Source organism: Flavobacterium beibuense F44-8 (assembly GCF_000769915.1).
Lineage (GTDB): Bacteria > Bacteroidota > Bacteroidia > Flavobacteriales > Flavobacteriaceae > Flavobacterium > Flavobacterium beibuense.
On sequence record NZ_JRLV01000008.1, the window covers coordinates 57672 to 115342 of the forward strand.

The 57671-nt window shown below is 38.6% G+C and carries 48 protein-coding genes (2 of these 48 cut by a window edge); 31 read left to right on the forward strand and 17 right to left on the reverse strand.

Going from position 1 to position 57671, the window contains the following annotated elements; translation table 11 throughout:
- From ileS to Q763_RS08460, 3 genes are all read left to right on the forward strand, one after another.
- On the forward strand, positions 1–895 hold the end of the coding sequence (gene ileS, locus Q763_RS08450; protein WP_035133184.1) for an isoleucine--tRNA ligase. It extends 2507 nt beyond the left edge of the window; the window shows 895 of its 3402 coding nt (coding positions 2508–3402); the start codon falls outside the window, past its left edge; the stop codon is at positions 893–895.
- Positions 896–902: 7 nt separating this feature from the next.
- Positions 903–1286: a TraR/DksA family transcriptional regulator gene (locus Q763_RS08455; protein WP_035133186.1), complete on the forward strand. Its 384-nt coding sequence runs from the start codon at positions 903–905 to the stop codon at positions 1284–1286.
- Between the two features lie 211 nt (positions 1287–1497).
- A complete protein-coding gene (locus Q763_RS08460; RefSeq protein ID WP_035133188.1) occupies positions 1498–2121 on the forward strand; it encodes a lipoprotein signal peptidase in 624 nt (207 codons plus the stop codon).
- Between the two features lies 1 nt (position 2122).
- Here Q763_RS08460 and Q763_RS08465 read toward each other — a convergent pair whose 3' ends face one another.
- Positions 2123–2686 (reverse strand): 5-formyltetrahydrofolate cyclo-ligase, encoded by a 564-nt coding sequence (locus tag Q763_RS08465; protein ID WP_035133190.1) that lies wholly within the window; start codon positions 2684–2686, stop codon positions 2123–2125.
- Positions 2679–3650, reverse strand: a complete 972-nt coding sequence (locus Q763_RS08470; RefSeq protein WP_035133192.1) for a succinylglutamate desuccinylase/aspartoacylase family protein — start codon at positions 3648–3650, stop codon at positions 2679–2681. The genes Q763_RS08465 and Q763_RS08470 overlap by 8 nt, the downstream gene beginning before the upstream one ends.
- A 103-nt stretch (positions 3651–3753) precedes the next feature.
- Between Q763_RS08470 and uvrC the strand changes: the two genes are divergently transcribed.
- Both uvrC and Q763_RS08480 read left to right on the forward strand, forming a co-directional pair.
- Positions 3754–5544 (forward strand): excinuclease ABC subunit UvrC, encoded by a 1791-nt coding sequence (uvrC, locus tag Q763_RS08475; RefSeq protein WP_035133193.1) that lies wholly within the window; start codon positions 3754–3756, stop codon positions 5542–5544.
- 2 nt (positions 5545–5546) lie between these two features.
- Positions 5547–7763, forward strand: coding sequence for a patatin-like phospholipase family protein (locus Q763_RS08480; protein WP_035133195.1), 2217 nt, complete (start codon positions 5547–5549; stop codon positions 7761–7763).
- A 53-nt stretch (positions 7764–7816) separates the two neighbouring features.
- Here Q763_RS08480 and Q763_RS17925 read toward each other — a convergent pair whose 3' ends face one another.
- Together Q763_RS17925 and Q763_RS08485 are read right to left on the reverse strand one after the other, a co-directional pair.
- Entirely contained in the window at positions 7817–7972 is a 156-nt protein-coding gene (locus Q763_RS17925) for a hypothetical protein (protein WP_198133450.1), read from the reverse strand.
- Entirely contained in the window at positions 7969–9777 is a 1809-nt protein-coding gene (locus tag Q763_RS08485) for a sodium-dependent transporter (RefSeq protein ID WP_035133198.1), read from the reverse strand. Before Q763_RS08485 ends, Q763_RS17925 begins: the two co-directional genes overlap by 4 nt.
- 385 nt (positions 9778–10162) lie before the next feature.
- Between Q763_RS08485 and Q763_RS08490 the strand changes: the two genes are divergently transcribed.
- The 14 genes from Q763_RS08490 to Q763_RS08555 all read left to right on the forward strand — a co-directional run bounded on the left by Q763_RS08490 (position 10163) and on the right by Q763_RS08555 (position 28439).
- A complete protein-coding gene (locus tag Q763_RS08490) occupies positions 10163–11320 on the forward strand; it encodes a homogentisate 1,2-dioxygenase (protein WP_035133200.1) in 1158 nt (385 codons plus the stop codon).
- A gap of 70 nt (positions 11321–11390) precedes the next feature.
- Positions 11391–12551 carry a 4-hydroxyphenylpyruvate dioxygenase gene (hppD, locus tag Q763_RS08495; protein ID WP_035133201.1) on the forward strand — a complete coding sequence of 387 codons (1161 nt, stop codon included), beginning with the start codon at positions 11391–11393 and terminating at the stop codon, positions 12549–12551.
- A 306-nt stretch (positions 12552–12857) separates the two neighbouring features.
- The gene (locus Q763_RS08500; RefSeq protein ID WP_035133210.1) at positions 12858–13625 is read left to right on the forward strand and encodes a DUF3108 domain-containing protein; all 768 of its coding nucleotides are present in this window, start codon (positions 12858–12860) and stop codon (positions 13623–13625) included.
- A 4-nt stretch (positions 13626–13629) separates the two neighbouring features.
- Positions 13630–14562 carry a tryptophan 2,3-dioxygenase family protein gene (locus tag Q763_RS08505; protein ID WP_035133212.1) on the forward strand — a complete coding sequence of 311 codons (933 nt, stop codon included), beginning with the start codon at positions 13630–13632 and terminating at the stop codon, positions 14560–14562.
- A 21-nt stretch (positions 14563–14583) separates the two neighbouring features.
- On the forward strand, positions 14584–15825 hold the full coding sequence (locus tag Q763_RS08510) for a M23 family metallopeptidase (protein WP_035133214.1): 1242 nt from the start codon (positions 14584–14586) through the stop codon (positions 15823–15825).
- A complete protein-coding gene (pgi, locus tag Q763_RS08515) occupies positions 15825–17474 on the forward strand; it encodes a glucose-6-phosphate isomerase (protein ID WP_035133216.1) in 1650 nt (549 codons plus the stop codon). Before Q763_RS08510 ends, pgi begins: the two co-directional genes overlap by 1 nt.
- Positions 17475–17756: 282 nt before the next feature.
- Positions 17757–20348 carry a TonB-dependent receptor gene (locus Q763_RS08520; protein ID WP_035133218.1) on the forward strand — a complete coding sequence of 864 codons (2592 nt, stop codon included), beginning with the start codon at positions 17757–17759 and terminating at the stop codon, positions 20346–20348.
- Positions 20349–20470: 122 nt separating this feature from the next.
- A complete protein-coding gene (locus Q763_RS08525) occupies positions 20471–20911 on the forward strand; it encodes a hypothetical protein (protein WP_035133220.1) in 441 nt (146 codons plus the stop codon).
- 69 nt (positions 20912–20980) lie between these two features.
- Positions 20981–21424: a septal ring lytic transglycosylase RlpA family protein gene (locus tag Q763_RS08530; protein WP_394331009.1), complete on the forward strand. Its 444-nt coding sequence runs from the start codon at positions 20981–20983 to the stop codon at positions 21422–21424.
- 133 nt (positions 21425–21557) lie between these two features.
- Positions 21558–22076 carry a GbsR/MarR family transcriptional regulator gene (locus Q763_RS08535; protein ID WP_035133223.1) on the forward strand — a complete coding sequence of 173 codons (519 nt, stop codon included), beginning with the start codon at positions 21558–21560 and terminating at the stop codon, positions 22074–22076.
- Complete coding sequence (locus Q763_RS08540) at positions 22066–23187, forward strand: efflux RND transporter periplasmic adaptor subunit (RefSeq protein WP_052123329.1); 1122 nt, start codon at positions 22066–22068, stop codon at positions 23185–23187. The genes Q763_RS08535 and Q763_RS08540 overlap by 11 nt, the downstream gene beginning before the upstream one ends.
- 30 nt (positions 23188–23217) lie before the next feature.
- Positions 23218–26370, forward strand: a complete 3153-nt coding sequence (locus Q763_RS08545; protein WP_035133225.1) for an efflux RND transporter permease subunit — start codon at positions 23218–23220, stop codon at positions 26368–26370.
- 12 nt (positions 26371–26382) lie between these two features.
- Positions 26383–27789 carry an efflux transporter outer membrane subunit gene (locus tag Q763_RS08550; protein WP_035133235.1) on the forward strand — a complete coding sequence of 469 codons (1407 nt, stop codon included), beginning with the start codon at positions 26383–26385 and terminating at the stop codon, positions 27787–27789.
- Positions 27790–28010: 221 nt separating this feature from the next.
- A complete protein-coding gene (locus Q763_RS08555; protein WP_035133237.1) occupies positions 28011–28439 on the forward strand; it encodes a hypothetical protein in 429 nt (142 codons plus the stop codon).
- On the opposite strand, the gene Q763_RS08560 is transcribed toward Q763_RS08555, so the two are convergent.
- Positions 28436–28756, reverse strand: a complete 321-nt coding sequence (locus Q763_RS08560) for a hypothetical protein (protein ID WP_035133239.1) — start codon at positions 28754–28756, stop codon at positions 28436–28438. The two genes, Q763_RS08555 and Q763_RS08560, sit on opposite strands and share 4 nt — an antisense overlap.
- Positions 28757–28889: 133 nt before the next feature.
- Here Q763_RS08560 and Q763_RS08565 point away from each other — a divergent pair, with 133 nt between their 5' ends.
- The gene (locus Q763_RS08565; protein ID WP_035133241.1) at positions 28890–29939 is read left to right on the forward strand and encodes a PA0069 family radical SAM protein; all 1050 of its coding nucleotides are present in this window, start codon (positions 28890–28892) and stop codon (positions 29937–29939) included.
- On the opposite strand, the gene Q763_RS08570 is transcribed toward Q763_RS08565, so the two are convergent.
- Entirely contained in the window at positions 29936–30910 is a 975-nt protein-coding gene (locus Q763_RS08570; protein ID WP_035133244.1) for a YpdA family putative bacillithiol disulfide reductase, read from the reverse strand. The genes Q763_RS08565 and Q763_RS08570 overlap by 4 nt on opposite strands.
- Positions 30898–31371 (reverse strand): CYTH domain-containing protein, encoded by a 474-nt coding sequence (locus tag Q763_RS08575; RefSeq protein ID WP_035133247.1) that lies wholly within the window; start codon positions 31369–31371, stop codon positions 30898–30900. The genes Q763_RS08570 and Q763_RS08575 overlap by 13 nt, the downstream gene beginning before the upstream one ends.
- Before the next feature lie 90 nt (positions 31372–31461).
- Between Q763_RS08575 and Q763_RS08580 the strand changes: the two genes are divergently transcribed.
- Both Q763_RS08580 and dinB read left to right on the forward strand, forming a co-directional pair.
- Positions 31462–33504, forward strand: a complete 2043-nt coding sequence (locus Q763_RS08580; RefSeq protein ID WP_035133249.1) for a recombinase — start codon at positions 31462–31464, stop codon at positions 33502–33504.
- A 29-nt stretch (positions 33505–33533) separates the two neighbouring features.
- Entirely contained in the window at positions 33534–34631 is a 1098-nt protein-coding gene (gene dinB / locus Q763_RS08585; RefSeq protein WP_035133251.1) for a DNA polymerase IV, read from the forward strand.
- A 57-nt stretch (positions 34632–34688) separates the two neighbouring features.
- Here the strand turns inward: dinB and pyk are convergent, their stop codons facing one another.
- The 5 genes from pyk to Q763_RS08610 all read right to left on the reverse strand — a co-directional run bounded on the left by pyk (position 34689) and on the right by Q763_RS08610 (position 39158).
- Entirely contained in the window at positions 34689–36119 is a 1431-nt protein-coding gene (gene pyk, locus Q763_RS08590) for a pyruvate kinase (RefSeq protein WP_035133252.1), read from the reverse strand.
- A 2-nt stretch (positions 36120–36121) separates the two neighbouring features.
- Positions 36122–36607 (reverse strand): IPExxxVDY family protein, encoded by a 486-nt coding sequence (locus Q763_RS08595; RefSeq protein WP_035133254.1) that lies wholly within the window; start codon positions 36605–36607, stop codon positions 36122–36124.
- A gap of 116 nt (positions 36608–36723) precedes the next feature.
- Positions 36724–37464, reverse strand: coding sequence for a ribonuclease III (rnc, locus tag Q763_RS08600; RefSeq protein WP_035133434.1), 741 nt, complete (start codon positions 37462–37464; stop codon positions 36724–36726).
- A gap of 10 nt (positions 37465–37474) precedes the next feature.
- The gene (fabF, locus tag Q763_RS08605) at positions 37475–38728 is read right to left on the reverse strand and encodes a beta-ketoacyl-ACP synthase II (RefSeq protein ID WP_035133256.1); all 1254 of its coding nucleotides are present in this window, start codon (positions 38726–38728) and stop codon (positions 37475–37477) included.
- A 193-nt stretch (positions 38729–38921) separates the two neighbouring features.
- The gene (locus Q763_RS08610) at positions 38922–39158 is read right to left on the reverse strand and encodes an acyl carrier protein (protein ID WP_019037482.1); all 237 of its coding nucleotides are present in this window, start codon (positions 39156–39158) and stop codon (positions 38922–38924) included.
- Positions 39159–39338: 180 nt separating this feature from the next.
- On the opposite strand from Q763_RS08610, the gene purN reads away from it, so the two are divergent.
- Entirely contained in the window at positions 39339–39902 is a 564-nt protein-coding gene (gene purN, locus Q763_RS08615; protein ID WP_035133260.1) for a phosphoribosylglycinamide formyltransferase, read from the forward strand.
- A 53-nt stretch (positions 39903–39955) separates the two neighbouring features.
- Positions 39956–40435, forward strand: coding sequence for a ribonuclease HI (gene rnhA, locus Q763_RS08620; protein ID WP_035133262.1), 480 nt, complete (start codon positions 39956–39958; stop codon positions 40433–40435).
- 2 nt (positions 40436–40437) lie between these two features.
- Here rnhA and Q763_RS08625 read toward each other — a convergent pair whose 3' ends face one another.
- Positions 40438–40833, reverse strand: coding sequence for a hypothetical protein (locus Q763_RS08625; protein WP_035133268.1), 396 nt, complete (start codon positions 40831–40833; stop codon positions 40438–40440).
- An 83-nt stretch (positions 40834–40916) separates the two neighbouring features.
- A complete protein-coding gene (locus tag Q763_RS08630) occupies positions 40917–41423 on the reverse strand; it encodes a VOC family protein (protein ID WP_035133270.1) in 507 nt (168 codons plus the stop codon).
- 202 nt (positions 41424–41625) lie between these two features.
- On the opposite strand from Q763_RS08630, the gene Q763_RS08635 reads away from it, so the two are divergent.
- Together Q763_RS08635 and Q763_RS08640 are read left to right on the forward strand one after the other, a co-directional pair.
- Entirely contained in the window at positions 41626–42570 is a 945-nt protein-coding gene (locus tag Q763_RS08635; protein ID WP_035133435.1) for a PfkB family carbohydrate kinase, read from the forward strand.
- A 57-nt stretch (positions 42571–42627) separates the two neighbouring features.
- Entirely contained in the window at positions 42628–44526 is a 1899-nt protein-coding gene (locus tag Q763_RS08640; protein ID WP_035133272.1) for an amidophosphoribosyltransferase, read from the forward strand.
- Positions 44527–44835: 309 nt separating this feature from the next.
- Here the strand turns inward: Q763_RS08640 and Q763_RS08645 are convergent, their stop codons facing one another.
- Complete coding sequence (locus Q763_RS08645) at positions 44836–45444, reverse strand: superoxide dismutase (protein ID WP_035133274.1); 609 nt, start codon at positions 45442–45444, stop codon at positions 44836–44838.
- Positions 45445–45566: 122 nt separating this feature from the next.
- On the opposite strand from Q763_RS08645, the gene Q763_RS08650 reads away from it, so the two are divergent.
- The 4 genes from Q763_RS08650 to Q763_RS08665 all read left to right on the forward strand — a co-directional run bounded on the left by Q763_RS08650 (position 45567) and on the right by Q763_RS08665 (position 54292).
- Entirely contained in the window at positions 45567–48719 is a 3153-nt protein-coding gene (locus Q763_RS08650; protein ID WP_035133276.1) for a UvrD-helicase domain-containing protein, read from the forward strand.
- Positions 48720–48757: 38 nt separating this feature from the next.
- Complete coding sequence (gene kbl, locus Q763_RS08655; RefSeq protein ID WP_035133277.1) at positions 48758–49951, forward strand: glycine C-acetyltransferase; 1194 nt, start codon at positions 48758–48760, stop codon at positions 49949–49951.
- Between the two features lie 110 nt (positions 49952–50061).
- The gene (locus Q763_RS08660) at positions 50062–51453 is read left to right on the forward strand and encodes an OmpA family protein (RefSeq protein WP_035133278.1); all 1392 of its coding nucleotides are present in this window, start codon (positions 50062–50064) and stop codon (positions 51451–51453) included.
- A 64-nt stretch (positions 51454–51517) separates the two neighbouring features.
- Positions 51518–54292 (forward strand): PD-(D/E)XK nuclease family protein, encoded by a 2775-nt coding sequence (locus tag Q763_RS08665; RefSeq protein ID WP_035133279.1) that lies wholly within the window; start codon positions 51518–51520, stop codon positions 54290–54292.
- A gap of 27 nt (positions 54293–54319) precedes the next feature.
- On the opposite strand, the gene Q763_RS08670 is transcribed toward Q763_RS08665, so the two are convergent.
- A complete protein-coding gene (locus Q763_RS08670) occupies positions 54320–55105 on the reverse strand; it encodes an alpha/beta fold hydrolase (protein ID WP_035133280.1) in 786 nt (261 codons plus the stop codon).
- Between the two features lie 117 nt (positions 55106–55222).
- Between Q763_RS08670 and Q763_RS17715 the strand changes: the two genes are divergently transcribed.
- Positions 55223–56455, forward strand: coding sequence for an AbiH family protein (locus tag Q763_RS17715; protein ID WP_084596042.1), 1233 nt, complete (start codon positions 55223–55225; stop codon positions 56453–56455).
- A gap of 43 nt (positions 56456–56498) precedes the next feature.
- On the opposite strand, the gene Q763_RS08680 is transcribed toward Q763_RS17715, so the two are convergent.
- Positions 56499–57671, reverse strand: the 3' portion of a protein-coding gene (locus Q763_RS08680; RefSeq protein ID WP_035133282.1) for an aminopeptidase P family protein. The gene runs 120 nt beyond the window's last position; the window shows 1173 of its 1293 coding nt (coding positions 121–1293); the start codon falls outside the window, past its right edge — the gene reads right to left on this strand; it ends in the stop codon at positions 56499–56501.

A 57671-nucleotide genomic window follows, 5' to 3' on the forward strand; every position in this document is an offset into this window, starting at 1 on the left:
TACGTGCCTTGTAACTGTGGCTAAACTAAGTGCTCCTGTAGCGCCTTTCTTTATGGACAGACTTTATAAAGATTTAACACAAGCTTCACAGAAAGAGACATTCGAAAGCGTACATTTGGCCGATTTTCCGCAGTATGCTGATAACTTTGTTGATAAATCGTTAGAAAGCAGAATGGAGAAGGCGCAAACAATTTCATCATTAGTCCTTTCGTTAAGGAAGAAGGAGATGATTAAAGTGCGCCAACCGTTGCAAAAGGTAATGATACCGGTACTTGACGCAAAACAGAAGGGTGAGATTGAAGCAGTTTCAGAACTGATTAAGGCTGAGGTAAATGTGAAGGAAATTGAGTTGATGGACGACGCTTCAGACGTGCTTGTTAAGCAAATCAAACCTAACTTTAAAGTGCTGGGGCCACGATTCGGTAAAGATATGGGTCTGATTTCCAAAGAGATACAAAATTTATCACAGGAACAGATCAATGAGATCGAGAAGAGCGGCAGCCTGGATGTTGTTGTTTCAGGAAAAAGTATTACTTTAACAAACGAAGATGTTGAGATTTCTTCGCAGGATATTGAAGGCTGGTTAGTGGCAAATTCAAACGGTATTACAGTAGCGCTTGATATTACCATTACCGACGAACTAAGGAACGAAGGTATTGCCCGAGAGCTTGTAAACAGAATTCAGAACATAAGGAAAGATTCAGGATTTGAAGTTACCGACAGGATTAAGGTTTACCTGAAAGATAACCAGGTGCTGGAACAGGCGGTTAAGAGTAACGAAAGTTACATCAAGTCTGAAACCCTTACAGATGAGCTGATATTTAACGAAGAAATTGAAAACGGTACAGAAATTGAATTTGATGAGATAAAAACACTAGTATTAATTTCAAAATAATTGAAATATGGTAGATGAGCAGCAAATAAGATATTCGGACGCGGATTTAGCCGAGTTTAAGGAACTTATTACTAAAAAGATAGAAAAAGCTAAAGCTGATCTTGACTTAATTAAGAGTGCCTATATGAATGATTTAAACAACGGTACAGATGATACATCGCCTACGTTTAAAGCATTTGAAGAAGGTAGTGAGACTATGTCTAAAGAAGCCAACTCTCAGCTTGCTATCCGTCAGGAAAAGTTTATTCGTGATCTTAAAAATGCCCTTATAAGAATTGAAAACAAAACTTATGGCATTTGTAAAGTAACCGGTAAGCTTATTGGTAAAGAAAGACTTAAACTTGTACCGCACGCTACCATGAGTATCGAAGCAAAAAACATGCAAAGATAAATAGTAATATCAGGGCTGCTTTTAGCGGCCCTGACTTTTTTGTTTTTATCACCTTACTTAACACGCCTTGACCTGTAACCCTAAAATCCCGTATACAGGCACGCTTTTTTACGGTTTATTTCTCCATATTAAACCTTTTGCATTCTATTAACTAAGGTCTGGTAATTGTTATTTAATAATTTCATTTATTTTTGCGGGTAAAATTTTAAAAATGTCTTTAAAGAAAGCCTACCTTATTGTTATTCTTGTACTGATTATTGATCAGGTTTCAAAAATCTATATTAAAACTCATTTTAAACTTGATGAGTTTATAAAAGTTATGGATTTAAACTGGTTTAGGATACACTTTATTGAAAACGAAGGTATGGCATGGGGTGCTGTTATTCCGGGAGCGCATGGTAAGCTGATACTTACTCTTTTCAGGATAGTAGCTGTAGGTGGTATAGGATACTGGCTATATGACTCTGTCAAGAAAAATTACTCCAATTATCTTATTGTTTCCATATCACTTATTTTGGCAGGTGCTTTTGGTAATATCATTGACTCGGTTTTCTACGGACTTATTTTTGATTACAGCAGTACAAACCATGTGGCTACTTTATTTTCAGAGAATCCATACGGAACAGTATTTCACGGTAAGGTGGTAGATATGTTCTATTTCCCGATATGGAAAGGCCAGTTGCCTTCATGGCTGCCGTTTTGGGGAGGTCAGAATTTTCTTTTCTTTAATGCTATTTTTAACGTTGCCGATGCGGCAATTTCTGTAGGTGTGGCTATACTGCTTCTTTTCAATAAAAGAGCGTTTGCTAAGCCTCAGGGTGTAGTTACAGAATAGTTTAAAATCGGTAAATCTCTTTTGGTGTAATACAGTAGTCCAATATCATATCGTTTGGGTGAATGTCGTCTATGCTTTCTTCTGCTTCAAAAAAGGACAATCCTATTTTTATAACGTCTTCCCGGCAATTCGCTAAAAAGCGGTCGTAAAACCCTTTTCCATAACCTGTGCGGTGCCCTTTGGTATCAAAAGCCAGTAGCGGTACAAATACCAGGTCTATTTTAGTATCGGGTACCTCTATGCCGTCAACCGGTTCCGGTATGCCGTATTCGTTTTTCTTAAGGCGGGTATTGTCGGTAAGCAGGTATTGTGTCATGCTGCAGTCGTCAAAATTAGATTTTGAAACTACTACTTCTTTGTCTTTTCCTGCCAGTATTTGTAAAATGTATTCGGTTTGGATTTCCTTATGCTCTTCAATACTTAGAAACAGGTGGAAGTAGGTTTTGTTCCAAATATCCAGTTTTAGTAGTTGGTTGGCTATTGCCAGGCTTTGTTCTTCAATCTCATCAAAGCTCATAGCGTTACGAAGTGCCTTATATTTTATGCGGAGTTCTTTTTTAATCATGTTGCAGTTTTTGGGTAATATGGAAAACAGCATCTCCCTGATATACTATAGGAGCATCGTTAGCATTAATAATATATCCGGCATGTGGCGCTTTTACCTTGTGCTCAAATTTGCCAAACGGATCGGTTATATAAGCGATTACTTCACCCTTTTCCACAAATTTACCTACGTTACAATGCAGCTGGAATAATCCTGAAAATTTAGCACGTACCCATCCTGATCTTTCAATATAAATAGAAGGGCCTGGGGCTTCCTTAGCGTTCTTTTTCGGGTTTAGCATATCAAAGTGCGCTAAAAAGCGTTTTGCACCTTTTACTCCATCCTGAGTAATGTCGTTGTTAATGTCTAACGATTTTCCTCCTTCAAACAACAGCATTTTTACACCCATCCTGCCACAGGCACTCCTAAACGACCCCGAAATGTTTTTGGAATACAGGGTGAAAGGAGCGTTAAATACATCGGCAAGCTGTTTCAGCTCTTCATTGTTTGGTACAATTCGTATTTGAGCGGCATTAAATCTGCTGGCACCACCGGCATGAAAATCTACACAGTAATCTATATGAGGTACGATTTCGTTTAAAAGATGAAAAGCAAAACGACTCGCAAGTGATCCGTTCTTACTGCCCGGGAAAACCCTGTTGAGGTCACGCCCATCCGGAAATTCACGGGTTTTGTTCACAAACCCGAATACGTTAATTACCGGAATACAGATAATCGTTCCGCGTTTGGGTTTATTTATTTTGCGTACTATAAGCTGGCGTACTATCTCAACGCCGTTAATTTCGTCTCCGTGCAGCCCGGCACTAAAAAGTACAATGGGTCCGTCGGTTTTAGCCCTTTCCACTATAATAGGAACCTTGAGTTTCGTCATAGTATGCAGGCGTGCAATTTCCATGTTTATGGTTTTGCTCTCGCCCGGTAATACGGTTTCTCCCAGTATGGTAATCTCCCTGTGTTTTGCCATAATTTTACAGAAAGGGTAAAAATAGGAATTATCACTAATTTTTATGTGTTTAACCTGTGTTTTTTAAGACTTGGTGTAATGATTTGTTTTTTAAATTTGTAGTATGCAAACTCCGCTGGAATTACAAATACAAACCCTTCCCGACAGCCCCGGTGTTTACCAGTATTATGATAAAGATGGTAAGCTGCTGTATGTGGGTAAGGCCAAGAACCTTAAAAAGAGGGTTTCGTCTTATTTTACAAAAATTCACGACTCAGGTAAAACAAGGGTACTGGTTAAAAAAATAGCCAGCATCAGGCATATTGTTGTGCCTACAGAGAACGATGCACTGTTACTTGAAAACAATCTTATCAAAAAGTACCAGCCGCGTTATAACGTTATGCTGCGTGATGATAAAACTTATCCGTGGATTTGCATAAAGAAAGAACCTTTTTCGCGTATTTTTTCTACCCGAAGGCTGGTAAAGGACGGGTCGGAATACTTTGGGCCATATACCAATTTCAAAACGGTACATACATTACTGGAACTTATTAAGGAGCTGTATCCGTTGCGTACCTGTAATTATGATTTGAGTGCAGGTAATATAAAAAGCGAAAAGTACAAGGTTTGCCTTGAGTATCATATTGGTAACTGTAAAGGGCCATGTGAGGGATATGAATCACTGGAGCGATACCAAAGTAATGTAAATGCGGTAAGGGAGATACTTAAAGGTAATTTTAAGGAAAGTCTTAAAGATTTTAAAAACCTTATGCAGGAACTGGCTGCCGAAATGAAGTTTGAGGAAGCCCAGAAAATAAAGGAAAAGATTGAGGTGCTTGAAAACTATCAGGCGCGCTCTACCGTGTTTAACCCAAGGATATCTAACATAGATGTATTTACTATAATATCTGACGAGAGTATGGCTTATGTGAACTTTATACAGGTATCACACGGCGCCATTGTCCGTTCGCATACTATGGAGATAAAAAAGAGGCTGGAAGAGACCGATGAGCAGTTGCTTGAGCTTGCCGTTGTAGAGCTTAGAGAGCGCTTTGATTTGCGCTCTAAGGAAATATTATTGCCTTTTGAACTGGACTTGGGTCCTGACGTAAAAATAACAGTGCCTAAACTTGGTGATAAAAAGCAAATCTTAGATTTGTCTGAACGCAACGCTAAGTTTTATCGTATGGATCAGCTTAAGCAAATTAAGATAGTTGATCCCGACAGGCATACCAACCGTATTATGGCACAAATGAAAAAAGATTTGCGCCTGCCGTTTGAGCCAAGGCATATAGAATGTTTTGATAACTCAAACATTCAGGGTACTAATCCGGTATCGGCCTGCGTTGTGTTTAAGGACGGAAAGCCCAGTAAAAAGGACTACCGTCATTTCAATATAAAAACGGTAGAAGGTCCTAACGATTTTGCTTCTATGGAAGAGGTGGTGTACAGGCGTTACAAGCGTCTTTTGGATGAGAATGAGCCCCTGCCGCAGCTTATAATTATTGACGGTGGTAAAGGTCAGTTATCATCTGCTTTAAAAAGCCTGGATGACTTGGGATTGAGAGGTAAAATCACTATTTTAGGCATTGCTAAAAGACTCGAAGAGATTTTCTATCCGGGGGATTCCATTCCGCTGTATCTGGACAAGAAATCAGAGACTTTAAAAATAATACAGCATCTCAGAAATGAGGCGCACCGTTTCGGGATTAATTTCCATAGGGATAAACGTAGCAAAGGAGCGCTCCAAACGTCAATAGAAAGCATACCGGGCATAGGGGAGAAGACAATGATAGCGCTTTTGAAAGAGTTTAAGTCGGTTAAAAGGCTGTCTGCCGCCCCCGAAGAAGACATTGCAAAAGTTGTAGGCCCTGCAAAAGCTAAAAAAATCACAGAATTCTATAAAAGTAAATAGTAATGAATAAACCGCTCCTTACCCTGCTATTTTTACTCACCTTCTATACTGTTTCGGCTCAGGAAAATGATACCCTGTCGAAACACAAACCAAAAATAGGTGTAGTGCTGAGTGGCGGAGGAGCAAAAGGGCTTGCTCATATTGGTGCCTTAAAGGTACTGGAAGAAGCCGGGATAGAAATATCTTATATAGGCGGTACCAGTATGGGGGCCATAATCGGTGGTCTTTATGCTTCCGGTTACAGTGCAAATCAGTTGGATTCTATTTTTCAGAGGGTAGATTCAGATGCCTTGCTTCGTGATTATATCCCCAGAAGTTCCAAAACCTTTTTTGAGAAAAGGAACGACGAAATTTACGCCTTAACTCTTCCGTTTAAAAAATTTAAGCTGGGGTTTCCCACAGCTGTTTCAAAAGGACTTTACAATTATGCCATTATAAACAGGCTTACCAATCATGTTAGACACATTAGGGATTTTGATAGCCTGCCTATTCCGTTTGTTTGTATTGCTACAGATATTGAAACCGGAGAAGAAGTAGTACTGCATAAAGGTATACTGCCCGATGCTATTCTTGCCAGTGGGGCATTTCCGTCATTATACTATCCGGTAGAGATAGACGGGAGACTGCTTATTGACGGCGGAGTTACTAATAACTATCCGGTAGAGGAAATCAGAAAAATGGGTGCCGATATCATTATTGGGGTTGATGTTCAGGACGGACTGAAATCACGTGATGAGATTAAAGGAGCAACCGGTGTACTGGTACAAATTAATAACTACCAGATGATCAAAAAAATGGATAAGAAACGTGAGGATACCGATGTGTATATAAAACCGGATATTTCAGGCTATTCGGTTATTTCTTTTGATCAGGGGAAGGAAATTATAAGAAAAGGTGAAGAGGCAGCCTTAGTACTGTATGATACACTAAAAAAACTGGGTAGTGATAAGCCTATCGTGAAAAGATGTACCGAAGCAAAAGATACTCTTAATATAGAGTATATTAATGTGAATGAACTGGAGTATTACACCAAATCATATGTGGTAGGTAAACTTAGGTTTAAAGGTGGGGCAAAAATTACTTATGATAAGCTGGATGCCGGAATAAGCAGTCTTAGTGCGACACAAAACTTCAATTCCATTTCCTATTCTTTTGAAAAGGGACCAAACGGAGGCGATGTGCTTAATATGAACCTGACCGAAAATCCTATAAACCGCTATTTGAAATTTGGGCTTCACTATGACGGATTGTATAAAAGTGGTATATTGGTTAACCTAACTCAAAAGAAACTGTTGTTTCAAAACGACGTTGCATCGCTTGATGTGATATTAGGAGATCACTTTCGTTATAATTTTGATTATTATCGTGATAATGGTTTTCATATCAGTTATGGTTTCCATTCCAGTTTTAGTAATTTCAACAGAAATATCTCTGCCGAATATAATGAAGGAGAGTTTTTAAGAACATTTGGGGTGAATTCTCTTAATCTCGATTTTACCGATTTTACCAATAAGGTATATCTGCAAACCATTTTTGCACAAAAGTTCCTAATTGGTGCCGGTGCTGAGCTCAAGCATTTAAAGATTAAGAGCGAAACGGTAGAGTCTAACAGTATTTTTGACGACAGTGATTATTTCTCGCTATACGGTACACTTAAATATGACTCTTATGATAATAAATACTTCCCTAAAAAAGGATGGTATTTTATAGGGGAGGCAAAAACGTTTTTGTTCTCCTCTGACTACAATGATATTTTTGGGCGTTTCAGCATCTTTAAGGCAGATATGGGTATAGTACATGAGATTGTGCGTAACCTGTCATTAGAATTGCAAACAGAGGGAGGTTTTGCGGTTTCCAGTGATACTACAGTGCCGTTTTTTGATTTTATTTTAGGAGGGTACGGGTATCATATGACAAATAACTTCCGTCATTTTTACGGATATGACTTTTTGAGCCTGTCAGGAGACAGTTATATTAAAGGAACGGCTACCCTTGACTATGAGTTTGTAAAGAAAAACCATATTAACTTTACAGCAAACTTTGCCAATTTAGGACACAGAATTTATGATGAAGGTAATATTTTCAGTGTGCCTGAGTTTAGCGGATATGCTTTAGGTTATGGTATGGAAACCATAATAGGGCCTATAGAAATAAAGCACAGCTGGTCTCCCGATACCAAAAATCATTACACCTGGTTTAGTGTAGGCTTTTGGTTCTAAATATTTATTAGGAGTAAACGAAACGGAAATATATAAAAAGCCAAAAGGCAGGATTAATTATCCTGCCTTTCTGTTATATCATCGTTTTCCGAATAGGAGTCGGGCTCCGATTTCGGTTTTACGGTTAAAACCTTATAAAAAAAGTATGCTGCTATGGTAACCACAATTCCCTGTGCGCCTACCATTACTATTATTGCTTCTGTTTTCATGCTGTTGCCCTCCCTTCTTTAACTCGTTTTAAATATGCTCTGTATACTACTACACTAATAAAGATAAACAAAGTTATTAATAATAATCGGCCTATTGTTTTATACATCACGTTGTTAGTAAATTTACCTTCGGCAATTTTATCTTTAGGATGTATTTTATCACCCAGGCTAACAACTGTATGTTGTTCGCCTTTAAATGCGTAGGTTTTGTAATCAGTATACTTTATGGTATTTACAGTGTTTTGAGTTTTGTCAAACACCTGTTTTTCATTCTCAAAAGCGATTTTTACAAAGTTAGGCGCTACAGAGTCAACCACACCAAATTCGGCAGAACCGTAGTCTTCGGCATAGTAAGCATCCGCAAACCACTCTTTATTGTGAGTGTCGTTATTCATAACCTTGTTGGCTATATCTGGTGTGCTTGCTAAAAGAACCCATCCTAAAAGACATGGCGTTACAACAAGTATTACATATTTAAAGAATACCGGAACTTTAATATCGGCACCAAGGTTAATTTCTTCCCAACCTCTTTTCATGCCGAAAATCCATGCGAATAATACGGTTTCAAGGAAAGCAAATACTACAAGGCTCACTGTACCTGCCCAGTAGTCGTATTCGTCAAATACGCCTTCTTTATAGAAGATAACAGTTGGTAGTCCCATTATAAGGGCAATAAGCCCGAAGGACCATGCACCCTTGTTGTTTTTCCAGCCAAACTCGTCGCGCATAAAGCCAATCCAAGGTGTACCCATAGCGAGTGACGAAGTAATACCGGCAAAGAATAATAAACCGAACCAGAATACCCCTGCAAAAACGGCGAGGACATGACCCCATTGCTGGAAGAGGTAAGGCATAGTTTGGAATGCCATACCGAAGCCTGCATTTTGAAGTACCCAGTCAAGACCAAGGTAACCTGCAGCGATAGGAATTACTATTGAACTACCTAAAACAACCTCTACAAACTCGTTCATGAAACCTGCAGAAACCGCATTTAAGGCAATATCATCTTTAGATTTAATGTAGGCTGCATAACAGTGTACAGTACCCATACCTACAGACAGGGTGAAGAATATCTGTCCGGCGGCGGCGAGCCATACCTTAGCACTCCAGAGGGAATCAAACTGTGGTGTCCATAGGAAGTTAAGTCCGTCCCATGCGTTGGCATTAGGGAACATGTCTGAAGCTCCGTCGGTTCCAAGAGTAAGTCCTTTAAATGCCAGTACTGCTCCAAAAAGGATGAGTAGCGGCATACCTATTTTTGCTACTTTTTCAATACCTCCTAAACCTTTAGAAAGGATGTAAGTGTTTAAAAGTAAACAGGCTATGTAAAATACAACGGCTTCATAAGGAATACCTGTTGTGCTTTTTGCTATTGTGGTATAGGTATCAAAAAATCCTGCAACTTGAGCCTGATCCATACCCACAAAAGTTCCTTTTATTGTATGGTATACATAAGACATAGTCCAGGATTCGATATAACAGTAGTATGATGCGACGGCGATATTGGTAAAAATACCAAAGACACCAATGTACTTCCATATTCGGCCTTTAGCCATGGTGTCCAGAATGTAAGGGGTACTGTGGTTGCCGTATCTTCCTCCAAAACGGCCGGTAGACCATTCAATAAAAAGGAGAGGGATTCCCATTACTACAAAACACACGAGGTAAGGTATAATAAAGGCGCCACCTCCGTTTTGAACTGCCTGTACCGGGAATCTTAAAAAGTTACCTAATCCAACCGCATTACCTGCCATTGCCAGAATTAAGCCAACACGTGAGCCCCACGATTCTGCTTTCGCTGCCATAAAGGATATTTGTTTTTTGGTTATTAAACGGTTTCAAAGATAGAAAAACAAATAGAAAAGTAAAGAAAAGGTCAATTAAATTAAAAATCCGTAAAGGCTTTTAACATAAGTAATTCATATTTATCAAACAGCCTGAAATCAGGTCGACAGATTCTTAAACAAAGCCGATTTTAACGCTAAACTCAAATTTTTGCTGAGAATGCGCTCTAAATATAAATATTGTATAATAATTAGGGAGCAAAATTAAATTTTTACGATATTTGTCTAATGAATATGAGTTGGACAGATTTATTAAGCCACCTGAAATTTCTCATTAAGAGAAATCCGGAATGATATATATTATATGGTGTACCCGTTTAATATGTTTAATTAATAAATTTCAATTATGCCTATATATCACAAAGTAGGGAATATCCCTCACAAAAGACATATACAGTTTGAGAAACCAAATGGCGGACTTTACTACGAGCAGCTGTTTGGCACCGAAGGTTTTCACGGACATTCTTCATTGTTGTACCATGTACACAGGCCAACACAGGTTAAAGAGATTTTAAGATCGTACTCTGTAGAGCCGGAGATTGCCATCGAAAAAAATATCAAATCACTTTTACTTAAAGGTTTTGAGCTTCAGCCAAAGGATGACTTTTTGGAAAGCCGTACCGATATGCTGGTAAATAATGATTGTATCATTGGGCTTGCAGCACCAAAAAAATCGCTTCGTGAGTATTTTTACAAAAATGCTGATGCCGATGAAATGCTGTTTATCCACAAAGGCAAAGGTACCCTTAGAACTTTTATGGGTAACATTCCTTTTGAGTATGGTGATTACCTTGTTATTCCAAGGGGTATGATATACCAAATAGATTTTGAAACAAGTGATAACCGTTTACTTTATGTAGAGTCTACATCGCCTTTCTATACGCCTAAGCGTTATAAAAATGAAAGCGGACAGCATTTAGAGCACTCTCCGTTTTGTGAAAGGGACTTCAAATTACCGGAGCAGCTTGAAACGTATGATGAAAAAGGAGATTTCCTTATCAAGATCAAGAAAGAAGGTATGATGCATGAGGTAGTATATGCCACGCATCCGTTTGATGTTATTGGTTGGGATGGTTATAACTTCCCTTATGGGTTCAGTATTCATAACTTTGAGCCTATAACAGGTAGGGTACACTTACCACCACCAATTCACCAAACATTTGAAACTGCCGGATTTGTGGTTTGTTCATTCTGCCCAAGGCTTTATGACTACCACCCAAAATCAATCCCGGCACCATACAACCACAGTAATATTGACAGTGATGAGGTGCTTTATTATGTAGACGGTGACTTTATGAGCCGTAACAATATTGAGCAGGGTCACATTACGCTTCACCCTAAGGGTATTCCTCACGGACCTGCACCCGGGGCAATGGAGCGCAGTATCGGTCAGACAGAAACTTTAGAGCTGGCGGTAATGGTAGATACCTTCCGTCCGTTAAAAGTAACTAAGGCTGCTATGGGCTTAGACGATGGTCAGTACTACAAATCGTGGGTAGAGTAAATTTTAAAAACTAACAAACAAAACAAAAACGTTTTCCTGCTTTGTCAGGACAACTTAAAATATTGAAACTATGAGCAAAGAAGTAAAGAGCGTTGAATACGGCTTAGAAAAAATATTTGAAGGAGCACAGGATTTCCTTCCGCTTTTAGGAACAGATTATATTGAATTTTATGTAGGTAACGCTAAACAGGCGGCCCACTATTATAAAACAGCTTTCGGATTCCAGTCGCATGCTTATGCAGGTTTGGAAACAGGTTTAAAAGACAGAGCGTCTTATGTACTTGTTCAGGATAAAATCCGTTTAGTATTAACAACTCCGTTAAATGCTGATTCTCCGTTAAACGATCATATCGTTAAGCACGGTGACGGTGTTAAAATTGTAGCACTTTGGGTAGAAGATGCAAGAAAATCTTTTGAGGAAACTACTAAAAGAGGGGCTAAAGTATACATGGAGCCAACTGTTGAGACAGATGAGTTTGGTGAAGTGGTACGTGCAGGTATCTACACTTATGGTGAAACAGTACACATGTTTGTAGAACGTAAAAACTACAAGGGTGCTTTCTTGCCGGGATATAAAGAATGGAAATCTGACTACAACCCTGAGCCAACAGGTCTTAAGTTTGTTGACCATATGGTAGGTAACGTAGGATGGAATGAAATGAATACCTGGGTTAAGTGGTATGAAGATGTAATGGGGTTTGTTAACTTCCTTTCATTTGATGATAAGCAAATCCATACAGAATATTCTGCTCTTATGAGTAAAGTAATGTCTAACGGTAACGGTAGAATTAAGTTCCCTATCAACGAGCCTGCAGAAGGAGCTAAGAGATCTCAAATTGAAGAGTATCTTGATTTCTACGGCGGTCCAGGTGTACAGCACATAGCTATCGCTACCGATGATATCATTAAAACAGTAAGCGCGTTAAAAGCAAGAGGTGTTGAATTTCTTTCTGCACCCCCTCATACTTACTATGAAGAAGTGCCAAACCGTCTTGGTGAACACATGAGTATCATGAAAGAGGACATTAGTGTTCTTGAGAGTTTAGGTATCATGGTTGATGCTGATGAGGAAGGTTATCTATTACAAATTTTCACCAAACCGGTTGAAGACCGTCCTACACTTTTTTACGAAATAATTCAGAGAATGGGTGCAAGAGGCTTTGGTGCGGGTAACTTTAAGGCTCTGTTTGAGTCGATTGAGAGAGAGCAGGCATTGCGAGGAACGTTATAAAAGCTGCTTATTTTTATATAGTCGATAATTTTAAACCATCAAAAGGCTTGTTTTTTGAGGAATATGTGTTAAAGTTGATTTTTTAGGGAGAATTTTTCAATAACCTATCTACTTTTGCACTCGCAAAAAGGGAGCTGTAGTGAGCTCACTTTTTTGTGAAAAGTAATTTTCATAATTTATAGTTTTTTGGTTGGTTAATAGCATAAAAACCCGGTCATTAATTTTGGCTGGGTTTTTTTGTTTAGTATTTTTGGAACAAAAATTGTAATTTACTATTGTAAAACACCAAAAAGTTAGATAATTGCTATGAAAAAGTTAATAACAGCCATTTTGTTTTTTACAATATGTAATGTTTACTCTCAAAACGCCTTTTCTACGGGCGAGTATTTTAAATTCAGAATCCATTACGGTTTTATAAACGCCGGGTATGCCACCCTTGAGGTTAAAGATGCCGTTCGTGAAAATAAAAAAGTATTTCACGTGGTAGGTAAGGGGTATACTACAGGTGCAGCAAAACTGTTTTTTAAGGTGAAGGATGATTACCAGAGTTACTTTGATAAAGAGACCGGTAAGCCTTACCAGTTTATAAGGAAAATAGACGAGGGCGGATATACCAAAAATCAGGAAGGTTTCTTTAACCAGTCCAGTAATACGGTAACCGTAAACGACTATAAAAACGATACGAAAAAAACCTTCAAGGTCCCTGAGAACGTGCAGGATATAGTATCGGTGTTCTACTATTTGAGAAACCACCCTGAGGTTGATGACCTTAAAGTGGGGGGCTTTATAGAAGTAGACATGTTTTTTGATGAAGAAGTGACGAAGTTTAAGTTAAAATTCCTTGGTCGCGAGGATATAAAAACTAAATTTGGGACCGTTTCTGCTATGATATTCAGACCCTATGTTCAGGCAGGCCGTGTATTTAAAGAAGAGGAGAGTTTAACTGTCTGGATTTCAGACGATGGAAACAGGATTCCTCTAAGGATAAAGGCAGATTTGGCAGTGGGTTCATTAAAGGCAGATTTGGACGAGTTTAAAGGGCTTAGCCACTCTTTTAAAGTTAAATCTAAATAACACAATGGACATTACACCCGCAATAGAGCAACAGCTTAACGATCTTGAAAAAAAATTTAAGGCAATAAACCAGAAAACAGAAACCCATCTTGAAGGGCTTCTTTGGGCAAAACCCATAACCTACTGGGATTATATACAAACCGATGCATTATTAAACCTGCAAATTCAAAGGACTACGCTTCCGGATGAAATGGTTTTTATAATGTACCATCAGGTAAATGAGCTGTTGTTTAAAATGATATTGTGGGAAGTAGAGCAGCTTTGCCATACCGAACAACCTGAAACGGCTTACTTTACCGAAAAGCTAATGCGTATTAGCCGTTACTTTGATATGCTTACCACCTCGTTTGATATTATGGGCGACGGTATGGAGGTAGATCAATATATGAAGTTCAGGAATACATTAACGCCTGCGAGCGGATTCCAGAGTGCACAATACCGTCTTATCGAATTTGCTTCTACAGATCTTATTAATCTTATAGATTACAGGTACAGGGCAGATATTGACAGAAACACGCCTTATGAGCATGCGTTAGAGCATTTATACTGGCAGGCTGCAGGTAAAGACTATAAAACAGGAGAGAAATCATACCTGTTATCGCAGTTTGAGAAAAGGTATAAGGGCGAATTCCTCCGCTTTATGGAAGAGTACAATACTATAAACATATGGAGGAAATTCAAACAACTTCCGGAAGAAACCCAAAAAGATGCTACGCTTGTAAAAGCAATGCGTCATTATGATTATACGGTAAATGTTACCTGGGTAATGGGGCACTACAATACGGCAAAAAAATATATTGAAAGCGTTTCAGGTCCGCAGGAAGCAACCGGAGGAAGCGACTGGAAAAAATATATGCATCCTAAATACCAAAGAAGGATATTTTTCCCTGAATTATGGAGTGAGGAGGAATTAAAGAACTGGGGAGAAAACGTATAATAACCGCATAAAACATCTAATTTGAGATATCTTGCTTTCATATTATTGCTAACCACTTTTATTGCCTGTAAAAAAGAGGAGAAGGACGTTAAGCCTGAAACCGTAGCAAAGAAAGAGGTTAAAAAAATAAGAAAAGAATTTGGCTTTGTTGTAGACAGTTTTCAGGTAGTGCATGATACCATTAAAAGTGGAGACACTTTTGGCGGATTAATGGCTAAACAAAACTTTGATGCAGCAGCTATCCATAATATAACCGAAAAAATTAGGGATACCTTTAATCTTAGGGATATAAGGATAGGTAAACCTTACACTCTTTTTAAGGATAAAAATGCGCCACATGACCTTAAGGCATTTGTGTATCAGCCCGATAAGCTTAGCTATTATGTTATTGATTTAAGGGACTCAATAGTGGTGCATAAAAAGAAACGTCCTGTAACCGTGAAGCGCAGGGTAATTGTAGGGGAGATTGAAGGTTCACTGGCAGGTTCTTTACAAAAGGAAGGTGTAGGGCCGGCATTGGCACAAGAGCTTTCTGAGATTTACGCCTGGAGTGTCGATTTCTTCAGGATACAAAAAGGTGATAAGTTTGGGGTTATCATTAACGAAACCTATATAAGTGACAGTATTTATGCCGGAATTAAAAATATAGAAGGTTCTTACTTTGAATACAAAGGCGATAAAATTTATGCCTTCCCTTTTAAGCAGGATACACTTGCTAAAACCTATGATTATTATGACCATGAAGGTAAGGCGTTAAAAAGTATGTTCTTAAAGGCACCGCTTAAATTTAGCCGTATTTCTTCGCGTTTTACACCAAGACGTTTTCACCCGGTACAAAAACGCTGGAAAGCACACAATGGTACTGATTATGCCGCTCCTACAGGTACACCTATTATGGCAACAGCCAGGGGTATTGTTGAAAAAGCCGGATATACTGCCGGTAACGGTAATTATGTAAAGATATGGCACAACAAAACATACTCTACCCAATACCTTCACATGTCTAAGATTTTAGTTAAAAAAGGGCAAAGCGTAAGTCAGGGACAAATAATCGGTAAAGTAGGTAGTACAGGACTGGCAACCGGGCCTCACGTTTGTTACCGTTTTTGGAAAAACGGGGTGCAGGTGGATGCTCTTAAGCAAAAGTTTGGAAGTTCTGAACCAATAAAGCCGGAACACATGTCAAGGTATGAGACTTACATGAAGCCTTTAAAGAAAGAATTAGATAGTATCACAAACCTCAAATTAAATAATAATAAGTAATGGCAATGGAAAATATCAACCCTACAGGTACCGCAGCCTGGACGGAATTACAAAAGCATTTTGCCGATATGCAAAATGCCTCCATGCAGGAGATGTTTGCTGCCGATAAAGGCAGGAGCGAAAAATTCCACATTCAGTGGAATGATTTTTTAGTGGACTACTCTAAAAATATAATAAACGAGGAAACGCTTTCACTTTTACTAAAACTTGCTCAGGAGTCAGGATTGGCATCGGCTATAGATAGTTATTTTGCCGGAGATGCTATTAACAGAACAGAAAACAGGGCAGTACTTCATACTGCATTGCGTGCACCCGAAAGTGCCGGTGTAGAAGTAAACGGTGTTAATGTAATGCCGGAAGTGTATGCCGTAAAAAATAAAATAAAAGGATTTTGTGACGGTATTATAAACGGTTCTCAAAAAGGTTATACCGGTAAAGCATTTACTCATGTGGTAAATATTGGTATAGGTGGTAGTGACTTAGGGCCTGCAATGGTTGTAGATGCACTTGCTTATTACAAAAACAACCTTGAGGTGCGCTTTATTTCAAACGTAGACGGTGACCATGTTATGGAAAGCCTTAAAGGTTTGAATCCTGAAACTACCCTTTTTGTAATTGTTTCTAAAACCTTTACTACTCAGGAAACGCTTTCTAATGCTCAAACGGTAAGGGAATGGTTCCTTAAATCGGCTAAGCAGGAAGATGTGGCCAAACATTTTGTGGCTGTATCTACCAATATACAAAAGGTTACCGAGTTTGGTATTGATGAGAATAACATATTCCCTATGTGGGATTGGGTTGGCGGACGTTTCTCCCTGTGGAGTGCCGTAGGTCTTTCAATCAGTCTAGCTGTAGGTTTTGAAAACTTTGACGGACTGCTTAAAGGTGCGCACGATATGGATGAGCACTTTAAAACGATTCCGCATGATAAAAACATTCCGGTTGTACTGGCATTATTAAGTGTATGGTATAACAACTTTTTTGGTGCCGAAAGTGAGGCTTTAATACCTTATACCCAGTACCTGCAAAAATTGGCTCCTTACCTGCAACAGGGTATAATGGAGAGTAACGGTAAGAGTATAGACCGTAACGGTAACCCGGTACAGTACCAAACCGGTACTATTATATGGGGAGAGCCGGGTACAAACTCTCAGCACGCTTTCTTCCAGTTAATACATCAGGGTACTAAACTTATCCCTACCGATTTTATTGGTTTTGTACAGCCGTTACACGGTAATAAAGACCACCATGATAAACTGATGTCAAACTTTTTTGCTCAAACCGAGGCATTACTTAACGGTAAAACCGAGGCTCAGGTTAAAGCGGAGTTTGTAAAACAGGGTATAGATGGCGATAAGGCAGCGTTTTTGCTTCCGTTTAAGGTGTTTACAGGCAATAAGCCTACAAATACCCTTTTAATCGATAAACTTACGCCAGAGACGTTGGGATCGCTTATTGCACTATATGAGCATAAAATATTTGTACAGGGTGTAATATGGAATATTTTCAGTTACGATCAGTGGGGTGTTGAGTTAGGTAAACAACTGGCTAATTCTATCCTGGATGAGATACATTCAGGAGACGTTAAGCAGCACGATAACTCTACCGAATTCCTGTTAAATTACTTTCTTAAAAACAAGAAATACTAATTAAAAACACACTTAATAGTTTTTAAGTTATATATAAAACAGAGGCCCGAAAGCAATTTCGGGCCTTTTTTATACCTGTAAACAAAAAAAACAGGTTAATAATGCGTGAATAAATGTTTATCCCAAGGTAAAGCAAAGTGTTAATTTTTTAAGTTTTTTTTAATATATAGTTGCTTGATTATCACTATTTTGTAAATATGATAGTATTTAATAATGTCTTAACCTTAGGTTGAGGGTAAAATGTAATTTTTGCGCCCGAAACCTTAAACACACGCAAAAAACATGAGGAATTTTAGACACTTGTTGATGACCTTAACAATGTTGTTGCTGGGAGCAACATCATTTGCACAGGAAACAATTTTAGGTAAAGTTGTAGATGGACAGGACAACTTACCGTTAATGGCAGCTAATGTAGTGGTTAGAGGAACTGCAGACGGGACTACCACAAACGATGATGGTAGCTTTACACTTAAAACCAGTAAAACATCGGGAGATGTTATTATCTCTTTTATTGGTTATGAAACAAGGGTTATCCCTTTTACTATTACACCAGGACAAACATTTAATGTTGGTGAAATCAAATTAATGGTTGATGCCGAAGAGCTTGATGCAGTTGTAATTGTTGGATCTGGAGTTATTGATATGGAAGAAGACAGGAAAACACCTGTTGCCGTATCTAAAATCAGTTACAAGGAAATTCAGCAAAAATCTGGTAGCCAGGATTTTCCTGAGGTAATGAAAAATACACCTTCAGTTTATGTAGCCAGTCAGGCAGGTGGTTTTGGTGACTCTAAAGTATATGTTCGTGGTTTTGACCAAACCAATACGGCATTCCTTTTAAATGGTCAGCCAATCAACGGTATGGAAGACGGTAACATGTACTGGTCTAACTGGAGCGGTATGACAGATGTTGCAAGCTCTGTACAGGTGCAAAGAGGTTTAGGTTCATCTAAACTTGCTATCTCTTCTGTAGGGGGTACTGTAAACATTGTTACAAAAGCTACACAGCTTAGACAGGGTGGTTTTGCTCAGTCTACTGTAGGTAACAACAATTTTATGAAGAATACAGTATCATACAACACAGGTATGATGGAAAACGGATGGGGTTTTAGTGCATTACTTACTAAGTGGAGTGGTGACGGATACAACCGTGGTACTTATGGTGAAGGGCAAAATTACTTTGTATCTGTAGGTTACAAAGCTAACGACAGGCACCTTTTCAACTTCCTTATTTTTGGTGCACCGCAGCAACACGACCAAAACTTCACAAAATCGATTTCAAGTTACCTTACAAACGGTAGAAAATACAATAACAACTATGGTTACTACAATGGTGACTATATGACAGAAAGAAGAAATTACTACCACAAACCGGTAGCTAACTTTAACTGGGATTTCAATATTAACGATGCTATGCAGCTTTCTACAGTGCTTTATGCTTCATGGGGACGCGGTGGAGGAACCGGTAACTGGGGTAGCGGTAGAGTAAGAACTGCCGACGGTCATGTTGATTTTGATGCTATTTCAGAAAACAACTCGGCTCTTCCGGGAGCTATAGGTTCACTAAGCAATGGTGGTTATGCTATCCGTAACTCAGTTAACAACCATGCCTGGTATGGAGTGGTATCTAACTTTAACCACAAACTTACAGATGAGCTTAGCTACAACGCAGGTATCGACTTAAGAACATATAAAGGAGATCACTATAGAACCATAAACCATTTCTTAGGCCTTAACGGATGGGAAACTACTGATAACGCTCAGTATCCTGGAGGTTATATCGTAACAGATGCATTTAGCGCTAAACCTTGGAGCTCTTTATTTGATAATGCTGATGACAACCAGAAAGTAAACTACGACTATAGCGAGAGAATTAGCTACGGTGGGGTTTTTGGTCAGGTAGAATATGCTACTGATAACTTCTCTGCATATGTGCAGGGTGCGGTATCTAATCAGTCGCACATACGCTGGGACAGATTTGGTTATGTAGAGGCTGAAGAAGAATCGGCTAAAGTAAACAATACCGGATTTAACATTAAAGGTGGTGCTAGCTATGTTATAACACCTAACCATACAGTATTTGTTAATGCAGGTCATTATTCAAGACAACCATACCACGATAACATCTACCTAAACTTTGGTAACGATGTAAACCCGTTAACTAAAAATGAAAAAGTAACTGGTTTTGAAGCTGGTTACAGATTTAGAAGTGCTTATTTTGATGCTAACCTTAACCTTTACAGTACTCAATGGAAAGACCGTGTTACTACAACTTCAGACGGTGATGAGGCTACTGGTGACAGAGTATACTTTAACAATTCTGGTGTGGTACAGTTACACAAAGGTGTTGAGATTGATTTCATGGCACATCCGTTCACTTTCCTTGATGTAAGAGGTTTCGGTTCATTTGGTGACTGGACTTATGATGATAACATTTACCAAAGGACTTTTGACCAGGATCAAAATCTTACTGAAGAAGAGGTTATTGATGTTAAAGGTGGTAAAGTAGGTGGTGGAGCACAAACTACTTACGGTTTTGGTTTAGTATATAAAGCTACTCAAAGATTATCTGTAGATGTTGACTGGAGAAACTACGACAACCTTTACAGTACAGCTGTTGTTAAAGATAATATCGAACTTCCTTCATACGATGTTTTTGATGCAGGAGCTACTTATAAAATTAACTTTACAGAAACTTCATTATCATTCCGTTTAAACGTGAACAACCTATTCGGGGAAGTTTATATGTCTGAGATGACTTCAGCAAGAGCTGTTGAAGACGGAGACGAATCGTATAAAGGAATTAATACAAGTAACAATGTATTCTTTGGTAATGGTACTACCTGGAACTTTGCGATGAGATTTAATTTCTAATTTCTATATAAGCAGATTATTAATTTCAGAATAGTCCCCGATTGTATCGGGGATTATTTTTTTATAGTATCCAATCATAAAATTTCTATTTTTGTATAAGTAGAAAACAAAAACTAACTTTTATGTACGATTCCGTTTTAGGGTTACACTCTTACTGGGCCTATGCCACTTTAGGACTTCTTTTAATAGCCACTTTAAATGCTTTTGGAGGCTTGTCTTCAAAAAGGGTATTTACGCCAAAAGACAGGCAAATATCAATGATAGCACTTATTTTTTCTCATATCCAGCTTTTGCTGGGATTTGTGCTTTATTTTGTGTCTCCTTATTTTGAAACAGCTAAACAGGCCGGTATGGGAGCTGTAATGAAAGACAGTACTTTGAGATTATATCTTGTAGAGCACCCGCTTATTAATATAATTGCCATTGCACTTATTACAATAGGATGGTCTAAGCATAAAAAGACTGAAGACAACCAGGCTAAATTCAAAAAAATTGGTTACATGTATGCCATTGCTTTAGTGCTACTGTTAAGCAGGATACCGTGGAGCGCATGGTTTAATTAAAATATTTTGGGTCGCTTAGCGACCCTTTTTTATTTTATGGCATTTAATTTGTGAAAAAGGCTTAAATTTATGTCTATGAAAAAAGTACTGCCCTTCGCTTTTTTACTACTAGTGTTTTTTGTTTTGAGTAGCTTCTCTGCTCATACTGCTTTTGGCGGGCATACTTCAGCTTTTGTTATAAATCCGGTTAGTGATACAGTATCACAAAATTTTACGGTTTATAAAACCGATGTGATAGCTACCTATTATCATGATAAATTTAACGGTCGTAAAACCAGTAGTGGTGAACGCTTTGATAATACAAAATATACGGCTGCGCATAAAAGCCTGCCTTTTGGTACACAGGTAAGGGTTACTAACCTAACCAACGGTAAATATGTTGATGTAACCGTAAATGACAGGGGACCTTTTAGTAAAAAACTGGAAATAGATCTCACGAAAAAGGCATTTATGGAGATAACTGGCAATAAAAATTATGGTATTTTAAAAGTGAAAATTGAAATAATAGAATAATTACTAACCGGCTTTAGAGGCCGGTTTTTTATTGGATAAAATTATCTTAAAAAAAAATTAACACAAATTTAGTTCGTTTAGTTCGGTGATTGCCGAACTAAAATTTATATCTTTGCAAAAAAAATTCATTAACATGTCAAATTTGAGTAAGGATAGAGATGAATTGGTGGAGCTGTTTGGAATCCATTTCGAAACCAATTACAATTTACCGCCTTTAGCGGGAAGGATATTGGGTACACTTATAGTTGACAGTAAGCAGGGGGTAACTTTTGATACTCTTGTGGAAAAGCTTTCGGCAAGTAAAAGTTCAATTTCAACAAACCTCAATTTACTCTTAAAAATGGGAAAGATAGTTTACTATACCCTTTCCGGAGATCGTAAAAAGTATTTTCGCCCGGCCCCATTAAGCGAAAGGCTTGAGGGGTATGTAAAAATGGTAGGGCAGGAAAAGGTTTTGGTGGATAAGATGCTTAAGTACAGGGAGGCGACAGCCTCATGTCCCTTTGAACGTTTTGATTTGATGCATTTACAGGCATACAAGGAGCACGTTTTGGAGATAGAAAGCCTTTTTCAAAAAACAATACAACAGTTTAAGGAAATAGAGAAAAACAGATTAGATCAATTTAATTCAAGTGTTAGTAATGAGAAATAAATCATTTTTAGGTGCAATAGCCGCTATGCTAATGGTAACGGCATGTGGTAAAAAACAGGAACAGGCTCCGCAAATGGGACCTATGCCTTTCCCTGTTAAAACCGTAGCGAAGCAGGATGCAGTTATATATGAAGAATATACGGCAAACCTGGAAGGTCAGCAAAATGTAGAAATTAGGCCTAAAGTTTCCGGTTTTATCCAAAAAATATATGTGGATGAAGGGCAGGAGGTAAAAAAGGGGCAGTTGCTTTTCAGGCTGGAGACCCAAACCCTTAACGAAGATGCTGCTGCAGCAAAGGCCAGTGTAGATGCCGCTCAGGTTGAGGTAGACAGGCTTAAACCGCTTGTTGACCGTAAAATTATAAGTAATGTACAGCTGGAAACAGCAAAAGCACAATTGGCACAGGCTAAGGCTAGTTACAGTGCAATTGCAGCAAACATAGGTTATGCAACTATTACTTCTCCGGTAAACGGAGTTGTAGGCGGACTTCCGTATAAAGAAGGAAGCCTTGTAAGTTCTACTATGGAGATGCCGCTTACTACAGTATCTGATACTAAAGTAATGAGAGCTTACTTTACAATGAACGAAAAGCAAATGCTTGATTTTACAAGAATGTTTGAAGGTAAATCGCTTGCCGAAAAACTTAAAAACACCCCTGAAGTAAGTCTTGTACTTGTAGACGGTTCGGTTTATGAGGAAAAAGGACGACTTAAAACTGTAAACGGATTGGTAAACCCACAAACCGGTACAACAGAGTTTAGGGCAGAATTCCCTAATCCGCAAAGTATACTTAGAAGTGGTAGCAGTGGTGTTGTTCGCCTTCCAATAGAAAAGAAGGATGCTATCCTTGTGCCACAAAACGCAGTTATGGATATGCAGGGTAAAAAGATGATCTATGTTGTTAATAAAGATAACACAGTGAAATCTACTATTATAACAACAAGTACAACATCCGGTCTTGATTATATCGTTTCGGAAGGATTAAATGCCGGTGATGTTATTGTTACCGAGGGAGCTACCAAACTAAGGGATGGTCAGGAAATTGTTCCTCAGTCTGGCGAAAAACAGGCAGCTCCGGCAGCAGGCACAGAAGCCGCAGCCAAAAAATAAGTTCTGATACTCCGCAAAAAATAATAAATTATGCTAAAAACATTTATAGAAAGGCCGGTACTAAGTACCGTAATTTCGATATTGATAACCATTTTGGGTATACTGGGGCTTATGTCTTTACCGGTAGAGCAGTATCCTGAAATTGCCCCTCCAACCGTTCAGGTAACTGCTACCTACACCGGTGCAAATGCAGAAACGGTATTAAACAGTGTTATTGTACCACTGGAAGAAGAAATAAACGGTGTGGAGGGAATGACGTACATGACCTCTTCTGCCGCAAACGACGGTACAGGTAAAATAAGCGTTTTCTTTGAGCTGGGTACTAACCCTGATATTGCTGCTGTAAATGTACAAAACCGTGTGGCACGTGCTAACAGTAAACTGCCTCAGGCGGTACTGCAAACAGGGGTTACAACAGTAAAGAGTCAAACCAGTGCGCTTATGTTCCTTTCTCTGTATTCCACAAACAAGGAATATGATGGTACTTTTGTACAGAACTACGCAAAAATTAACCTTGTACCAAGTCTTCAAAGGGTAAAAGGGGTAGGTCAGGTAAACGTATTTGGAGCAAGAGATTACTCTATGCGTATATGGATTGACCCTGAAAAAATGGCGGCTTATGATCTTTCTCCCAAAGATATTCAGGCAGCACTTCAGGAACAGAATGTAGAGGCAGCACCGGGTAAATTTGGTGAAAATGCCGATGGAATTTATGAATATGTAATAAAATATAAAGGCCGACTTTCTACCACACAGGAATATGAGGATATTGTTGTTAAGGCAATAGGTAACGGAAACTTTTTAAGGCTTAAGGATGTTGCTACTGTTGAGCTTGGGGCATTTAACTACGGTTCTAAGAACTTTGGTATGGGTAATGAAGGTGTTGCTATTGGTATATTCCAGACATCAGGTTCAAATGCTAATGATATTATTGACGAGGTTAATACTATTCTTGAAGAAAGTAAGGCGAGCTTCCCTGAGGGTATCAAATATGTAATACCATACAACACTAAAACGTTCCTTGATGCATCTATTGACAAGGTAAGCCATACATTGGTTGAAGCATTTATACTGGTGTTTATTGTAGTATTTCTTTTCCTTCAGGATGCGAGGTCTACATTAATTCCTGCTATAGCGGTTCCGGTTGCTATTATCGGTACTTTCTTTTTCCTGCAGTTGTTTGGATTCTCTATAAATCTGCTAACACTGTTTGCATTAGTGCTGGCAATTGGTATTGTTGTGGATGACGCCATCGTAGTTGTAGAGGCGGTGCATGCCAAACTTGATGAAGGTGCCAAATCTGCAAAGGAGGCGACCCTTTCTGCCATGAGTGAAATATCAGGGGCTATCGTTTCCATTACCTTGGTAATGTCTGCAGTATTTATTCCTGTATCCTTCCTTAATGGTCCGTCTGGGGTTTTCTATAAGCAGTTTGCCATAACACTTGCCGTATCAATCTTAATTTCGGCAGTAAACGCATTAACATTAAGTCCTGCTCTTTGTGCACTTTTCCTTAAACCTCATGATGAGCATGAACACGGTAAAAAGAAAAATTTTAAAGACAGGTTCTTTATCGCTTTCAATGCCGGTTTTGACTCTATGAATAACAAGTACAGCAAATCACTTGGATTCCTTATAAAAAGAAAATGGGTTGGTGTAACAGGACTTCTTGTATTTACAGGTATAACCTATTTCCTTTTCTCAACTACCCCTACAGGATTTATTCCTAATGAGGATCGTGGTATAATCATGGCCGATATTACAATGCCTCCTGGAACAACGTTAGAGAAAACTCAAAAAGCAGTAGATCAGTTGGATTCAATATTGGTTTCTATGCCAATGGTAGAAGCCAGGATGAATATTGTTGGTTTCAGTTTACTTAACGGTATCAATGGTAGTTCTTATGCTTTCTCTGTAATCAAACTTAAGGACTGGAGTGAAAGAACAGAAGACAATCAGTCGGTAGATGCTATAGTAAAAGAATTGTTTGGGCGTACAGCCGGATTTAAAGATGCAAGAGCCTTATTCTTTACACCGCCAAGTGTACAGGGCTTTGGTACTGCCGATGGTTTTGAGTTCAAACTTCAGGATAAGGGTGATGACGACTGGACAACAGTAAGTAAAGTGGCTAATGAGTTCCTTGCAGAACTTTCAAAAAGACCGGAAGTACAGTATGCTATTACCAACTTCAACCCTGGTTTCCCTCAATATCAAATGGATATTAATGTGGAAAGGGCTAAAAATGCAGGGGTATCTGTTAGCGATATATTCAATACCATGCAGGGCTACTACGGAGGTCTTTATACAACAGACTTTAACCGATTTGGTAAACAGTTCCGTGTAATGATACAGGCTAAGCCGGATTCAAGAGCAGATGAAAAATCGATAAACAATGTTTATGTGCGTAATGCCTCCGGACAAATGGTTGCCATTAGTCAGTTTATAGATTTTAAAAAGATATATGGTCCTGAGGCAGTTGCCCGTTTCAATCTTTTAAAGGCGGTTAATGTAAACGGTAAGGCAAATCCTGGTTATAGTTCGGGTGATGCTATTAAGGCTATTCAGGAAGTAGCTGCACAGCACCTTCCTAAAACATATACCTATGAGTTCTCGGGTATGACCCGTGAAGAGATTCTTGCAGGTAATCAGCAAATGGGTGTATTCCTGTTAAGTTTAATATTTGTGTACTTCCTGTTAAGTGCGCAGTATGAAAGTTACATAGTGCCGTTGTCGGTTATCCTTTCATTACCTGTGGGTATTGCAGGGGCAATTGGGTTTGTGAAGCTGGCAGGAATGGAAAACAACATTTATTTCCAGGTAGCACTAATCATGCTTATAGGTCTCCTCGCCAAGAATGCTATCCTTATCGTTGAGTTTGCCATACAGAGGCGACGACACGGTATGAGCCTCGCTGAATCGGCCATTGAAGGTGCTAAGGCGCGTTTAAGACCAATCCTTATGACCTCGTTTGCCTTTATCTTAGGTTTATTACCACTGGCACTGGCAAATGGTGTAGGTGCTGTAGGTAACCGTTCCATTGGTATGGGGGCAGTAGGAGGTATGCTTGTAGGTACCGTATTCGGGGTATTTATCATTCCTGTATTGTTTGTAATATTCCAGGGATTACAGGAAAGGATTTCGGGAGGACCTGAGTTTGTTGAAACAGAAAATAATGAAGCATAAACTAAGTTTCAGATGAAGAAAAAAAGTTTTAAAATATACAGGGTAATTATTTTGGTTGGTGCCGGTTTGTTAATGCAGTCGTGCCTTGTAGCCAAAAAATACGAAAGGCCTGATGTAAAGGCAGAGAACCTGTACAGAACAGAAGTTATAGCTCAGGACAGCACTTCGCTGGGCGATGTGGCATGGGACAAGATTTTTACCGATCCTGTTTTACAGGGACACATCAAGAAAGGGCTTCAAAATAATTTTGATATGCTTGTTGCCATACAAAATGTAACAGCAGCAGAGGCCTATTTAAAACAGGCTAAAATGGGATATTTCCCTACACTTAGCGGTACGGCAAACCTAACGCACCAGGAACTTTCCAGAAACAGCCAGTTTGGTAGTTTCTTTAACGGAGCATTAGATCAGTACCAGTTAAGTGCCACACTATCGTGGGAGGCTGATGTTTGGGGCAAAATACGTAGTAACAAACGTGCTTATGGTGCGTCATACATGCAAACCATAGCGGCAAACCAGGCTGTAAAAACCAGAGTGATTACAGATATCGCTGCAACTTATTACCAGTTAGTTGGTCTTGATGCACAGTTAAAAGTAGCCGAAGAAACGCTTATAAACCGTAATGAGAGTGTAGAAGCAATTCTTGCACTTAAAGAAGCGGGTAGTGTTAATGAGGTTGCCGTACAGCAAACGGAGGCTCAAAAATATGCTACTGAGCTTATTATTGAAGACCTTAAAACTAATATTACTTTGGTTGAGAATACTATGAGTCTTCTTTTAGGAGAGGCACCTCACGAGATTGAAAGAAGTTCTTTTAATCCGGATGATCTTAATCCGGAAATTAAACTGGGATATTCTACTTCGTTGTTAAGTAACAGGCCTGATGTGGTTGCTGCCGAGTATAACCTTATCAATAAGTTTGAGCTTACTAATGTGGCAAGGGCTAATTTTTATCCGCAGTTTACTATAACTGCTACGGGTGGTTTACAAAGTTTAGAGGTTGATAAGTGGTTTAATGCAAACTCACTGTTTGCTAATATAGTAGGTGGTTTAACACAGCCTATTTTTAACCAGAGACAAATAAGAACCCAGCATGAGGTTGCCAAAGCAAACCAACAGCAGGCGTATATCCAGTTCCAGCAAGCTCTTGTTAATGCAGGGAAAGAGGTGTCTGATGCTCTTGCTCAGTATAACAATGAGACCAAAAAACTGGATATAAGATTAAAACAGGTTGAGTCATTAAGAAAAGCGTCTGACTATTCTGATGAGTTACTGGAGTACGGTCTTGTAAACTATTTGGAATCACTTACAGCTAAATACAGTGCGCTAAGTGCTGAGCTTGATCTGGTTAATAATAAATACCAGCAATACCTTGCTATAATTAACCTTTACAAAGCGTTAGGCGGAGGTTGGAAATAATATAATTTGGGGTAGTCCGGATTATTTGATTAATTGTTTGTTTTATGTAAAACCGTCTGATAAGGAATATTTTATCGGGCGGTTTTGTTTTTTTAATGATAAATGTGCAACAAAGTATAAAATTATGACATGCAAATTATAAGAATAGTAAAAGTGATAACCATCTCATTTTGTGATTGTTTTTAATATACATTTGTCTCGAATCACTAATAACTATGACTATGAATTTTATGCTGATGATAACAACTGCATTCATTATGGCTGCGTTGTTTTATGTGACAAATGTTTTTGAAGATTCAAATGTTTACTCCATGCGAAAAAAAGCCCTTAAGCTTTTCAGGAAAAACAGGGAAAACAGTTATAGGTTTTATATGACTCTTGAAAAGTATATAGCCCAAAACAATGTGTGGTCGTATAATGCTTTTGAAAATGACGATATCACATTTTCAGAGTTTCTGGAAGCATTTAAGGAGAAGCACCATATAGAATACTCCCATGAGGAGGAAATGAAGCTTACAGGGTCTAAATTAAGCCGCAAGCAGGTGGAAGACTTCCTGATAAAGCTGGATTATCAATATGAGTTTATAGCTGCGGTAGAATCATCAATACAGTTTGATGCTTATATGTTCAAAAAGCAGTTAACGGCTTAGAAGAGTCCAATAAGCAAAAATGTTGCTGCTAATAGTAGTATAATCGCTGCCGTTTGTGTAAGGAAACTTGCCTGCGCTCTTTTTTCTTCAAGTAATTTACCGTTTTTTCTAAACTGTACTTTGTTATCCCATCGACCGGCATAATCAAAGGCGGTTATTACTTCATAGTTGTCATTTTCAATGACAAACTCATGTCTTGTACCAAAAAGAGCACTTTTTTGAGAAACACTTTTTCCGTTATAGGTTATGGTTTCTTCCAGTCCGTTTTGATATACGGTTATTGCAGTATCGTTAAGGGTAAAGTCCGTAGTGGTCATATTTGTAAGTGTATATGGCAAATATAAATTATCTGTTTGTTTTTTTATAGGCTGCCTGTTGATAATATTTTCTTTTAATATATAAGAAAATAATCTTATAGTTTTTATCTTAGCTGAAAATAAGGAGGTAAAGATGAAAAAGGAGATAAAAGGACAGGGGGCTGTTGCCAATATTCATAACCATTTTGAGAAAAACAGGTATGAGAAGTCTATTTATGATGATGATTTTGAAGAGGCTGTTGCCAAAACCAAAATACAGAACATATACCCTAAAACCATTGTAAACAAAGTTAAAAATCCTGATTTACCCATGGCATACTCCATGAACCCCTATCAGGGTTGTGAGCATGGCTGTGCCTATTGCTATGCCCGTCCTACCCATGAGTACTGGGGGTATAGTGCCGGAGTGGATTTTGAACGGATGATATTGGCTAAAAGAAATGCTCCCGAACTCCTAGAGAAGTTTTTTAAGAAAAAGGGATACAGGGCAGAAACCATAATGCTATCGGGTAATACTGATTGTTATCAGCCCATTGAACGGAAACTTAAAATAACCAGAGGTTTGCTGGGAGTTTGTTTAGAGTACCGGCACCCGGTTAGTATACTTACAAAAAATGCGCTTGTAACCCGCGACCTTGATATACTTACCCAACTGGCAGAGAAAAATTTGGTAACTGTAGCGCTAAGTATCCCAACCATAAATGAGGATTTGAGGAGAAAAATGGAGCCACGAACTTCATCTGTGAATACCAAGTTACAGGCGCTCGAAACGATATCTAAAGCGGGTATACCAACGTTTGTAATGATAGCGCCTATAATTCCCGGATTAAACAGTATGGATATTTTACCCACGGCAGAGGCTGTTGCCGATAGGGGAGCTCATAGTTTTGGATATACCCTTGTTAGGCTTAATGATACGGTTGAACCTGTTTTTATTGACTGGCTTGATGAACACTATCCCGACAGAAAAGACAAAGTACTAAACCAAATAGCATCACTACACGGTGGTAAGCTTGGAGAAAAAAATGTTGCCAAACGAATGGCAGGTGAAGGGAATATTGCAGATGTGATACACAATACCTTTAAAATAGCCCGCCAAAAATACTTTAAGGATAAAAAGATGGAGCCGCTTGCCACACACCTGTTTGATGGTACTAAGGGCGAACAGCTCAGTCTTTTTTAGTTATTACCTGTAATGTTATTAATAATTATATCGGCGTGTACCCTGGAGTTTTCAATAAACCATTTGTGGGTTTCCATGCCGCCACAAACTACTCCGGCAAGATATAGCCCTGTTATATTCGTTTCCATGGTTTCAGGGTTATATTGAGGGGTTAGGTTACTGTCATCACTAATGTTTACCCCACATTGTTGTATAAATTCAAGATTTGGCCTATAACCGGTAAGAGCTAAAACAAAGTCGTTTTCAATGGTAATAGGTCCGTTAGGAGTGAGTATGTCTACTTCGGTTTCTTTTATTTCGGTAATGTTTGAGTTAAAGTAGGCCTTGATACTACCTTCGGCTATTCGGTTTTCAACATCGGGCTTAACCCAGTATTTTACCCTTGGATTAATTTCATCCTTTCGTATTACCATAGTAACATCGGCACCTTTTCGCCAACATTCCAGTGCCGCATCTACCGATGAGTTATTGGCGCCCACTATAAGTACTTTCCTAAAGGCATATTCATGAGCTTCCTTGTAATAATGGCTTACTTTAGCGAGATGTTCCCCTGGTACATCCATGTAAATAGGGATGTCATAAAATCCGGTAGCAATCACCACATTTTTAGCAGTATAGTTTGTCTTGTCTGTAACTATTGTGAATTCGCCGTTAGTTTTATTTATGGTTTCTACCTTTTCAAACAGTTTTATATTAAGGTCAAAGTAGCGCTGAATGTTGCGGTAGTACTCCAGTGCTTCCTGCCTGCCCGGTTTTGGAGCTATGCAGTTAAACGGAATATTGCCTATTTCCAGTTTTTCGGCTGTAGAGAAAAACGTCATGTACAACGGGTAGTTAAACAGGCTGTTAACCAAAGCACCTTTTTCCAGTATAATATAGTTAAGTCCTTTTTGATGTGCAGCTATGGCACAGGCCATGCCTATAGGGCCACCACCAACGATAACAAGGTCATAAGTGTTTACTTTTGCCATGAGGTATAGGGGTTTTGGCTAAGGTAAGAGTTGTAGTATCTGTTATCTCCTGTTACCTCTTCACCCAGCCATGCGGGTTTTAAAAAAGTTTCGTTCTCATCGTTAAGTTCTATCTCGGCAATAATAAGTCCGTTATTATCACCAAAAAACTCATCTACTTCAAAAACGTGGTCACCATAAGGAATCTCATATCTTATCTTATCAATACTGCCCAGTTCGCACAGCTGTAAAAGCTGTTCGGCATCATGTAGGGGAATTTCTTTTTCCCATTCCATACGTGTAGTGCCCAGTTCATTCCCTTTTCCTTTAACGGTAAGGTAGCCACAGTCACCTTTAATGCGTACTCTTACGGTTCTTTCAGGGTGAGAATTGAGATAGCCCTGAACTATCCTTTTATGGTTTGAAGCCTCATTTTTGAAGTCTAAGTTCAAAACAAGGAATTTTCGTTCAATTTCAATCATAATCAAATACTAAAAATATCTGCAAGGTAGTGAAAATATAAAGTCCTATTTGTATTTTTACGCAAGCATAGTAATACCTGCCTCTGCCCTATGAAGTTAAAAAAACCAAGACGTAAAGCTACCCTTAAAGAATTTTTCGAATTAAATTTTGAAGAAAATAACCTGTGGGAATATAAAGCGGATGAAGTTGATTTGCTGGCAGAACTGGTAGATATTATCCGTCCTAAAAAACTCAACAAGGTTTATTCGGTTGATATAAGTGAACTTATATTGTTGCTAAGGGACAACGAACACTATTGTGCCGGATTTTCCAAATACCTAAAAGGTATACTAAAGCAGAAAAAATTCAGTAAAATACTTACCGATGCAGGTATACTTACTGATGCCGACTTTTTCTATGAGGTTAAAAAAAGGCTTTTTGCCAAGTTTATCCCCGATCAGCCGAAAAAAGATACGCTCGAATATGTTTTAAATCAGGTGTTTTTTGTGAAAACCGATCCGTTATGGATCAGGAAAATACCCTACGAGCAAATTGAGGCAGTGTTTGATTTGGTTAAGTTTAGTTCTGTCTACACCTCGATAGTCAATAAGAGTCCGCTTGCCGAGTTGCTTTTTGCTATAGATGTTACCATACACCGAATTGCCGGGCGTGCACTGGAAAGTGATGTGATAAAAATGGTTCCCGAATACGAGAACATGGAAAGTCCTTTCCTTGAAATTCAAAAGGAATTTGCACTGCTTACCGAAAAGCTTATTCAGGACAAGAACAACTTTTTTGATCCTAAGGATTTAGGGTATAAGCAGCTTATGATACTGCATAAGCAGTGCATTGATTATGTACAGATTGCTTTTAAGAACAGTGAGAAATATGGTATATCGTTAAGGGTAAATCAAAGCCTGTTGCGTATAAGGCAGCAGCTTTTCAGGTTGCAAACGCTATTGCCTTTACTGGTATTGAATGATGCTGATGATGCCCGAAAAAACTCTATTAAACTGGCACTCGACCTTATTGAGTACAATTGTGATAAAACCAATGTAAGGAAACTGATTAGTGAAAGTACCCAGTTACTCTCTTATGAGGTTACCCAACATACTGCCATTACGGGCGAACACTATATTACAAAAGACCGTGCCGATTATTTCAGGATGTTCTGGACGGCAGCCGGTGGTGGTGTAATCGTAGCTATAGCCTGTATTTTAAAGGTTTTCCTTTCTAAAATGGATAACAGTGCTTTTGGACATGCCTTTTTTTACAGCCTAAACTATGCCCTTGCCTTTATAGGGATTTACCTTTGCGGGTTTACCCTTGCTACAAAACAGCCTGCCATGACGGCATCGGCATTAATACGCTCGCTGGAAATAGGACGTAAATCAACGGAAAATGAAGATGAGAAACACAAGGCCTTTGCCGAGTTTTTTGCCAGAGTATTCCGTTCCCAGTTTATAGCTTTTGTAGGGAATGTGCTTTTTGCCTTTCCTGTTGCTTTACTGGGTATATGGCTTATTGATATTGTTTTTGATTATAATTTGGCGTTAACCAAATGGTATAAACTAATTAACGATTTGAGTCCGGTGCACTCACTGGCTATATTCCATGCCGCTATTGCGGGGATATTCCTTTTCCTATCGGGTATTATTGCCGGTAGTGTTGCAAACAGGGACAAACACGAACAAATGTATTACCGTATTGAGGAACATCCGCTTTTAAAACTGAGTATAGGGCGTGTTAAGACCAAAAAATTATCAGAATGGTATGAAAGACGCTGGGCGGGTATTGTTTCCAATTTTTGGTTTGGTGTTTTTATGGGGAGTACAGCTTCCATAGGTATATTTCTTGGTCTTAATCTGGATATACGACACATTACCTTTGCCAGTGGTAACCTTGCACTGGGGCTTTATGGTGCTAACTATAACGTATCAGGCGGAATGCTGTTTTGGGGTATTTTCGGTATAGGGGTTATTGGGTTAATTAACTTCTTGGTAAGTTTTAGTCTTTCTATGGGACTGGCGTTCCGTTCCAGAAACATTCCTTTCTCTGAGGTCAGGCCTATAATAAGCTCTATCTGGGCGCATTTTAAGCGCAGACCCGCTACATTCTTCTTCCCTCGCATGAAAAGCCAGAATAAGGCTTAATTTTCGCTTTTATAAAGTAATTTTACCGTATGGAACTTCAGGAGTCTTTACGAAAGATAATCCATGTGGATATGGATGCGTTTTATGCCTCTGTGGAGCAAAGGGATAATCCTGAGCTTCGCGGAAAGCCTATTGCTGTAGGCGGAGGTTCCAGCAGGGGAGTGGTAGCAGCAGCCAGTTATGAGGCACGTAAGTTTGGAGTCCGCAGTGCCATGAGTGGCTATCTTGCCAAAAAGAAATGTCCGGAGCTTATATTTGTACGACCACGATTTGAACGTTACAGGGAAGTGTCCTATCAGATAAGGAAAATTTTTCTTGATTATACTGATTTAGTTGAACCGCTTTCGCTGGATGAGGCCTATCTGGATGTTACCATAAACAAAAAAGGAAACCCAAGTGCGACTATGATTGCCAAAGAGATAAGGCAGCGTATTTTTGAGACTACGGGGTTAACGGCTTCTGCCGGGATTTCTATCAATAAATTTATTGCTAAAGTAGCCAGTGACTACAATAAGCCTAACGGACAAAAAACGGTTAACCCAGATGAGGTGCTGGAGTTTTTGGAGAATCTGGCTATTGGTAAGTTTTATGGTGTAGGTAAGGTAACTCAGGAAAAAATGTATCAACTGGGCATTTTTACCGGAGCCGACTTAAAAGCCAAGAGTGTTGAATATCTTACGGAGCATTTTGGTAAATCAGGCGCTTATTACTACCATGTGGTAAGGGGTATACATAACAGTGCTGTTAAACCCGACAGGATTGTAAAATCAGTAGGGACAGAACATACTTTTTTTGAAAACCTCGTTTCGGAAGTATTTATGATTGAGAAGCTGGATGATATTTCTAAAGAACTCGATAAACGACTTAAAAAGAAAAAAATTGCCGGTAAAACGATAACCCTTAAAATAAAATACAGCGATTTTACCGTGCAAACCCGCAGCAAAACATTGCCCTACTATATATCAGACAGAGCACTTATAATGGAAACGGTTAAAGAGCTCCTGTATCAGAAAAAGATAAAAGATTCAGTCAGACTGCTTGGTATATCATTGGCAAACCTAAACAATGAGGAGAAAGAAGGAGAGAAGAAAAAAGAGGTTGCCGTACAGCTTAGGTTTGACTTTTAGGAAATAAAAAAGCCTGCTTGACGGCAGGCTTAGTTAAAATTTATTTGGGTAGAATAACTACTCTATTTCAGAAACCCTAAGCGTGTTAACCATACCTTTTTCTATAACAGGCATAGCAACAAGGTTAATAATCATATCGCCTTTCTCTACATATTTCATTTCGTGTGCAATTGCATTAACGTCTTCTACAGTTTCGTCAGTACTTGTTAGCTTATCGTAGTAAAAAGCATTAACCCCCCATAAAAGGTTCATTTGTGCAAGTATACGCTTGTTAGAAGTATATACAAGTATGTGTGCATTTGGTCTCCATGCAGAGATTTGGAATGCAGTATAACCACTGTTTGTTAGTGTTGAAATAGCTTTTGCTTTAATTACGTTTGCCATTTGTGCAGCGTGGTAACAAATAGATTTTGTTATAAAACGCTTGGTTCTAACCTGTGGTGTATTTTGAGGAACTGAGATTAGCGGAGAATCTTCTACAGATTCGATAATCTGAGTCATTTTCTCAATAACCTGTACCGGGTAGCTACCTACAGATGTTTCACCTGAAAGCATTACCGCATCGGCACCGTCCATAACCGAGTTTGCCACATCATTCACCTCTGCTCTTGTAGGAGTAAGGCTTGTAATCATGGTTTCCATCATTTGTGTAGCGATGATTACAGGGATACGGGCAGTTTTAGCGCGGTGAACCAGTTTTTTCTGGATAAGCGGTACTTCCTGTGCAGGAACTTCCACACCAAGGTCACCACGAGCCACCATAAGTGCATCACAAAAAGCAACAATCTTATCAATGTTCTCTACAGCCTCTGGCTTTTCGATTTTTGCAATGATTGGAATTTTATAAGCAGAATGCTCTGAGATAAGATCCTGAAGTTCTTCAAGGTCTTTTGGAGTTCTTACAAATGAAAGAGCAATCCAGTCTACTTCCTGCTTAATAGCGAAGATGGCATCTTTAACGTCTTTTTCGGTAAGAGCCGGTAAAGAAACTTTTGTATTAGGAAGGTTAACCCCTTTTTTAGACTTTAAAGGTCCGCCCTGTACAACAACGGCTTTAACCTCGTCTGTTTTATTGGTTTCAAGAACTTCAAAGATAAGTTTACCGTCATCCAGTAATATTCTTTCTCCCGGGTTTACATCGTTAGGAAATTCTTTGTAGTTCATGTATACTTTCTCGGCAGTACCAAGTATATCCTGTGCAGTTGTAAAAGTGATTATATCACCTTTGTCTACCACTACATCTTCTTTCATTACACCTACCCTTAGTTTTGGACCCTGAAGGTCGGCAAGTATAGCGGTATTATAACCAAACTCGTTGCTTAGGCCTCTGATTATGCTGATGCGTTCTTTTACATCCTCATAATCGGCATGTGAAAAGTTTATCCTGAAAACGTTTACGCCTGCATCAATCATGTCTTTAATTACCTCTCTTGTGCTGCAGGCAGGTCCCAGTGTAGCTACAATTTTAGTTTTTTTATTTGTTGGCATTCTTAAAAAATTAAATTGTTTTTCGATTTTAGTTTTTGGTGGTCAATTTTATAAGCGGTAGTAACCTGACGTATTTTGAGTAGCTTTTCAACAAGCTCCTCAATCGCAAAATTCCCACAAATGTTCTCTATTTTTATAATGTAATCCACTTTTTTGAATTCCGGTAAAAGGAAGACATTAGTGCTCACGTCAAACCCTGCGGCATCAAACAGCGAAATACTTTCCTGTTGTTTGCTCACTATGGTGTTTTTGTTTTCCAGAAGGTTCCAGGTTATCTCTTTATCCTCATCTTCATAAATGAACCTTGAAAAACAGCTTTCACCTTCTTTAACCTTGATCTCTATATCTTTTGGGCTTTTTTCAAGGAGAATTGACAGTTCACGATTAATGAAATATGCCAGCCTGTAGTCTTCCAGAGAAGAGTGTATGGCGATTAATTCATAATCGATTGTAACGAAGTCATCAATCAGCAGTTTGTGAATAGCCATTATTATTCTGAATAATAAGGCGTAAATATACTACTTATAACTTACAAAAAATAGTCTTAAAATTAAGTTAACGGTAAATTATCAACGAAAACGTTATAGTTTACTGTTAAATTCATTTATTTTTTGTTAATTTTTTCCTGAAATGCAAAATAGGCTCTTTGGGATGCTTTTTCTTCGGCTTTCTTTTTTGAAGTAGCTCTTGCTTTGGCTACAATTTTTCCGTCAATTTTTAAACGTACACCAAAATGCTTAACATCTTCATTACCGTTGTCTTCAAAAACATCGTAATGAAACTGTTTTTTTTCTTTTTGGCACCATTCAATAACAAGGCTTTTGTAGCTAATAACCTTACCCTCAAGTTTAGGGATGTCTACATAAGGTACAATTACCTTTTTGTTGATGAATTTTTCGCAGTAAGTAAAACCTCTGTCAAGGTAAATGGCTCCAACAAAGGCCTCAAAAAGGTTACCGTGTATGTTTTCGCCAAAATGTTGTGCAGATACTTTACTTTCAACCCATTTTATAAGGTTAAGATCGCGCCCCAGTTCGTTTAAGTGTTCACGGCTTACAATTTTAGAGCGCATTTTGGTAAGGTAGCCTTCATCTCCGGTAGGTACCTCTTTAAACAGGTGTGCTGCAATTACAGATCCCAGCATGGCATCTCCCAAAAACTCAAGACGTTCGTAATTTATAGGATTACCGTTTTCATCTGTTTTGTTTGAAGAGCGGTGTGTAAACCCTTTTCGGTAATGTGATAGTTCTACCGGGTTAAATCCCAGTATTTTTCTCATTTCTTCAAAAAAAATCCCGTCTTCAGGAGAGCGGGATTTGTTGAATATTTTCTTTATAATGCCCATTAAAGGATAATTATAATTCCAGTTTTTTAACCAATACGCACGCATTGTGACCGCCAAAACCAAACGTGTTACTCATAGCAACCTTTACGTCTCTTTTCTGAGCTTTGTTGAAAGTGAAGTTTAGTTTTGGATCGATGTTCTCGTCATCAGTAAAATGGTTGATGGTTGGAGGAACAATTCCGTGTTTTATTGAAAGTATTGAAGCGATTGCCTCTATAGCCCCGGCAGCACCAAGAAGGTGACCTGTCATGGACTTAGTTGAGTTAAGGTTAAGGTTGTATGCATGCTCGCCAAATACTTCAAGTATGGCTTTAGATTCGGCAATATCTCCAAGCGGAGTAGATGTACCGTGCATATTAACAGCATCAACATCTGATGGCTGTAAACCAGCATCCCTTAAACAGTTAAGCATGACATTTTTAGCACCAAGCCCTTCAGGGTGTGGAGCAGTAATGTGGTGAGCATCGGCACTCATACCGCCTCCGCCGATTTCGCAGTAAATAGTAGCGCCCCTTGCAATTGCATGCTCATACTCCTCAATAACAAGTGAACCTGCACCTTCACCAAGTACAAAACCGTCGCGGTCTTTGTCCATTGGTCTTGAAGCTGTTTGCGGATCGTCGTTTCTTGTAGAAAGCGCGTGCATAGCGTTAAAACCACCCATACCTGCAATGGTAACGGCAGCCTCACTACCTCCGGTAACCATAACATCTGCATGGCCTAAACGAATGTAGTTAAAAGCATCTATTAAAGCGTTTGTTGATGATGCACAGGCAGAAACCGTTGTGAAGTTAGGTCCTCTAAAGCCATATTTCATAGAAATGTGACCACCTGCAATATCAGCTATCATTTTAGGGATAAAGAAAGGGTTAAATTTTGGAGTACCGTTACCGGCAGCAAAGTTCATTACTTCTTCCTGGAAAGTCTCTAGACCTCCAATACCTGAACCCCAAATTACACCTACTCTGTCTTTATCCAGTGTATCAAAATCAAAATTGGCGTCTTTTACAGCCTCATCGCTAGAAACAATGGCGTACTGAGCGTAACGGTCCATTTTTCTTGCTTCTTTTCTGTCTATAAAATCTTCTACCTTGAAATTTTTTACTTCGCAGGCAAATTTTGTTTTGAAGTTAGTCGTATCAAAATATGTAATAGGGGCAGCACCGCTAACTCCGTTGATAAGGCTGTTCCAGTACTCCTCAACGTTGTTTCCTATAGGTGTAAGGGCGCCTAAGCCGGTTACTACAACTCTTCTTAATTTCATAAGTTAAATTTTATAGTTTCAATTTATAGAACAATACCCATGCGTCTCTATTGAAAATAATAAGAAAACATGGGCATCAGGATATATTATGAATGGATAAACCCGTTCATTTTATCAAAGCGTTTAACGCAAAAGTTGGTAAGACAATAAATAAGAACATCCATGCATCAGATACATGGATGTATATTATTTATTATTTTTTTGCTTCTTCTATGTAAGAAATAGCCTGACCAACAGTAGAGATGTTCTCAGCCTGATCGTCTGGAATCTGAATATCGAATTCTTTTTCAAACTCCATGATAAGCTCAACAGTGTCTAGTGAATCTGCTCCTAGATCATTTGTGAAGCTAGCCTCTGTTACAACCTCGTTTTCGTCAACACCTAATTTGTCTACGATAATCGCTTTTACTCTTGATGCAATGTCTGACATAATCTTTAATTTTAGAATTTAAATTGATGGCAAAAATAAAAAACTTTATTTTAAAACCATGTTTTACTAAAAAAATGTGACTACTAAAATAAAAAATTAATTTCAGAAATTTGCCAGAGAGCCTTTATTTTACAGTTTATTATTCTTTTTTTTGCACTTTGAAAAAAAATTAAAAAAGGTATGAAAAACATAGTACTTTTTGCTTCAGGAGGGGGGTCTAACGCCGAAAAAATCATGGAATATTTCGGTAAAAAAGACGAATTTAATGTTGTTGGACTGTTTACTAACAACCCAAATGCGGGTGCAATTAACAGGGCAAAAAGCTATAATGTGCCTGTTTTTGTGTTTAACAGAGAGGAGTTAAACGGTGATTTTGTGCTTAAAAATGTGCAAAATTTAAATCCGGATGTTATTGTTTTAGCCGGTTTTTTATGGAAATTCCCTTCTAATATAATAGCTCAATATCCTGATAGGGTAGTGAATATACACCCTGCACTGTTGCCAAAATATGGCGGAAAAGGTATGTATGGCATACATGTACATACAGCTGTTTTAGAAAATAAAGAGGAGGAGACAGGTATTACCATACACTATGTGAATGATAATTATGACGAAGGGAATATTATTTTTCAGGCTACGGTAAAAGTGTCTGATTGTACTTCTCCGCAGGAAGTAGCATCAAGGGTACTTGCTTTAGAGCATGAACATTTCCCTAGAGTTATAGAGGAGTTTTTGAGTAAGTAATTTAATTTTTCACCATTACGGGTGTTTAACAAGTCAATTTCACTATTGTAAAAATGAGTCACCAAATACATATATATACAGATGGCGCGGCTAAAGGGAATCCGGGCCCGGGCGGCTATGGTGTGGTTATGGAACAGGTGGGTACGGGCTATAAAAGGGAGTTTTATGAAGGTTTCAGGAAAACGACCAATAACCGTATGGAGCTGCTGGCTGTTATTGTAGGTTTAGAGAAACTTAAAAGCCCGGGTATGTCGGTACTTGTGGTGTCCGATTCCAAATATGTGATTGACTCCATTACTAAAGGTTGGGTATTTGGCTGGGAGAAAAAAGGGTATGCCGGTAAAAAAAATCCCGACCTGTGGAAACGCTTTCTTAAAATATACAGGCAACACAAAGTTGATTTCAAGTGGGTAAAAGGGCATAATAATCACCCTCAAAACGAACGTTGTGATCAGTTGGCCGTTATGGCCTCACAGCAGCCTGTTCTTAATGTTGATACTTATTATGAGGCTGATGGGGATAAGTTGTTATAGGTTTAACTCCAGCTCATATTTATAATGACGAGATTGTTTTTTATTTTTACTGTTCCGCCTATTGCTCCCTTTTCTCCGGAAATGATATAGGTTTTTGTGGTGTTTCTTTCACGGGGCTGAATTTTATTCAGTTTTTTATTTTTCTCAATCCAATTTTCAATTTCCTTGGTGCTTGCAGTAAATTCAAGAATATACTGTCTTGTAAACATACTTCCCTGTTTAGTGATGTTTATGTTTTTATTTTCAACGGGAAGTTCGGTAAGTCCACTCCATTCTATAGTAGTTTTTATGGCTTCATCCTTCTGCCAGGGGAAAACAATATTTGAGAAAATAAACAGATAAATTATCAGTACAGAGGTAATGAATAAAAGAGTAAGGACTTTAAAAGCTTTTTTCATAGGTGTGTTATTGTTGGGTTTAAAAATAAAAAATCCGCTACAGATTAATGTAGCAGATTAGAAATATTCCTGTAAAAAAACATTTAACTGTTAAAAGCCTCTTCCAGTTTTGCGATGTCCAGCTTTTTCATTTGCAGTAGCGCATTCATCACTTTGCCTGTTTTGGTCTTATCGGGGTCACTAAGTAATTTGTAGAGTATATTAGGAACTACCTGCCACGATACACCAAACTGATCTTTAAGCCAGCCACACTGTTGTGATTCAGGGTTTCCGCCTTCACGAAGTTTCTCCCAGTAGTAATCAACCTCTTCCTGGTCTTCACATTTAATAATAAAGGAAACCGATTCATTTAGCTGAAATAAAGGTCCGCCGTTAAGTCCAACGAATTTGGTGCCGTGAACAATAAAATCAACAGTCATTACTGCTCCCTCGGGCATGTTGTGTATTTCCTGTCCTTCTTTGCCGTAATGTGTGGTGCTTAATATTTTGCCGTCACTAAATACCGAGGTGTAAAATTTAGCGGCTTGTTCGGCATTTCTGTCAAACCATAAATTAATGGTAAGCGGTTCAAAGTTTTTAGAATTTTCCATAATATATTATTTAATTGATTTTAAGAATATTACAAAGTTATATGTAATGGTTTGAGGGTAAAGGGTGAATAACAGACAAAGCATGGTGTGTATCCCGACAAACTATAAAAAATAGCTGTTGCAGGCATAAATGAAATTTATGGACAAATTTGTTGTTATCCAACTTATGGAGTATCTTTGCAGCTTCATTTTTAAACTGTTTATGAATAAATTACTTATTGTAGGTTCAGTTGCTTTTGATGCTATCGAAACACCTTTCGGGAAAACCGATAAGATACTTGGCGGAGCAGGGACTTATATTGGCTTAGCGTCTTCTTTTTTTAAAGTGAAGTCGGCCATCGTTTCAGTAGTAGGAGAAGACTTTCCTCAAGAGCATATCGACTTATTTACAAACAGGGGAATTGACGTTTCGGCCATCGAGGTGGTAAAAGGCGGAAAAACCTTTTTCTGGAAAGGACGTTACCATAACGACCTTAACTCAAGGGATACCCTGGAAACGCAATTAAACGTACTTGGCGATTTTCAGCCTAAAGTTCCTCAAAACTTCAAAGATGCCGATGTGGTAATGCTGGGTAACCTGCACCCACTGGTGCAAATTAGTGTGCTTGATCAAATGGAAAAAGCGCCTAAACTTGTAGTGCTTGATACCATGAACTTTTGGATGGACTGTGCCCTGCCTGAACTTAAGGAAGTTATTAAGCGTGTAGATGTTATTACCGTTAATGACGAAGAGGCAAGACAGCTTACGGGAGAATATTCTCTTGTTAAGGCAGCTGCTAAGATCCATGAAATGGGTCCGGAATATGTAGTAATTAAAAAAGGAGAACACGGTGCATTGCTGTTTCATGATAAACAGGTGTTTTTTGCACCGGCACTTCCGCTTGAAGAGGTGTTTGATCCAACAGGGGCAGGAGATACTTTTGCAGGAGGATTTGCAGGTTATATAGCTCAAAGCGAAAACCTGTCGTTTAAGAACATGAAGAACGCCATAATTTATGGCTCGACCCTTGCTTCATTTTGTGTAGAGCAGTTTGGTACCCAACGAATGGAGGATGTTTCCAAAGAAGAGGTTATAGACCGCCTGCAGCAGTTTAAGGCATTAACCCAGTTTGATATATCGCTGGATTTAAAAAACGAAGAAGAGTAAAAAATACTAAGGCCTCATTGTGGGGCTTTTTTTAATAAACACGACAATAACACAACTATGAGCGACGCTTTAAAGCATGAATGTGGTATAGCACTTTTAAGATTACGTAAGCCTTTAGAGTATTATAAAGAGAAATACGGTACGGCCTTTTACGGAGTGCAAAAAATGTATTTGCTGATGGAAAAACAGCACAACCGCGGGCAGGATGGTGCCGGGTTTGCCAGTGTGAAAATGGATGTTAAGCCGGGTCAGCGCTACATAAGCAGGATACGTTCTAACAAACAACAACCTATACAGGATATATTTACCCAGATAAACGGAAGGATTAATGAGGAGATGATTGCACATCCTGAATATGCTAACGATGTGCAGCTTCAAAAAGAAAATGTACCTTATGTAGGTGAAGTATACTTAGGTCATGTGAGGTATGGTACGTTTGGTAAAAACAGTATAGAGAGTGTTCACCCTTTCCTTCGCCAAAACAGCTGGATGCACCGCAACCTTATCGTTGCTGGTAACTTTAACCTTACTAATGTTAAAGAGCTTTTTGATAGCCTTGTAGAATTAGGGCAGCACCCTAAAGAACTTGCCGATACGGTAACTGTAATGGAAAAAATAGGTCACTTTCTAGATGAAGAGGTGATTGATTTATATCAGGAATGTAAAAAAGAAGGTTTCAGTAAACAGGAAGCTTCAGCAGAAATTGCTAAGAGACTTGATATCGCAAACATACTTAAACGCGCGTCTAAAAAATGGGATGGCGGTTATGCTATGGCAGGTATGATGGGGCATGGTGATGCTTTTGTAATGAGAGACCCTGCAGGTATCCGTCCGGCATACTACTACCAGGATGATGAGATTGTGGTAGTGGCTTCAGAAAGACCGGTTATCCAAACCGTTTTCAATGTTCCGTTTGAAGCAGTTCAGGAGTTAGACCCTGGACATGCAGTAATCGTTAAGAAAGACGGTAGCATGAATATTGAGGAAATCAATCCGGCATTGCCTAAAAAAGCATGTTCGTTTGAAAGGATTTACTTCTCAAGAGGTAGTGATGCCGAGATATATGAAGAACGCAAGCAACTTGGTCGTTTGGTATTGCCACAGGTGCTTGAGGCAATTGAAAGCGATACAGATAACGCAGTATTCTCATATATTCCTAATACAGCAGAAACTTCTTTCTTTGGTATGGTTGAAGCGGCACAGGACTTCCTTAACAAAAGAAAGAATGATTATATACTTGATAACAAGGATACATTAACTGAAGATAGTCTTAGGGAATTACTTTCGGTTAAAATCCGTACAGAGAAAGTGGCTATTAAAGATGCTAAGCTGAGAACCTTTATTACTGAAGACAGTAGTAGGGACGACTTAGTGGCTCACGTTTATGATGTTACTTATGGTGTTATTAAACCGGAAGATAATCTGGTTATTATTGACGACAGTATTGTAAGGGGGACTACACTTAAAAAGAGCATCATTAAAATGATGGATAGGCTTAACCCTAAGCGTATTGTTGTAGTTTCTTCTGCTCCGCAAATAAGGTACCCTGACTGTTATGGTATCGATATGGCGAAACTTGAAGGTCTTATCGCCTTTAAGGCGGCTCATGAGCTTCTTATTGAAAGAGGTATGGAGCATATTGTTGAAGATGTTTACAAGAAATCGAAAGCGCAGGAAAACCTTCCTGATAACCAGGTGATAAACTATGTGAAAGAGTTTTACGCACCGTTTACAGATGAAGAGATTTCTAACAAAATAGCTGAGATGTTAAGTTCGGATGAGATTGCTGCTGAGGTTAAGATTATTTACCAAAGTGTAGAGAACCTTCACAAGGCATGTCCGAAGAATTTAGGTGACTGGTATTTTACAGGTGAATACCCTACCCCGGGAGGTAATCGTGTGGTTAACAGGGCCTTTATTAATTTTTACGAAGGAAACGACGCAAGAGCCTATTAATCAGGTTGCAAAGGGCTGTTAATCAGGGATAAAAGTTGCATTTCGTCGATTATTTGAACTTTTTACCTGATTTTTCGTCGAAAAACTTGCAAAATATCAATCGTAATCTTAGTTTTACAGCAAAATAGCATTAGTAAATTAATTTTTACGGTATTTTTGGGGGCAAAGAAGGGGAAACATCGTTTCCCCTTCTTATTTTAAAAAGCATTTCAATCGTTTAATATATTGCTGTTTACAGCAAAAAAGGGAGCTCAAATGAACTCCCTTTTTTTATTGTTGTATCAAAATGTATTTGCTTTTCGATAACTTTTATTTTTCGTTAGCATAACGTCTTGCTACTTCTTCCCAGTTTACTACGTTAAAGAAAGCCTCAATATAGTCAGGTCTTCTGTTTTGGTAGTTTAGGTAGTAAGCATGTTCCCAAACGTCAAGTCCAAGTATTGGAGTTCCTCCGCAACCTACTTCCGGCATTAACGGGTTGTCTTGGTTTGGAGTAGCGCAAACTTCAAGTTTACCACCTTTGTGAACACATAACCAAGCCCATCCTGAACCAAATTGTGTAGCAGCAGCTTTAGAGAATTTTGCTTTGAACTCTTCAAAAGAACCAAAAGCTTTTTCTATAGCAGCTTCAAGTTCACCTGTTGGCTGGCCTCCACCTTTTGGAGAAAGTATTTGCCAAAACAGGTTGTGGTTGTAAAAACCACCACCGTTATTTCTAACCGCACCGTTAGCCGGGTCAAGGTTAATTAAAATATTTTCAATTGTTTTACCTTCTAAGTCAGTTCCTGCTATGGCGTTATTTAGGTTGGTAGTATATGCATTATGGTGCTTTGTATGGTGTATTTCCATAGTGCGGGCATCAATATGTGGCTCCAGCGCATCATACGCATACGGAAGTTTTGGTAATTCAAAAGCCATAATATGTCAAAATTTAAAGATTAATATTAATTTTAATCCAAATTTAGAAATTTTACGCTTTATAATGAAATAAGATTTTGTTATAATTTATCTTACTAAATGCTAATTCCATAAAAAAACGAGTGAAAAAAGCTGCTTTTTCAATATACAACGCCTCTGCGGGCTCGGGAAAAACCTATATGCTTGTAAAAGAGTATTTAAAGATACTCCTGCTGGCAGGGAGCGACGATGCTTACAGAAAAATACTGGCCATTACTTTTACCAATAAGGCGGTAGAGGAAATGAAAAACAGGATTATTGCTAACCTGTCTGAATTTTCTAAAGACGAACCCGATGTTAAAGCGGAAGGTTTGATGAAAACACTTTCGGTTGAAACCGGACTCTCGCTGGCTACTATTAAAGATAAATCGAAAGCCATAATTAAACATATAATTCATAATTATGCTTCGTTTGACATTTCTACCATCGATAGGTTTACGCATAAGGTAATACGTGCTTTTGCACACGATCTTAATCTTTCGGTATCTTTTGATGTATCGCTTGAAACAGATAACCTGCTTCAGGAGGCTGTTGATGCTATTATTGCAAAGGCAGGGGAAAATGATGTGCTTACCAACTTGCTTGTAGATTTCTCGGTAGATAAAACAGATAACGACAAGAGTTGGGATGTTACCTACGAGCTGTTTGAAATAGGTAAACTGCTTATTAATGAGAATAACCGTAACGAGGTAGCGCAATTTAGTGATAAACCCATAGAAGAATTTCTTTTTATAAAAGAGAAACTTAAACAGAATATTGAACAACTGGAAGAGGACAGCAGGCAGACTGCCGATGCTATTTTCGCCCTTTTGGAACAAAAAGGGATTGACTTAAAATCATTTTCCAGAGGAACATTCCCTAACCATGTTGGCTATATACAAAAAGGGGAACTTAAATCTACCCATAAAAAATACCACGAACCGGAAGATATAGCAGTAAATAAGGCTGCGAAAGACAGAGAAGTAATCGAGGGTATTTCGGGGGAGTTGATTGCGATGCTAAAAAGGGCTTATGTAAATTATGAGAAAAAGAATTTTTATGAAGCCTTCCTTAAAAATATTACTCCGTTATCACTACTTAATTCCATAAGCCAGGAACTGGAGCGTATCCAGAAGGAACAGAACGTGCTTTCGATATCCGAATTCAATGCTATTATATACAGGGAGATTCAAAATCAGCCTGCACCTTTTATTTATGAAAGATTAGGAGAAAGATACAGGCACTTTTTTATTGATGAGTTTCAGGATACCTCACAAATGCAGTGGTTTAACCTGATTCCACTTATTGACAACTCCCTCGCGTCTGAAGATATGGGAGTAAAAGGTTCGCTTATGGTAGTGGGCGACCCAAAGCAGTCCATTTATCGCTGGCGTGGCGGTAAGGCCGAACAGTTTATAGAACTTAGTAAGGAATACAATCCGTTTTCCAATCCTGATAAGGAAATTATCGAACTGGGACAAAACTACAGGAGTTACAGCGAGGTAATTAATTTTAATAATGAGCTGTTCTCTATGCTGTCGGACGAATTTGATGATCCTGATTATAAGGATTTGTATGCCAATCACAGCAGGCAGGACTTTAATAGTAAAACGGGAGGATATGTAAACATCTCTTTTCTTCCGGAGGTTCAGAAGCAGGATGATGCAGAGGATGCACCCGATAAAAACCAACTGTATCTTGAGACAGTGCTCCAAACCATACAAAAGGTTAGGGAGAAAGGTTTTGCTTACAGGGATATCGTTTTACTTACCCGCAAGAGACAACCGGGGGTGTTGTTGGCTAATTTTTTAACCGAGAATAAAATCCCAATACTTTCTTCGGAAACATTGCTTATTGAAAATGCTGCTGAGGTAAAGCTTATTATTAACCTGCTGCGCTACTTAAAAAGTAATGCCAATAAGGAAGCTAAAGCGCACTTTTTATATTTTGCGGCTACCAGTAAGGGAATGGGAGAGAAAACCCACGACTTTATTAGTGAGGGTATGGAGCAGCCTAATGAAGAACAGCTGGAGGCATGGCTTGAGGAGCATGGTATACATATTTCTTTCAGGAATTGCAGGAAGCGTTCGTTGTATGAAGCGGTGGAGAGTATTATAGATGCTTTTATAAAAAATAAGAGTAACCAGTCGTACGTGCAGTATTTCCTTGATCTTGTATTGGAAAAAGATGTAAGGAGCCAGTCGGGTATATCCGATTTTCTGGAGTACTGGGATAATAACGGATCAAAATTCAGCATTCCGTCTCCTGAAGGGAACGATGCAGTACGTATAATGACTATACATAAATCAAAAGGACTTGAGTTTCCGGTTGTGATTTTCCCTTTTGCCGAAGAGGATTATGCCAAATCACCGCGCAGTAAATTGTGGCTGGAACTGGATGATGAAACCCTTGGTTTTCAAAAAGCACTTATTGACAGTAAAAAGGAGGTGGCAGAATATGGCGAAAAAGCTTCACAGTTATACCATATAAAATCGCAGGAAGAATTACTGGATAACATTAATATACTTTATGTGGCACTTACCCGTGCCGAGGAGCAACTGTATATTATCTCGGGTAAAAACTTTACCTCAAAAGGAGAGCTTACCAATAATATGTCGTCTTATTTTGTAAAGTATCTCATGCAAAAAGGACTCTATAATGATACAGATCTGGAGTACGAGTTTGGTAGCCCCAATAAGATTTCTGATAATGAGGAATATGTTTCATATCAGGAAACTATTAAGGTAGTGGGGGAAAGATTTAGTCCGCGCGGGGTTAAAATCGCACAACGTGAATCGCTTATGTGGGGTACTAACCAATTAAAGGCAATTGAGTTTGGTAATGTAATGCACGAAATACTGTCGTTCATTGAGACAGCTTCAGATATTGATCTTGCTGTTATTAAGGCAATAGAGGCGGGCTTGGTAACTGCTGCTCAGGAACAGGAAATTAAGCAAAGCCTTGAATCTATTGTCAATCATGAAGAACTCAAAGTGTTTTTTGCTGAAGGGGTAACGGTATTTAACGAGCAGAATATAATAAGAAGAAATATACAAAACATTAAGCCCGACAGGGTGGCTGTTAAAGGTAATAAGGCTTGGTTACTGGATTATAAAACGGGAGCACATCAGCCTAAATATGAAAAGCAGCTGGCTGAATATGAAAAGGCACTACAGGAAATGGGCTTTGAAGTTGCTAAAAAAGCATTAGTCTATATAGGAGAAACCATAAATGTGGTACATTTGTCGCAAAATTAGAGTTGATTTACACCATAAAAATATTAAACTGATAAACTATGTACGGAAAAATCAAGAATTATTTAGAGCAGGAGCTTGATGCTATCAAAGAAAACGGATTGTATAAAAAGGAGCGCATTATCGCTTCTCCTCAAGGAGCAGAAATTACCCTTGATTCAGGACAAAAGGTACTTAACTTTTGTGCTAACAATTATCTTGGGCTTTCATCTCACCCAGAGGTGATCAAAGCAGCAAAAGATGCGCTTGATACTCACGGTTTCGGTATGTCTTCAGTTCGTTTTATTTGTGGTACACAGGATATACATAAAACACTGGAACAAAAAATAGCTGATTTTTACGGAACAGAAGATACTATTCTTTATGCTGCGGCTTTTGATGCTAACGGTGGTGTTTTTGAACCGCTTTTAGGAGAGGAAGATGCGATTATATCAGACAGTCTTAACCATGCTTCTATTATAGACGGAGTTCGTCTTTGTAAAGCAGGACGCTACCGTTATGAAAATAACAATATGGAAGAGCTTGAAAAGCAACTTATAAAAGCTAACGAAGACGGCAGAAGGTTTAAGCTTATAGTTACTGATGGTGTTTTCTCTATGGACGGTCTTGTGGCTCCTTTAGATAAGATTTGTGACCTTGCCGATAAGTATGATGCTATGGTAATGGTAGACGAATGTCATGCTGCAGGTTTTATAGGTGCTACCGGTAAAGGTACACTTGAGGCTAAAAATGTAATGGGTAGGGTAGATATTATAACCGGTACTCTTGGTAAGGCTTTAGGTGGTGCTATGGGTGGTTACACTACAGCTAAAAAAGAGGTTATAGAGATATTGAGACAACGTTCAAGACCATACCTGTTCTCTAACTCGCTGGCACCTTCAATAGTTGGAGCTTCAATTAAAGTTTTCGAACTATTAAGTGAAAGTACTGAATTAAGAGATCAGTTGGAGTGGAATACCAACTATTTTAAAGATGGTATGAAAAAGGCCGGTTTTGATATTATAGACGGAGATTCTGCTATTGTTCCTGTAATGTTATATGATGCGAAGCTTTCTCAGAAAATGGCCGATAAGCTTCTTGAAAAAGGAATCTATGTTATAGGGTTCTTTTACCCTGTTGTTCCTAAAGATAAAGCCAGGATAAGAGTGCAACTTTCTGCTGCTCATACAAAAGAGCATTTGGATAAGGCAATCGCTGCTTTTACTGAAGTAGGCAGAGAATTAACGATAATTTAACTACATTTTTGGGTTTTAAGTAGGATAATTTGTATTAAATAGTTTTGTTGTTATTTCGTAACACGCTAAATTTGTCTACTATAACCTATTTGTAATTAAAATAAAAAAGTATGAAACATCTTAACAAATTAATCGTTGCTGCATGCATGGCAGTGGGCTTGAATGCTCACGCGCAGGACGAAAACAACCCATGGGCTGTTTCTTTTGGTGTCAATGCAGTTGATACCAGAACAAGCACTGCTGATGATTTTGGTGATAGATTCAGTGAGTTCTTTAATGCTAAGGATCACTGGAACATCATTCCTTCAGTTTCTTATTTAAATGTTTCCCGTTATGTTGGGCAAAACCTTTCGGTTGGTTTAACAGGATCGGTTAATAAAATCGACAAGCTTGTCGTTAAAGGAGACGATGGAGAACGTAGTGTTATCAATCCGGGTGATGTAAGTTACTATGGTCTTGATGCCTCTGTTAAATACAGCTTCATGAACATGATTGGTTCAAAATGGTTTGACCCTGCACTTTATGTAGGTGGAGGTTACACCTGGATGGATGATAATGGAGATGCTACATTTAACTTTGGTGCTCAGTTTAACTTCTGGTTTACTGAGAATGTAGCTTTAACACTTCAGTCTGGTTACAAAAAATCATTTGAGGATGACAGAATGGTACTTCCTTCTCACTTCCAGCACATGGCGGGTCTTACTTTCAAATTTGGAGGAAAAGACACAGATAAGGATGGTATCTACGATAAAGACGATTTATGTCCAAACGAGCCAGGTCTAAAAGAATTCCAGGGATGTCCTGATAGTGACGGAGATGGTATTCCGGATAAAGATGACCAATGTCCAAACGAAGCAGGTACTGCTGAGTTTAACGGATGTCCTGATACAGATGGTGACGGTATTCCTGATAAAAACGATGCTTGTCCGGATGTAGCAGGTGTTAAATCACTACAGGGTTGTCCTGATGCTGACAGTGACGGTATTGCTGATAAAGATGATAAATGTCCAAATGAGGCAGGACCAAAAGAAAACGGTGGTTGCCCATGGCCGGATTCAGACGGTGACGGTGTATTAGACAAAGACGATATGTGTCCTGAAGTTAAAGGTACTGCTGCTAACCGCGGATGTCCTGAAGTTACTGAAGAAGTTATGAAACAACTTAACGACTATGCAAGAACTATTCTGTTCAATAGTGGTAAGGCTACTTTCAAAGAAGAAACTTACGAAGTTCTTGAGAACATGAAAGAAATCTTAAAAGAGTACCCTCACGCTAAATTTAGCTTAGAAGGTCATACAGATAGCGATGGTAGTAATGCACTTAACCAAACTCTATCTGAAAACAGAGCTCAGGCTGTTAAAACTTACCTTGTTGAGCACGGTATTGCTACCGACAGGTTAAGAGCTGTAGGTTTTGGTGAAACTAAACCAATTGCTTCTAACAAAACGAGAGCTGGTAAAGCACAAAACAGAAGGGTTGAAGTTAAACTTATCAAAGATTAAGTTAACCCTCTAAAATAAATTGAAACGCCCCGGAAAAACCGGGGCGTTTTTTTATTTTTATACCATGACACAAAATACTTTTCTGGATAAGCTAAGCGAAAAAATAGTAAGCAGTTACCCTGATAAACTTCAGGATATTGTTATCGTACTTCCTAATAAAAGAGCAAAGGTTTTTCTTTTGGAGGCATTAAAAAGGCAACTTACTACAACTGTTTTTGCGCCGGAGATTATCAGTATCGAAGATTTTGTACAAAACGTTTCGGGTATTAGGGCTATAGATCCTATTGAGCTATTGTTTGAGTTTTATTCGGTTTATCTTGGGCTTACCGAGAAAGAAAAGCAACAGCCTTTTGAAAATTTTGCCAATTGGGGTAAAACCCTGCTACAGGATTTTAACGAGATTGATCGTTACCTGCTAAATCCTAAACACGTACTTTCCTACCTAAAGGATATAGAAGATATTAAGCACTGGTCACTGGATATGGAGAAGAGGACTACCATGATAGAGAATTATCTGGAGTTTTGGAATTTGTTACCAGTGTATTATGATGCGTTGTATGAACATCTGCTTAAAAAAGAGGCAGGATATCAGGGACTGGTGTACAGGGAGGCAGTTGGTAATATCAATCATTTTTCAAACGCTTTTAAGAAACACAAACTGGTTTTTGCCGGGTTTAATGCGCTTAATGCTGCCGAAGAGCGTATTATAAGACATTTGCTTTCATCTGGGCAGGCAGAAATTTACTGGGATATAGATGAAACTTTTTTAAATGACCCTTACCATGATGCAGGGCTCTTTATAAGACGCTTTAAGCAATCATGGAGGGAATACCATACACAGCCTTTTGAGTGGATTGCTAACGATTTTAGCAAAGAAAAGAATATAAAGATTATTGGTACGCCAAAAACGGTTGGGCAGGCAAAAATTGCAGGGCAGCTTGTAGAGAAATTACAGACCGAAGGACACGGGCTGGATAAAACGGCACTGGTGCTTGGGGAAGAAAATATGCTTATCCCTATGCTGTACAGTTTACCAAACAGTGTGGGTAGCCTTAACATTACTATGGGGTACAGTAGCAAGAACAATCCGGCACAGCTGCTTATCCAGAAACTGTTTAAAATGCATACCAATGCCATTAACAGGAGTGAAACCAGTTATACGCTGTATTACAGGGAGGTGCTGGATGTACTAACGCACCCTTTGATAGAACCACATTCGGGAGCTTCTTATCTGGTAGATGTAATCAATAAAAACAATATTACTTTTTTCTCGCTTAATAAACTGTTTGAAATACAGGGGGAGGCTTCGCCTTTCTTTACCCTGCTGTTTGAACGATGGGATAATGATGTGAAATCGGTACTGGGCCGGCTGTCTGATATACTGTTGATGCTTAAAGAGTTTATGGGTAGTGATGATGAGGAGGAAAAAATAGCCAAAGCCTTTTTATATTCGGTATTTAAGGTAATCAATAAACTGATTAATTATACCGACTCACACCCCGAACTGAATAACCTCGCCGTACTTTATACCATTTACAAACAGGTGGTAGAACTGGCTGAGGTTTCTTTTGAAGGCGAACCGTTAACCGGACTTCAGGTTATGGGGGTACTGGAAAGTCGTGTGCTTGATTTTGAAAATGTAATCATCACCTCAATGAATGAGGGGAAATTCCCGTCGGGTAAAACCCAAAACTCATTTATCCCCTATGACGTGAAAAGGGAACTGGGATTGCCTACTTACAAGGAAAAGGACGCGATTTACAGTTACCACTTTTACCATTTGCTTATGAGGGCAAAAAACATTTACCTGCTGTACAATACCGAAAGTGAAGGGCTTGATGCAGGGGAACGCAGCCGCTTTTTGACGCAGCTTGAAATTGAGAAAAAACCACTGCATAATCTTGAGAGTACAATTTACAATGCCTACCTGCCTGATAAGGCTTATGAGCCTATGCTGATACAAAAGTCAGATAAGGTTATGGAGAGACTAAAGGAGATTGCTACTGGTAGAGGTTTTTCACCATCGGCATTAACGGGGTATATCCGTAACCCAATACAGTTTTACTATCAAAGGGTATTGCGTATCCGTGAGGTTGATGAGGTAGAGGAGAGTATTGCTCTTAATACCCTGGGTACTATCATTCATGGTGCATTGGAGGAACTCTACAAACCTTTTCTGGGTAAATTCCTTACCGTTCAGGATATAGACGGTATGAAAGCTCTTGTTGATGATGAAGTGATGCGACAGTTTGTTTTGGTATACAAAGAAGGCGAGATTAAAAAAGGGCGTAATCTGCTCGCTTTTGAGGTGGCAAAGCGTAATGTACACAATCTGCTCAAACAGGAACGAAGGCTGATAGAAGAGGGTGATGCTGTAAAAGTATTGGCTCTGGAAGAAACCTTTGAACGCTGGCTGGAAGACAGCAGGCTGCCTTATGCTGTGAAAATATCGGGTAATATTGACCGTATTGAACAGCGTAATGGTAAAATTAGGATAGTGGATTACAAAACGGGTAAGGTGGAAAAAAACAATCTCGTACTTAAAACATGGGAAGGATTACCTGCCGATATTAAAAACGAAAAGATAATACAGCTGCTTACCTATGCTTTTATGTACGAGCCTAACGTAAACGGTATGGAAACCGAAGCTGGGATCATATCTTTCAAGAATATGAAAACCGGATTTATGAACTTCAGTTTTAAGGAAGGTGCTGAGCGTAGTGCGCCGATTGTTAACAGTATTGATATGGATATGCTGGCTCAGTTCAAAACAGAGCTTATAGGGCTGATAAATGAAATTCTTAATCCTGATATTCCTTTTGAGGAAAAACTGGATTAGAACGCTTTGTTTGTTGCTTGTGCAGGATTACAGGATTGCTTTGTAAAACTGTAACAGATCGGTTGTAAGGGCTTCCCTGTTCTCTATGTGTGCCATGTGTCCGTCAGGGTAGGTAATAAGTTTTACTTTAGTACCATCCAGTTGGCTAAGGCTGTCCTGATAATTCATTACCGGATCTTTTTTCCCTAATACTAGTAGTACAGGTATATCTGTAGTGTGCAGTAGTATTTCTCGGTCCTTACGTATTTTCATGCCTTCCAGTGCGGCAACAATTCCCTGAACCGGAGTTTTTAGGGCTTCATTACGCACCGCTTCAATCTCTGCTGTTAGGCGTTCCCTGTTTTCTTCGCTAAAAAGATTAGCAATGGCAAGGCGCACAAAGTTGGCATAACTTTGTTTTACGGCATTAATAGCCCTGTCGCGGTTAAGTTTTCGCTCTTCGCTATCGGCTTTTGAGGTGGAGTTTTGCAATACAATACCTTTAACCATATCAGGATACAACTCGGCTATTGCCAGTGCCACATATCCGCCCATAGAATGCCCTGTAAAAACAGCTTCGGTTATTTCTAACTCTTCCAGTACGGCATATACAACATCTGCCATGTCTTCCATAGTGTGAATGTAACCTATGCAGTCGGTTTGCCCATGTCCCAAAAGATCTACAGTAATAACACGGTAGTATTTGGAGAACTCGGTTATGTAGTGTTTCCACATATTACTGTTTTCCAAAAAGCCATGTAATAACACAAGGGCAGGACCGTTTCCGGTATCGGTATAACTTACAGTCGAGTTTTTATAGTGGATATGTTTCAACTTGTTTTGTGTGAGGGATTAGGGGTAATTGACTGCAAAATTAATCTATCTGTATAGAAAAGAGCAAGCAAAGTTTTGTTAAATAAGTATATTTGAAATACCTAACACACCTTTTTTATGAACAGACTTGTTATTATAGGCAATGGTTTTGACCTTGCGCACGGCTTACCAACCGGATATTCTGATTTTATAAATGATTTTTGGAGGAATTTCAGAAAGTGTTTGAACACTGAAGATTATAAGAGTATTTTGGAGATAAATGAAAGCTTTGTAAATTTTCTAAATTATGGAGAAATCAATTCTTTTAAGGATTTCAAAGCTAATATTCTAGAATATGCAAAAGACTATGGTTTTTCTTTTCATGATGGAGGTAATCAAGGAATTTTACAGCAACATCAAAACAGGATAACCTTAATTAAATATAAAAATTATTTTTTCAAGATTATAAATGAATTACACTCTGTTCAGAATTGGATTGATATAGAAAATTTATATTTTAAAATTCTGAAAGATTGCTTAGAGGATTCTACATTAAATAATTATCATACAGATGTTACAACTTTGAATAAAGAATTTGAACAAATAAAAGTATTGTTTGAAAAATACTTAAGTCTAAAAGTTAATGATAAATATGATTTCAAATCGCCTCCTGAAAAAACAACTTTTCTTACCAAGTTATTCGATGTTAAATCGAGAGATAATGATTTATATTTAAGAGAGTTTAGTTATGGAGATAGGGGGAAAGTAAAAGAGAACTTAAAAGAAGTAGAGTTAAACCTATTGTTAGACAAGGAAGAGAGAGAGCAATGTTTACTTTTAAATTTCAATTATACGGCAACAGCCGATAATTATTGTAAGATTATGAATATGGATTCTGTTAAGTACGGAAAGTGTAGAATAATCCAAATTCATGGAAGGTTAAATGATCCTGAGAATAAAATCAATTTTGGTTTTGGCGATGAAATGGATGATGATTACAAAAAGATTGAGAATAAGGATGATAATGAGTATCTACGAAATATAAAATCGTTTCAGTACCTACAAAATTCAAATTATAAGGATATGCTTGATTTTGTTGAAAGTGAGATATTTCAGGTATATATAATGGGGCACTCCTGTGGATTGTCTGACAGGATTTTATTGAATAAGATATTCGAACATCATAATTGTAAATCGATAAAAGTATTCTATTATAAAAATGGTGACTGGGATAACTATACAGAGATAATACAAAACATATCCCGCCATTTTAATAAAAAAGAAATGATGCGTGAAAAGATTGTCAATAAAACCCTATGCCAGCCTTTACCACAAGAAATAAGGTTTAAAGAAAAAAATAACGGCTCATAATTATGAGCCGTTATTTTTTTATATCGCAATTAACCAGTATTAGTTACTGATTCATTAAGCTTTCAATCTCATCTGCTTCAATAGGGATATTGCGCATCAGGTTAAACGGCTCGCCGCTTTCCTGTATTACCACATCATCTTCAAGACGGATACCAAAACCTTCGGCAGGGATATAAATTCCCGGTTCAACGGTAAATACCATATTCGGTTTCATTGGCTCAACCAGTAAACCGTAATCGTGAGTATCAAGACCTAAGTGGTGAGACGTACCGTGCATAAAGTACTTTTTGTACGCAGGCCAGTCCGGATTTTCGTTCTGTACATCAGCTTTATCTAAAAGACCAAGACCTAAAAGCTCTGAAGTCATTATTTTACCCACTTCCACATGGTACTGTTTCCATAGTGCACCAGGTACAAGCATTTTTGTAGCCTCGTCCTTAACACGTAGTACGGCATTGTATACCTCTTTCTGCCTGTCGGTAAAACGACCTGATACTGGTATAGTACGCGACATATCACTTGAATAGTTGGCATATTCGGCACCTACATCAAAAAGAATCAGTTCGCCCTCACGGCATTGCTGGTTGTTCTCCACATAGTGCAGTACGTTAGCATTTGCCCCCGATGCGATAATAGGTCCGTAAGCAAACCCTTTAGAACGGTTACGGATAAACTCATGGATAAATTCGGCTTCAATCTCATATTCCATTACACCCGGTTTGGTGAACGAAAGCACTCGGCGGAAACCTTTTTCGGTAATATCACAAGCCTTCTGTAGTAAGTCAAGCTCTTCACTTTCCTTAATAGAACGAAGGCGTTGCAGTATAGGGTTGCTTTTTGCTACCTGATGTGCAGGGTATTTTTCTTTCCACCATTTTACGAAACGTGCCTCGCGTGTTTCTGTTTGTACAGATGAACGGTAGTGCTCGTTTGTATTAATGTACATGGTATCGCAGTAAGTCATTACCTCAAAAAGAACCTTTTCGAAGTCCTGTAGCCAGTATACGCTTTTAATACCCGATACTTCAAAAGCACGGTCTTTAGTTAGTTTTTCACCTTCCCAAACAGCAATGTGTTCGTTTGTTTCACGAAGGAAAAGTATTTCGCGCAGGTGCTCATATGGAGCATCCGGGCAAAGTAAAAGTATGCTTTCTTCCTGGTCTACACCGCTTAGGTAAAAAATATCACGGTGTTGCTGGAAAGGTATTGTGCTGTC

Bases quoted from the DNA above. Each gene is read 5' to 3' on its own strand.
- Q763_RS08455 (WP_035133186.1), top strand. From the start codon at position 903: ATGGTAGATGAGCAGCAAATAAGATATTCGGACGCGGATTTAGCCGAG.
- Q763_RS08460 (WP_035133188.1), top strand. From the start codon at position 1,498: ATGTCTTTAAAGAAAGCCTACCTTATTGTTATTCTTGTACTGATTATT.
- Q763_RS08465 (WP_035133190.1), bottom strand. From the start codon at position 2,686: ATGATTAAAAAAGAACTCCGCATAAAATATAAGGCACTTCGTAACGCT.
- Q763_RS08470 (WP_035133192.1), bottom strand. From the start codon at position 3,650: ATGGCAAAACACAGGGAGATTACCATACTGGGAGAAACCGTATTACCG.
- uvrC (WP_035133193.1), top strand. From the start codon at position 3,754: ATGCAAACTCCGCTGGAATTACAAATACAAACCCTTCCCGACAGCCCC.
- Q763_RS08480 (WP_035133195.1), top strand. From the start codon at position 5,547: ATGAATAAACCGCTCCTTACCCTGCTATTTTTACTCACCTTCTATACT.
- Q763_RS17925 (WP_198133450.1), bottom strand. From the start codon at position 7,972: ATGAAAACAGAAGCAATAATAGTAATGGTAGGCGCACAGGGAATTGTG.
- Q763_RS08485 (WP_035133198.1), bottom strand. From the start codon at position 9,777: ATGGCAGCGAAAGCAGAATCGTGGGGCTCACGTGTTGGCTTAATTCTG.
- Q763_RS08490 (WP_035133200.1), top strand. From the start codon at position 10,163: ATGCCTATATATCACAAAGTAGGGAATATCCCTCACAAAAGACATATA.
- hppD (WP_035133201.1), top strand. From the start codon at position 11,391: ATGAGCAAAGAAGTAAAGAGCGTTGAATACGGCTTAGAAAAAATATTT.
- Q763_RS08500 (WP_035133210.1), top strand. From the start codon at position 12,858: ATGAAAAAGTTAATAACAGCCATTTTGTTTTTTACAATATGTAATGTT.
- Q763_RS08505 (WP_035133212.1), top strand. From the start codon at position 13,630: ATGGACATTACACCCGCAATAGAGCAACAGCTTAACGATCTTGAAAAA.
- pgi (WP_035133216.1), top strand. From the start codon at position 15,825: ATGGCAATGGAAAATATCAACCCTACAGGTACCGCAGCCTGGACGGAA.
- Q763_RS08520 (WP_035133218.1), top strand. From the start codon at position 17,757: ATGAGGAATTTTAGACACTTGTTGATGACCTTAACAATGTTGTTGCTG.
- Q763_RS08525 (WP_035133220.1), top strand. From the start codon at position 20,471: ATGTACGATTCCGTTTTAGGGTTACACTCTTACTGGGCCTATGCCACT.
- Q763_RS08530 (WP_394331009.1), top strand. From the start codon at position 20,981: ATGTCTATGAAAAAAGTACTGCCCTTCGCTTTTTTACTACTAGTGTTT.
- Q763_RS08535 (WP_035133223.1), top strand. From the start codon at position 21,558: ATGTCAAATTTGAGTAAGGATAGAGATGAATTGGTGGAGCTGTTTGGA.
- Q763_RS08540 (WP_052123329.1), top strand. From the start codon at position 22,066: ATGAGAAATAAATCATTTTTAGGTGCAATAGCCGCTATGCTAATGGTA.
- Q763_RS08545 (WP_035133225.1), top strand. From the start codon at position 23,218: ATGCTAAAAACATTTATAGAAAGGCCGGTACTAAGTACCGTAATTTCG.
- Q763_RS08550 (WP_035133235.1), top strand. From the start codon at position 26,383: ATGAAGAAAAAAAGTTTTAAAATATACAGGGTAATTATTTTGGTTGGT.
- Q763_RS08555 (WP_035133237.1), top strand. From the start codon at position 28,011: ATGAATTTTATGCTGATGATAACAACTGCATTCATTATGGCTGCGTTG.
- Q763_RS08560 (WP_035133239.1), bottom strand. From the start codon at position 28,756: ATGACCACTACGGACTTTACCCTTAACGATACTGCAATAACCGTATAT.
- Q763_RS08565 (WP_035133241.1), top strand. From the start codon at position 28,890: ATGAAAAAGGAGATAAAAGGACAGGGGGCTGTTGCCAATATTCATAAC.
- Q763_RS08570 (WP_035133244.1), bottom strand. From the start codon at position 30,910: ATGGCAAAAGTAAACACTTATGACCTTGTTATCGTTGGTGGTGGCCCT.
- Q763_RS08575 (WP_035133247.1), bottom strand. From the start codon at position 31,371: ATGATTGAAATTGAACGAAAATTCCTTGTTTTGAACTTAGACTTCAAA.
- Q763_RS08580 (WP_035133249.1), top strand. From the start codon at position 31,462: ATGAAGTTAAAAAAACCAAGACGTAAAGCTACCCTTAAAGAATTTTTC.
- dinB (WP_035133251.1), top strand. From the start codon at position 33,534: ATGGAACTTCAGGAGTCTTTACGAAAGATAATCCATGTGGATATGGAT.
- pyk (WP_035133252.1), bottom strand. From the start codon at position 36,119: ATGCCAACAAATAAAAAAACTAAAATTGTAGCTACACTGGGACCTGCC.
- Q763_RS08595 (WP_035133254.1), bottom strand. From the start codon at position 36,607: ATGGCTATTCACAAACTGCTGATTGATGACTTCGTTACAATCGATTAT.
- rnc (WP_035133434.1), bottom strand. From the start codon at position 37,464: ATGGGCATTATAAAGAAAATATTCAACAAATCCCGCTCTCCTGAAGAC.
- fabF (WP_035133256.1), bottom strand. From the start codon at position 38,728: ATGAAATTAAGAAGAGTTGTAGTAACCGGCTTAGGCGCCCTTACACCT.
- Q763_RS08610 (WP_019037482.1), bottom strand. From the start codon at position 39,158: ATGTCAGACATTGCATCAAGAGTAAAAGCGATTATCGTAGACAAATTA.
- purN (WP_035133260.1), top strand. From the start codon at position 39,339: ATGAAAAACATAGTACTTTTTGCTTCAGGAGGGGGGTCTAACGCCGAA.
- rnhA (WP_035133262.1), top strand. From the start codon at position 39,956: ATGAGTCACCAAATACATATATATACAGATGGCGCGGCTAAAGGGAAT.
- Q763_RS08625 (WP_035133268.1), bottom strand. From the start codon at position 40,833: ATGAAAAAAGCTTTTAAAGTCCTTACTCTTTTATTCATTACCTCTGTA.
- Q763_RS08630 (WP_035133270.1), bottom strand. From the start codon at position 41,423: ATGGAAAATTCTAAAAACTTTGAACCGCTTACCATTAATTTATGGTTT.
- Q763_RS08635 (WP_035133435.1), top strand. From the start codon at position 41,626: ATGAATAAATTACTTATTGTAGGTTCAGTTGCTTTTGATGCTATCGAA.
- Q763_RS08640 (WP_035133272.1), top strand. From the start codon at position 42,628: ATGAGCGACGCTTTAAAGCATGAATGTGGTATAGCACTTTTAAGATTA.
- Q763_RS08645 (WP_035133274.1), bottom strand. From the start codon at position 45,444: ATGGCTTTTGAATTACCAAAACTTCCGTATGCGTATGATGCGCTGGAG.
- kbl (WP_035133277.1), top strand. From the start codon at position 48,758: ATGTACGGAAAAATCAAGAATTATTTAGAGCAGGAGCTTGATGCTATC.
- Q763_RS08660 (WP_035133278.1), top strand. From the start codon at position 50,062: ATGAAACATCTTAACAAATTAATCGTTGCTGCATGCATGGCAGTGGGC.
- Q763_RS08665 (WP_035133279.1), top strand. From the start codon at position 51,518: ATGACACAAAATACTTTTCTGGATAAGCTAAGCGAAAAAATAGTAAGC.
- Q763_RS17715 (WP_084596042.1), top strand. From the start codon at position 55,223: ATGAACAGACTTGTTATTATAGGCAATGGTTTTGACCTTGCGCACGGC.